The organism is Hymenobacter metallicola (assembly GCF_004745645.1).
Taxonomy (GTDB): Bacteria; Bacteroidota; Bacteroidia; order Cytophagales; family Hymenobacteraceae; genus Hymenobacter; species Hymenobacter metallicola.
On the sequence record NZ_SRMB01000003.1, the window covers coordinates 346,030 to 402,145 of the forward strand.

The window sequence follows — 56,116 nt, forward strand, 5'->3', positions numbered from 1 at the left end:
AATCCGAACTGAAATGCGGTAGGTTGTCTCGGTTCCAACGGTGGTTGGCACCACGTCGATGTAGGCGCGGCGGTAGTCGTCGGAGCCGGGTTGGGCGCGGGCCGTGGGCACGTCGATGCTAAAATCCAGGGCACCGGGCTGGGTACCGGTCAGGTAGGGGTAATCCGTTGAGGCCGAGCCGTCGCCGGCCCCGCGAATGGCAATACCATTGGGCACCTTACCCGTGGCATCGAGGACAGCACTGCCGCCCGAGCGACCTTCGGCCCCGTTAGAGAAGTTGCCAAACTCGTCGATACCGATACCGATATAGCCTTTGGACACGCCAGCGGCCATGGGGTCGATGGTTTTCTGGGCGTACCCCAACGAACCGCCCGAAGCCCCGATACGAAAGCCGCCGGGCTGGTTGGCATCGACCAGGAACACGCTGAAGCCATCGGCGCCAGCCGTTGTGGTTTTGCCGTAGGAGAAAAACTCAAACGAGATGGTAAAGCCGGCCGAAGACGGGAAGCCGACATTGTCGATGGCGTAGCCGGCCTGGTTGGTTTCGGCGTCGGTGAGGCGCAGGTAGCCACTACCCACGGCATCGGCGGTGCCGCCGGTTCCGGTCAGGCGGGCGTCGCCGCCAAAGGTGAAGTTGGAGGCGGTGCTTCCTTTAAAGGTTTCGTTGCGGGGAAAGGCTGATACGACCTGGGCCTCCGCGGCGGAAGAAAGCAATAGGCTGCCGGCTACAGCCCAGATGGTTTTACGCCAACGCTGCACCGCAGCGCGGGTAGATGAAATAGTACAAATTGCTTGCATAGCGCATGGTTGAAAGATTGGAAATAGAGCGGCGTATGCAATAGGTCCTCAATGAAACTAAACTTTAGATTGAAAGGCAACTAGGTGTCCAAGGGAAATATTTATTAAGTGCAAACCGCACCGTAAATACTTTGTCCAATCATGTTATTTTTAATTAAAGTCATATTAATTTATTACACAATATCCACCTTATATTACCCAATATATATTCTTCATTACCACCTAGCGCTCTGGCAAGCCACGCGCGCTGACGGTAGAAAACTTGCACGTATTTAATCCAATTCCTACCTAGTCCGGAACCAGTGCCTTGGTGCCCCGCTGATGCCGCTTGCAACGTGGGGAAGCAGCTTTCAGCCGACTTTTGCATCCTTTGCCCAATCACCCATTACCTTTTCCTATGAATGCCTTGCGCATAGCAACTCTGCTAGGCAGCCTGCTGGCCGCCGTGCCGGTAGCCCAGGCCCAAAAAGCCCTGACCTATACCGTTGATATTGATCCTAAGACGGAAGACCTGTTTCAGGTGCAGCTCGAGACGCCCAAGCTGCGCCAAGAGCAGAATGTGTATCAGTTTGCGGCTACGGCCCCGGGTACTTACCAGATCATGGATATCGGGCGCTTCGTGCGCAAGTTTGAGGCTTTCGACGCCAAGAATCAGCCCCTGGAAGTCAAGCAGCTCTCGACCAACCAGTGGCAGCTACAGGCCCCGGAGAAAACCCGCTTTATCCGCTACACCATTGCCGAAACCTGGGACACGCCGGTAAAAGAGCACCGCGTGTACCGCATGTGCGGCACCTCCCTGGAAGCCGACCACGCGTTGCTCAACGGCCAGGGCATTTTTGGCTACCTGCAGGGCTGGCAAGACAAGCCCCTGCGCATCAAGCTGAATTATCCCGGCGACTGGAAAATCGGCACGGCCCTGACCACGGACAAGCAGGGCTACTACACCGCCAAAAACTACGACCACGCCGTAGACTCGCCGTTTTTACTGGGCCGCCTGACCGAAGCCAAAACCAAGCTCGGCGACGCGGAGGTGGCGTTGTACTGCTACTCGAAGACCGACCAGGTGAAGGCCGAGCCCCTGCTAGGCTACATGCAGCAGATGCTTAATGCGGCCCAGGCTTTTCTGGTGCAGCTGCCGGTGAAGCGTTACACCTTCCTCTACCACTTCGACGACCAGAGCCACGGGGCCTGGGAGCATTCCTACTCATCGGAATACGTGCTGCGCGAAGCGCCCCTGACGCCGGAGTCAGCGAGTCAGATTACCAGCATTGCCGCCCACGAGTTTTTCCACGTCGTGACCCCGCTCAACATCCACTCCGAAATCATCGAGCAGTTCAACTTTGTGCAGCCCACGGGCTCCGAGCATTTGTGGCTGTACGAGGGCACGACGGAGTGGGCGGCGGGCATGATGAAGCTGCGCGGCGGTTTGGTGCCGTTAGATGAATACTTAAAGGAGCTGTCGGGCAAGGTGAGCTACGACCACACCCGGGCCGACACGACCTACTCGCTCAGCAAGCTGGGCCTGAACTCGTTCAGCGACGAAGGGCAGCGGCAGTACGGCAACATCTACCAGCGCGGAGCCATGACGGCGGCTCTGCTCGACCTGCGCCTGTTGGAGCTGAGCGGCGGTAAGCGGGGCCTGCGCGAAGTGATGAACGAGCTGACCAAACGCTACGGGCCCGACAAGCCCTTCAGCGAAAAAACCTTCTTTGACGATTTCACCAAAATGACCTACCCCGAAATCGGGGACTTTTTCACGCGTTACGTAAAAGACGCCCAGCCCCTGCCCCTGCAGGAATACTACGCCAAAGTAGGCATCCGCTACACCCCCGTGCTGCACACCGGCCGCCAGGTTACGTCCCTGGGCGCCGGCGGCGTCTCGTTTGCTTCCAGCGGCACCACGGTGCAGTTCGACGCGGTACCGGCCACGCTGCAGGCCTGCGGCATTGCCTCCGGCGACGAGCTGGTGGCCTCGGGCAGCACGGCCATTACGCCCTACACCCTGAAGCAGGCCCTGACCGAGCTGAAGGCCCGGAAGCCCGGCGAGGAATACGAGTTGACTATCCGGCGCGGCGGGGCGGAGAAAAAGGTCCGGTGCCAGCTGGTGGCCCAGGAAGATATCAAGCGCTACGACTTTGCCGTGGCGCCCGACGCGACCCCAGCCCAGCTGACCCTGCGCCAGGCATGGCTGAAAAATCTCTAAGGCTTTTACTTCCCGCAACATCAAAAAGCCCGGGCTGCTACGGTAGCCCGGGCTTTTTCGTGCATCTTTTGCCTCACAGTTAGGGTATGCAATAAGGCGGCCTCTCCGCTGCCGTGCCGTTATGCCCCTGACCTCCGAAAAGCTTCTGACTGTCGACTCCAGCTTTGTGCTGACGGGCCTGGGCGTGCTGGTGCGCACCAACCCGGAAACCGGCCAGCCGCGTCTGCTGCACTACCCGCTGCACACGGTACTGGCCGTGGTGCTGGTTTTTGCGGATGGGCCGCCGATGACGGCAACTGCCAGCGTGGAGGAAGTAACCCGTTCCTCGCCCCTGGCGGCCCAGGCCATGCTGACCGAATACGCCCTGCTGCTCCAGCTGCCTGAACCAGTAGCGGTACCAGCGGGCACCGAAGTGTGGCTGGCCGCCGAGCAGCCGGCCGACCCTTGGCTGTAAAAACGAAAAGCCCCGGCCGACGAATCGAGCGGGGCTTTTGCTTGACAACTACCTACCTACTTAATAGCTACGGGCAGCTCCAGGTTTTCCCAGCGCAGCACAATGCCGGGGCTGGCCACTTCTTAAACCAGGCTTTCCGTCATGGTAGCGGCTTTACGCGGAGTGGCCGTTACGCGGAGCGCGTCCTGTTTTTCATCGTATTTGAAAGCCCCCCACTGCTTGGCCGTCTTGTTGAAAATAACGGTCCAGTCTTTTTCGGTAGGAATCACGAAGAAGGCGTAGGTACCGGCGGGCAGCTTCTGGCCCTGCACGGTCACATCCTTGCTAAACTCTACCGTAGTCGCCTCGTTGGCTCCGGCGCGCCACACTTTGCCATAGGGCACCAAGCCCCCATACACCGAGCGGCCCTTCACGCTGGGGCTGCTGTATTTGATGGTAACCGTGGCAGCGCCAGCCTTGCCGGTAGCCGTAGCAGCCGGGCTGGCGGGAGCGGGCTTGGCAGCCGGGGCGGCAGAGGTAGCAGCCGGCGCTGTTTGAGCCATGCTCACGGAAGCCGCAAACAGGCCGGCCACCAGGGCCGCGGAGAAAATCGTGCGGTTGTTTTTCATGGGGACAGGAAGGGAGTAGGGTGAGAACTAAACCACGGCGGCTACGCGGCCCCGGCACTGGTCAAAGTCACGGACCGGGGCTTGACGTTGCTTTCGCCCGGCGAATATTACCATTTATCTATTACCCCTCTAGTTCAGAAACCTGCCGACTTCCAGCAGTTTTTACTCGGCGGCTACAACCGGGGCGGGCTGGGGGGTGCGGGAAGGAGCCTCGGCGCTGGCCAGCCGGGGCCAGCCGTCGTGGTATTCCAGCCGGTCGAGTAGCATCACGCGCCGCGAGTAGCCCTGGGCATCGTCGATGGCGTCGAAAATGGGCTGCTGCGGGTCGATGGCGTGGTAGGCCAGCCAGTCCTGCCCGGCCGCATCGGTCACAATGGAGTTGTGGCCGGGGGCGCGCCAGTGACGGTTGGTTTCCAGAATAATGCTGTGGCCCTGCCCGCTGGCTTCGGCCAGCGTTTCAAACGGCCCCATGGCGTGGCGGGAACGGGCCACCATGACGCCGTAGTGGGCATCGTCGCCGCAGCAGTTGTTGCCCGAGTAGAACAAAAAGTACCATCCCTGGCGCAGCACCACCCAGCTGCCTTCCAGCAGGCGTTGGTAATTGTCGGGGCTGTCGTCTTCGACGGGGTGCACCAAGGCCAGCGGCTCAGAGCCGGGCGCGAAGGAAATCCGGTCGGGGGCCAGCTCCTGCACCAGCAGCGGGCCAAAGCCCGAGCCCCAGTACAGCAGCCGCTTGCCGGTGGCCGGGTCGTCGAAGGCCATGGGGTCAATGTTCAGAAAACCCGGGCCGCACTGCAACGGGTGGCCGATGTCGGTAAAAGGCCCCTGCGGAGCCTCAGCCACGGCGACGGCCAGGCAATAGCCTTTTTCGTGGTTGGGCAGGGCCGAGTAGTACATGTAGTAGCGGCCCTGGTGCTCACTCACGTGGGGGGCCCACAGCTTTTGCGTGGCCGAGGCCCACTGCGGCTTCTGCGGCAGCGCGTCGGCCAGCAGTTCCCACTGTACCAAATCCCGTGAGCGGGCCACCTGCATGTTGATAATCTGACCCCGATACTTGGTTTGGGTGCCGTAGGCGTAGTAAAAGCCGTCGGCCGCCTGAATAATGGTGGGGTCGGGAAAGTCTTCGTCTAGAATCGGGTTTTGGTAAGTGGCGGCGGTTGACATAGGCTAAGCTGGTTACAGGAATGTATCCGTTGGCCCCTAAAGCAGACCAACGCTACTTCTACGGTTTTGCGGCCCGCTGCGCCCATCCACACGACCACCTTGGACTTCGCGCACCTACTGCTGCTGCAGCCACACGTAGGCCGAGGCTACATCCTCGAACGTGCCCACCGTGGGTCGCTGAATGGCCAGCAGCACCTTTTCGCTGGCCTGGCGGGCGGCAAAGTCGCGGGGGAACACCCAGGCAATGTAGTGCAGGCCAGCCCGCAGCATTTCCTCGAGCCACCAGGCGCCCTACTCCGTGAGCTGCACCGTGGTGCGCGTGATGCTGGAGTTATCGTTGAGGATTTTGGGACAAGGGTATTGCCGCAGGCTCTCCAGCATCAGCATGCAGGCCTGCTGCGACGAATCCTGGGTGTGTTCCCCTTTCCAATCGACGTACAGCCACTGATTATGCGCATCATACCCAATGTAAATGCCGGGCTCGTCGACAACTGAAAGCAACTGCATAAGACAAAACAAATAGCTGGGCCTACCGGACCAGCCGCGGATAGCCAGCAAGATACAGCGTGGCCCGAGAAGTAGAACCGGCTCCCTGCCCTCCCCCGCTGGCCGCCTCAGCGAAACTTATCAGCCAGAGCGGGTGTCTTTCCAAGCACCGGGGCCATATCAGGGTTGCCAGACTGTTGATCTTTACCGATCTTGCTAATCGTCGCTTCTGATTTCTGACCTGTTTTTCGCTCTTTTCTCTTCTTCACCTACTTGCGTCTATGTCTCTTCTTCAAGTAGCGCTGCTGAGCGTTGGCAGCACCCTGCTGCCCGCCTTGACCAGCCCGGTCTCGGCTCCCGCAACCACGGCTACGTCCCCGGTTCACGTCGTGGTCACCGACCTGCCCTCGACCAAGGCCACGGTGAAGCTTTACTTCTACAACGTGAAGGAGAACTTCCTGAAGCGCGGCAGCTACACCTTGCTCAAGTATGTGAAGCCCGGCGGCAACAAGCAGATTACCCTGCCCCTGGATCTGCCCCACGGCGAATGGGCCGTGGCCCTGACCCAGGATATGAACAACAACGACCTGGTCGATAAGAATTTTATGGGCATCCCGACCGAGCCCTACGCCTTTTCCAACAACGTGCGCCCCAAGCTGGCCCCGCCCGCGTTTGACGAGTGCAAGTTTGTGGTCAACGGCGCGGCCAAGGTGGTGACTATTTCGATGAAGAAGTAGCTGTTTGCCACCATACCTGCGGCCCGGCCTGGTAGCGTACTGCTGCCGGGCCGGGCTTTTTTTGTGCCAGTAGCTTATACTTACTCCCGGGTACTGGTTCGTTATGCGTAGTACTATCCTCTTGCGCTGCTTTATCCGCCTGCCACCTATTGTTTAGCGCCACCGGCCTAGTAGGATACCCGTCTTACCGGCCGGAATTTTCTAACTTTTTTATTTCTTCTGCTATGAGTATCAACTTACTGGAGGCCGACGTCGTGTTTGACCCCTCGGCCGGCCTGCGCCGGGAAGTACTGGCCGGCACCCTGGAAGCGGCCCGCCTGCCGCAGTCGGTCAGCAATGTGCGCCTTTCGTTGCAGGACATTCACATCAAGCGCCACGGCGAGCTGGGCCGGGCCGAAGTGCAAGTGGTGACCATCGTTACCGACGGGATTTCGCAGGAGCCTATTCAGCTGTTTTCGGAGGTGTATGAAAATGTGCAGAAGTGGACTCACCTGCCCCTGGGCGCGGGCGGCGTAACCTTGTACCGCACCGACGCCCAGCAGATTCCGGCCTACCTCGACTACCGCATTCTGCTTACGGAGCTGGACGAAGATATCCGGGCCATTGGTACCCTGCTGGATGAAGTGCGCCGCGACGCTCAGTTTGAGGCCGCCCGCCAAGCCTTGCTGGCCGCGGCAGCCATAGCCGCCCCGCCCGCCGCCCTTATCACGGCCAGCTCCGACCTGGCCCTGAACATCGTGGCGCGTTTGCTCAAGGCCAATAAAGACGACCAGCTGCTGCTCGTGCGCGGCTCCTTCGACAATGCGTTTGATGGGCTGGGCACCAAGTACGGGCCCGTAACCAAGGGCAACCGGCAGGCCGCCGTAACTTACCAGGCCGAAGCTGCCGAAGCCCCCCGCCTGGCCTGATTACCTTGTCGGGACCGGGCGCTGCCGATACGCCGGCATTTTCTGGCCCCCGTCTAGTACTATTGCGGCAGCTTGCCCGTAGTGGCACTGTTTTCCCTGCTTTGCATTCTCTATGAAACTTACGACAACCCTGCTTTTGCTCGCGGCCAGTGCCGGGGCCTTTTCCGCCCACGCCCAGCAAGCCAGCGCCATTATTGCTGGCCAGGCCCAGCCCAAGCTCGTATCCAAACAGTTTAAATTCACGGAAGGCCCGGCCGTCGACAAGGCCGGCAACGTGTTTTTCACCGATCAGCCCAACGACAAGATCTGGAAGTATGGCACCGATGGCAGGCTGTCGGTTTTTCTGGAGAAGGCCGGCCGATCCAATGGCCTGTACTTCGACAAGAAAGGCAACCTGCTGGCCTGCGCCGACGAAAAGAACCAGCTCTGGTCGATTGGCCCCGATGGCAAGCCGACGGTGCTGGTCGATAACGTGCAGGGCCACCGCCTCAACGGGCCCAACGACCTGTGGATCAACCCCAAAACCGAGGGTATCTACTTTACCGACCCTTACTACCAGCGCGAGTACTGGACCCGCACCACCCCCGACCCCGCCATTGGTGGGCAGAAAGTGTATTTCCTGGCCAAAGGCAGTAACGTACCCGTGGCCGTGGACGAGCAGCTGCAGCAGCCAAACGGCATCATCGGCACCCCCGATGGTCGTCAGCTCTACGTGGCCGACATTCAGGCCAACAAAACCTACCGCTACCAGATCGGGGCCGACGGCAAGCTCAGTGGCCGCCAGCTGTTTGTGGAGCAGGGCTCCGACGGCATGACTATCGACAACCAGGGCAACGTGTACCTGACCGGCAAAGGCGTAACCGTGTATAACCCAACCGGCCAGCAGATTCAGCACATCGACATTCCGGAAGAGTGGACTGCCAACGTCTGCTTTGGCGGCAAGGACCGCAAAACCCTATTTATCACGGCTTCTACGGCTCTGTACACCCTGCCTATGCAGGTGAAGGGCGTGCAGTAGGGCAATCCTTACCGGCCCTCGGCCCCGGCGCGTGTAGCGCCGGGGCTTTTTTTTGGATCGACTGCTTAGGCAGGCTTTCTGGTATAAAGCCTACAAATTATTAATCAAACACCTGAATTTATACCTAGAAGTAGGTATTGCGAAAGGGCTATATCTTTCTGAATTTAGCTAGTGACGGTCCACTCTCCCCGGTCCAATACTTGCTCTTTACCCCAGCCTACCTATTGCTTCACGGTCCTATTCCTTCTCCAATGATTATACCCGTACTCCTGTTATGTCATCGCACCACGGGGCCATCCTTGTCGCGGCTCCTCCCACTTTGCACCGGCAAGGGCTCCTTACTATGCTGCGCGAGGCCTGCCCAGGCCTGACCATTTGCCTAGTCTCCGACGCGGACCTGCTGCTAACGTTTCTGCATCAGCGGGCTTACGCGTTGCTCATCCTAGATGAGGCCGTGACTTCGGTACCGCTGCTGGTGCTGGGAGAGCAGCTCTGCGCCGTGCGTCGCCAGCAGCCGGCTCTGTGCTTCACCGATGCCGAAGCCCCCACCGCACCTGCACGGGCCCGCTTACGCAACTGGGCCTGGCTTACCCGGCAAGCATCTCCCACGGAAGTCAGCCAGGCGCTGGTACACCTCCTGATGCAAGCGCCACGCAGCTCCTGGACCGGCCGGTCCACCCTTAGCCCTGCCCAGGCCACCTCACCTACGCCTTTTAGCCGGCGGGAGCTGGAAGTACTGCGCTTGGTCATCGACGACTATTGCAATCAGGAAATAGCCGACCAGTTGTGCCTGAGTGTGCGCACTGTGGAAAGCCACCGCCGGGCCTTGCTCCAAAAGACCGGGGCCAAAACTTTCGTGGGCTTAGCTGTGCAAGCCGTACGGGCGGGCTGGGTAGCTGCCTGAAAGCTTTTGCCCAAGATGGGCCCGGCCTCCTGACCTGGCTAGTACTTAATCTTGCCCGTCGAGGTGGTTTTCTTGATGCGGCCGTCGCGCTTGAACCGGGTGCCGGGCAGCAGCTTCAGCGACACGGTCGGCAGCTCGCAGCTGCTGAGTACCAGCTTCTGGGTTTCGTAGCCCGCGGCACTGACCTGCAGCTGGGCGGCCTGCGGAATGGGCTTGCGGCTGTTGACGATGTAGCGGCCCTCCGAGTTGGTACTGAAGGCGTCGTTGATACCCGCTACAACGACGGTAGCTCCGGTCAGGGGCTGCTGGTTTTCGTCGGTGACCACCCCGGTCAGCGAGGGGCACTCCAGCAGGACGGTGACGGCCGAAGCCGTGGCGGGCTGCTGGGCCAGCAAAGCGCCCGGGGCGAGCAGCAAGACCAGACCAGTCAGAAAAGTAAGCGTACGGGACATGAGCAGGTAGAAAAAGGCGGGATGGGAAACGGGTGGGCGCGCAGAGCCCGGTTGTTCCTACGCAAAGCCGCGGCCAGCAGCTGACTTGCCGGAAAAAACCTCCGCTTTGCCCCGCAACACCCGCTTAACCAGCTTTGTTTCAACGCCTCAGAAAAGTTTACCTAGCCTTCACACACGGTCCGCTCCAGGCTGTTGGCCGCCTTACCCCAGAACGCCAACAGCCCGGCAGCGGCGGCTACCGGGCTGTTGGTGGGGCCGGGCGGAGTTGCGGCCTTAACGGGCGGGCTTGGTGCTGCTGCCGCCGCTGGCGTGGGAACTGACCAAGCGGCCGCTGCCCTTGTAACGCACGTCGCTGCCGCCGCTGGCGCTGGATTTTAGCTCGCCATCCACCGACACTTCCGCGTCGCTGCCCCCGCTGGCGCTGACCTCGGCCGTGGTGCTTTGCAGGGCGTAGGCGTGGTAGTCGCTGCCCCCGCTGACGGATACCTTTTGCTGCTCCACGCGGCCGGCTACTGTAATGTCGCCGCCGCCCGAGGCGTGGCTGGTCAGGGTTTTGGCCGTCACGGTCAGGTACACGTCGGCCCCGCCGCTGGCACTCAGGCGCAGATCATCGGCCTTGAACGGAGTTTCGCCGCGGGCGTCCGAGCCGCCACTGACCGACAACGCCGTAAGCGTGGGGCAGGTGATGTAGACCTTGATGGCCCCCGTTTTTTTCCCGGCCAGCATCTTCTTCCACGAGTAGTTCTGCTCCCAGCTTACCTCCAGGGTACCGTTTTTCACGGCCGTCAGAATGTGGGGCTGCACCTCGCCGGCCGCATCCACTACCACGGCTGTGGCTGGTCCCTGGGTCAGGTATACATCAATGCCCCCGCTGGCGTGCACGGCCTGGAAGACCCCGACCGTGCGGGGTTGCCGGACCTGCGCCTGGGCGCCCGTGGTAGAAAAGAAAGCAGCTCCGCAGAGCAAGGTGAGAACAGCGTTTTTCATAGCCAAGACGTTGAGGTTTGCAGGGGTAGATGCAAGCTACAGCAGCAGGGTTGCCTGATGGTGAAGCAAAACGTTAAAGAATATAAAAACAGAGCTTTTGCTGCGCTGACCACGTGAGATAATACGATATAGTCATAGCCTGCTCCGGAAAACTACTCGAAGCAGGCTATGACTATATACTACGCTGACCAAAAACTCAGTGACAGCACTGATGTAATTGCAAAGCAGCAGTTGCACATTTACCCGGCATACAATTAATAAGTTTTAAACTAAAGCCCATTTGCCACTTACCCGATTCTATGCCATAGCGTGTACACGTAAAACATAATATACTTATATGCCCTACGTTCATTACCCTGCACTGCCAAACTCGCTTACCGCAGCACTTGCCGTATGTAGTGTAATTACCTGGTTATTATCGCCTACCAGAGTAGCCGGACAAGATTTGCGCCTAAAGTCTGTATCGACCGCCGCAACAGAAGTATCAGTTGCTTTACCTCAACAAGTACGCCATCGGATTATACTGAATGACTATGAAATTATTCCCGAAAATGGTTTAGCTGCGTTTAAATTAAATTCTCCGGCCTCCCCTGTTACCTATAGCACCGAGAAATTTAACGCTAATAAATTAGCGCATAAAGTTTTATCGAGCCTGCGCAAGGCAGCCCGGGCATCTCGCACACAGGTCAAAACAGCAGGGACTTATTCTGAGCGGCTTTTATTAAGGCCTTGGCAATTAATTGGGACCAAAGGCTACGCTGATACCCGAGCTATTCGCCGTCAATTTCGACAACAGCTAGCACAAATACTTAGTGAACGATACTTAGAAGGATCAATGAGCAAATAAAATATGTCTACTGAACGGTTTGTATAAGGCAAGGTATTTCCAATGAATCCTAAAAACGAAGAAGTCAAGCAGCTAATTAAGCAAATTCTTGGGAAGAAAGCCGATAAACTCTCTGCATCTGAGTTGCAAGAATTATCAGCTTGTTTTCTTGAAGGCGGCCGTCAGGCATTGATGGCTTTAAATGGCACAACCAAACAAGCAGCAGCAGCGCTAAATTACGCTCAAGAATTGCGCAACAATGCGCGGCGACAATTTGCCCGAAAAAGTACCAAGCCTACACAAGCTACCTTCAGTACACCGGAGTGGCAGCGAATTCAACACATTCTGGATGCTAATTATGACAAGTTGGCCACTTGGCCTGGCGTGTTGGGTAGTAGTCCCGGATTCAGAATCTGTAAGTCGATGCCGCTGACAGAAAAAACAGCGACAATCTACGTTCAGAAAAAGATACTGAGCGACAAACTGCCCGATACCGTCCTGTTGCCTTCGGTACTTTCCGCAAATGGCGACGAGGTGAGCGTTGATGTAGTGGAAGTAGGGGAAATTCAACCGCAAACGCTTGCTGGTAGCAGCCTCGGAGCTGGTGGCCCTTGGGGCACTCTGGGCACATATGCGTTTGATAACCAAACTAATAGGATTGTGGCGTTAACCGCTCAGCATGTAGCTAGCCGCATGACGAACTACTCATCCCCCCGCCCGGGCACCCCCAACACTGCCCCCTTGGGTCGCTTGCTACGCGGGTCGCGCGAGGGCACCGATGCAGCGGCAATTCTGGTGGATTCCCCCCCCGGCTTTCCATTTCATATTGCGGGCATCGGTCAGGTTCGGGGATGGCGACCAGTGCACGACCCGGCTGACCGCAATATTGGTGTGCGCATGCATGGCGCAGCGTCGGGTAATCTTGACGGGTACATTATTGCCCCCCGATCTACCTGGTACAGCCCCAACTACCGGAATGCCATCCTGGCTACCACACCTACCCGTGGTGGCGATTCGGGAGCGGCGCTCCTCGACAGTAACAATTTCATTTTAGGCCTCCTGGTAGGCCGGGCCGATCAGTACAGCCTAGCTCTTTTTACCCCCTTCAACCTTGTGTTGTCCGAACTCGGGTGCTCACTGCCGACTGCTTAACAAATTCACTATTTCTCTCGTGTTGTATGTCTCGCTTCTGTACGCTGTTTGTCTTTTCTATTTTCTCACTCTTGGCCTTGCTGCTGGCTACGGCAAGTTATGCGGCACCTCCCGTCGAGTGGAAATTCACGCTAACCAAAACTGGTGGCAATTATACTCTTACACCTCCCTCGGACGGATTTTCTACCGATCAGCCTAATGCTATTACCGATCAGGTAACTATCAGCATTACCTGCACCGGTGCATCCTGCACTGATGTGGAGCTTTACCTGACTGCTGCCGGTGCACTCCCCTTGTCTCCTGTAGCAGCAGCCACCAGTTCCACCGTTTCTTACGTGATAAAACGCGAAGCTGTACCCAGAACGACGGAACAGTTCTCAAGCATCCTGATTTTTAAAGTGAAAAATGCGGGGGGAACAGCTACGGAGGTTGGTAAGTTTAATGTATATGATGGTAAGGCACCTAGTGGAGAAGATAAAAACGGCAGTGGCAATAGCGGCAGCTCAGGCTCACTTATTGAATGCTTGCGGGGGCGTACGTTCCGCGGGGCCTATGATGAGGCGGCTAACCGGGCTCTGTTTGTGGTAACATCAACGGGCAATGTGCTGGCCCGACCTATTGGCCAAATTGACGAAGATGATGAAATCATCGTCAAAGTGGTTGGTCTAACTAGTCAACTTGAGGGCTTGCAGGTCAAGCAAACTTCTGCTTTCCGGGATGGCACTGCTCTGCGCATTTTAGGCGAAGCGCCAGCATCTACTTCTGAGCAGAAGATAACCGAACAAAGCACAGATGAATGCGGAGAAATCACCCTAAGCGCGGGTAACGGCTTCGATCCAGGCAAGGGAACCATTGAACTCAGCCAGCTTAAAGGAGGCGAATCAGTGCCAATTACCAGCTTCGATTTTCTGGTCAACCCTTTATATGCCGGAGCCTTCTCATTCGGACCAGCTTATTCCAAGCTTGGAAATTACACATACGGCTACGTAGCCACCGGTGCCGATACCACCTTAACCGTTACCGACCGAGAATCGCCTCGTATTCACTACGTGTTGGCTTATACTCCCTTTATATGGGGTAACCGTGATGTGGCCAAGCTAAAGTCATTGAGGTTTTACGAGCACTTCAATCCGACTATTGCTCTCACAGTACGAAATACATTTGACAATGCTTTTATTGGAATCAGCGGCGACCTATTCCGTAACAGCGCCTTTTTTACCGTTGGGCAGCACATTGGCAAAGTGTCTCGGCTTGATCCTAACGCCGGATTGAATGTAGGTGATAAGCTCACCCCTGGGAAGCGTACTATCCCTACTGTCCGATCATGGGAAAATGACTGGTTCTTCAGTGTTACGATTGATTTGCGAGCTGCTCTACGCTTTTTCAACGCGGGCTTAGCTAGTGCCCCCCGCTAGAAGAGAATCGTTACCCTCGGATTCAATCCAGCTTCCTTGTGAAATTTGACCAAGGCTAGGGACTTACTCAACTTACTGGACCACTTTACTACGGTATTCACGGGTAGTACTTGCCTAGGCGGGCGGGCTGGATAAAGACGTGGCGCACATCCGGGTATGCCGCCTGAATTCTGGCCTGCAACTGCTCCACGGTGCGGGTCAGGTCGGCGGCGGACAGCTCCGGCGCAAACTCGACCCGTACTACCATGAGCAGTTCATGCGGACTCAGGTAAGACGACAGGGGCGGCGCCGCGGCCCGCACTTCAGGCTCGGCCCGTACCAGGGCCGTAAGCTCATCGAGCAGCCCGGCATCGGCCGGCTCACCCAGCAGCAGGCTTTTGTTTTCGCGCAGCAGCAGACCGGCCACGACCAGCAGAATAAGCCCAATGCAAAGCGTAGCCACTCCGTCAAGGGCCGGGTTGTTGAACAGATGACTCAGGAAAACACCCAGAAAAGCCACGATCAGACCCAGCAAATCGGCCGCGTCTTCGAAGAGCACCACGAAGATGGAAGGGTCCTTGCTGCCCCGGAAGGCGGCCCAGAACGACTGCCGCCCCCGCTGGGCGTTGAAGGTGCGCCGGGCAACCAGGAAAGAGGCTCCGTCAAACACGAAAGCCAGGCCCAGCACAAGGTAGTTCCAGGTGGGGTCGCGCAGGGGCGTGGGGTGGCGCAGGTGCTCGATGCCCTCATATAAGGAGATGCCCCCACCGATGGCAAAAATGCAAATGGCCACGATAAATGACCAGAAGTACAGCTCCCGCCCGTAGCCGAAAGGCCGCCCGGCGTGGGCCGGGCGCTGGCTCTTGCGCAGCCCCAGCAGCAGCAGCCACTCGTTGGCAGTATCTACCACGGAGTGAATGCCCTCGGCGACCATAGCTGAGCTGCCGGTAAACCAAGCGGCTACAAACTTGATGATGGCAATGGCGAAGTTGGCGGCTAGAGCCGCTACAATGGCGGTCTTGGAGGGCGGGGCGTCGGTAGTGGCCGCTGCGGCGGAAGAAGCGGTAGTTGTCACAAAATATACAGTTAGCAGGCCAGGTAGCAGCTTAAGCCGGGCTCTGGTAGTACGGCCCGGGCAGCCGCAGGGCTGTGGTCGAGGTAGCCCTTTTCTGTAAATCTGCTCTGCCTGCTCCCTCCCAGCTACCGCACCAGCATACCGCATTTTACTTAGCGTCGTCTGGCGGCCCGGTGAGTTCGGCACCTGGGCTGTTCTTTCCCAACGGGCCCCTGAATTCTTCCCCCTTTCCAACTGCATCTACTTGGCAATTCTGGCAATGTAGGCCCGTCATTTAGGCCCTGATGTAGCTGGACCCGACGCATCTTTCCCGGATTTAGGCTTTGCTTTAGCTCCCGGCTTAGGGCCTGGCTTAGCCGAAGCCGGTCGGGTCCGGCCCGGGCTTACCCTTGCCGGCTTCTCGGCGGGCGGCTCCGGCGGCTGGGTTTTCTCTGGCTGGGCCCTGAATACGTCGCGCAACTCTTCGTAGACGCTGAGCATCACCCGTTCCCGCTGGGTTTTGCTCATGCCCGACAGCGGCTGGGAGGGATTATTCACCGCTTGCAGGCTGCTGAGTGGGGAGTCCCGGAAGGCACAGGGCCGCACGATAATGGAAAGCAGGATGGCTCCTTCCCGCTCGGCGGCCACCAACAAAGGCGGCAACTCTTCGGCGTGAATAAAGTCGGAGGCCAGAAAATCGGCGCTAACCAGGAAAATAGCCACTCTGGCCTGGGCCAGTTGCCGACGAATCCGGTCCTGCCACCGCTCTCCTTTGCGAATATCCTTGTCGCTCCAGACGTGCACTTGCTGGTCGCGGACGAGGGGGTGTAGATGAAGCGTCAGCATTTCCCGCCAATGCAAGTCGGCGTGGCTGTAACTGATGAAGACACTGGTACGGGCAGTTTCCATAGCAAAAAAAGGTAGAGCAAGGTTTTACCCAAGCTAATTAGCAATAACTAATCTTATTAGCAAAACTAATTAGGATTAGTTTTTTTGGCAGCCAGCTCAGGCCCGATGCTAAGCACCAACTCTATCCTCCCGACAAGTGGGTCTGGGGCGCTGGTAAAAGCGCAGCTACCCAAGACCCGGAATACAAGCTCAACCATTAACTACCTGTCTCACAGCGCGTATAGCATTTGAGTCTTCTCCATTTACTTCTCACTCTACCACTCCACTCTTCGCTATGAATCAAAACGAGCATAACCGCACCCAGGCCCAGCTAGCCAACGACGGCACCGATACGCCTCGCCCAGAAAACACCCACGGCGTAGGCACCCAGCAACAGGGCAACGCCACCCAAACGCCCGCCGGCCCCAATGACACCACCGGCCGCCACGGCGGCAGCCACGGCAACGACGGCGGTGCCGAGGTGCGCGACGCCCGCGGCAGCAGCCACCGTGGCGACGAGCCCAACGCGGAATCCAAAAACACCGGGGGCGGCGACGATAACCAGGGCAAGCACCACACCCAGCATACCACCAAGGACCGCACTGATTACAACGACAGCGGCCAAGCGCCCAGCACGGCCAACGACGGCGGCACCATCGACGACGCAACCAATAGCTAGCGTTTACGGCCCCGGATAACAGCAAACCGACCGTTCCGAGCTATTTTCGGAACGGTCGGTTTGCGTTAATTCAGCTCGGCTAAGCCAAGTAAAAAAGCCCGTCATATCATTCCCCGAAAGACGGGCTTATTTTTTACTCAAAGCGGAATGTAGGCGCCGGGGCAGACTGACTAAGCCTGTTTACGAAACGGCCGCTTGGGCCGCTCCCTGGAAGGCGGGAACGAATACCTGCTCGGCAAACTGCTCCAGCGTCGTGGGAGTAGTGTTGGCCGGGGTGCGCACCTCATGCTGCATAATGCGGCCCTCGTTCAGGTTTTGGGTCATTTCGAGGTAGAGGTCGGCCATCGACTCGGAGAGGCCGGCACCCAGCATGCCCTGCCGGGCCTGGTCGTAGGAAAACTGCACGTAGGGCAGCTCGGGCCGGCCAATAGCGCGGCCGAAAATGGCGGTGGCCTCCTGCATGGTGTAGTCGCGCGGGCCCAGCAGCAGTTGCTCCGATTTGCCGGTCGGTACCCCCGCTTCCAGAACCTGGGCGGCGTAGGCGGCAATATCCCGGGTGGCAATCATCGGAAAGCTGACGTCGGGCCGGGTGGCCGAGCCGTTGATGCCCATGCCCTGAATCAGGCCGATACCGGCCAGCAGGTTTTCCATGAAGTAGGCCGGGCGCAGGTGCACCACGTTTAGGCCCTCAACGGCGTTGAGGCGCTGCTCCTGGTAGTGCACGCCCACAATCGGGCCCGTGCCGGCCGTCAGCTCGGCCCCAATGCTGCTCAGGTTCACGGCTTGGCGCAGGCCGGCGGCCCGTACGGCGGTGGCCACGCTCTCTCCTACTGCGGCCTGGTAGGCCAGGTTGTCGGGGGCGCTGGCGTTGGGCGGCAGCATCAGAAAGGCCGCGTCGGCCTCGCGCAATACGGTGGTCAGAAAGTCGGTGTCGTCGAGGCTGCCGGCCCGGGTTTGAGCCCCGGCGGCCTCCAGGGCGCTGAGTCGCTGACTGGCTCGGGCCACGGCCGTTACGCGGTGGCCGCGCTCCAGCAGCAGGTGGGTCAGGTGGGTGCCGATATGGCCGGTGGCGCCGAGTACTACAATGTGCTTGCTCATCAGAAAGTTGGTTGAAAAATCGTGGGTAAAGAAGACTACCCCGGCGCAGCCTGCAGTGCCGCGTCTTGGATGGGTCAAAGGAAATTCTTTACCTTCGATTTAGGCAAGTACCTACTCTTTGGTAGGGTGCCTACCTTTTTCTCAGTAATGCTGATACTCAACGACTAAATTTTTATGAGCAAGCTCACAAAACAGCAGCAAGCCGAAGCCTACTGGGCCACGTGCGCCGAACAGCCCGCCGGCGCCGTCTGTCCGGTGCGCACTACGCTCAACGTATTGGGCGGCAAATGGAAGCTTCTGATCTTGTCGTACCTGCTGGCTGGTCCCCAGCGCTACGGGGAACTGCGCCGCCTGATGCCGGAGGTAACCGAGAAGATGCTGATTCAGGAGTTGCGGGAGCTCGAAGCCGACGCCATTGTGGAGCGCATCGTCTACCAGCAGGTGCCGCCTAAAGTGGAGTACCAGCTGACGGAGTATGGCCGGCAGGTGCAGCCTATGTTTACCGAGCTCATCCGCTGGGGCCAGAGCTACCGCGACCGGAACCGGAAGCTGGAAGAAGCGGCCTGAGGCGGCTGAGCTTTCGCTGATGGGTGTGGGAACAACCTAGTGCAGGTGCTTCTTAGGCTACCCTTTACATACCTGCCAAACACGACGCCCCAAATCCCTCCTTGCGCGGCCACCACTCCGGCCGCTCCGGCAGCCGCAGCTGCTGCCCCTCAAATTGCTGCAGGCCGTGCTCCTGCCCGCGCAGCTCCCGGAAGGAACCCGCCACGTGCACCCGGTAGTCCTGGTCGATGCGGATGAGGTGGCGGTCGAAGGCGCGATGCAGGGTGGGCGTCAGAGCCAGGCCGTTGCCGATGGTATCGTCGTGACTAATGGACCAGGGCACGATATGGCAGGCGTCGAGTAGCGGAGCCGGGGCCGTGGTGCTGGTGCTGATAAGTTGCAGGCCGGAAATGGCGCAGGTATAGTTGTAAACCCTGAGCACTTCACGCTTAAAAACGGCGCTGCGCACGGCAGTTTCTACTTCATCGGCGAGGTTGAGGTGGGTTTGGTAAACGGCGGCCGGCTCCTGTAGCATCTGCTGCCCCAGCACCTGCAAGGTATCGGGACCGGCGCTGGGGCGGTAACGGAAGCGGGTCTGGGGAAAGTAGCGGGCCAGCAGCGTATCACGAAATATGTGGCGGGTGGCTTGGTCCTGAAGCAGTTGCCACAGAGGCTCGTCGAGGGCAGCGTAGGCCACCACCTGGCGCAAGTGGCCCAGGCTGCGAGGCGAGCCCGAGGAAGTCAGCACCAACGGCTGGCCAACATGGGTGCGCAGGTGCCAGAACCCGTCGCCGGTGAGGTGGTAAAATGGCAGGGCGAAATTGTTGGCCCGAAACCGGCCCGAGGTGCTCAGATCCCGGCAGTTGCTTTGGAAGGCGGCCAGCAGCTCGGCACTGATAACGATTTGGTTGTCCTGGATGCTCTCCTCTTCAATTCCTTCGAGCACGGCCAGCAGCAGGGCCGGCTTGTAGGGCGCCTCTTCCCCGGCCAGCCTACTGGTGTTGAGCTTGCGGAAACGGGTGAGGTAGTGGGCCAGGTCGGGCATAGGAAAGGACAAGATACGCAGGCTAAGCGCCGGTCCGTGGCATTTTTGCTGTCGAGCGGCTACCTTCCGGCTCCGGGCGGGTGAAAGGCCCGGCCCCTAGCTGCCTTCCTTATGCACGACAACGCCCTGCACGAAACGATACTGCTGGTTCTGGGCCTGCTGTTTGCCATGCTGCTGCTCGTGATGCTGAGCCAGAAGCTGCGCATCTCCTACCCTATTTTTCTGGTGCTGGCCGGCTTGGCTCTAAGCTTCGTGCCGGGCCTGCCCCTTATCGTCATCGACCCGGACCTGATCTTCCTGATTTTCCTGCCGCCGTTGCTCTACCAGGCCGCCTGGGACACTTCCTGGAAAGATTTCTGGCGCTGGAAACGGCCTATCGCCCTCCTGGCTTTCGGGCTGGTGTTCTTCACCTCTACTATCGTGGCCTACGTCTCAAGCAGTATTATTCCGGGCTTTACCCTGGCCCTGGGGTTTCTGCTGGGAGGTATCATTTCCCCGCCCGATGCGGTAGCCGCCACCTCGGTGCTCAAAGGCATCAAAGTACCCCGCCGGGTGACCAGTATTCTGGAAGGCGAGAGTCTGATCAACGACGCGAGCAGCCTGATTGTGTTTCGTTTCGCGCTGGCGGCGGTAGTGTCGGGCACGTTTTCCTGGCACGCGGCCATTACCAGCTTCTTGCTGGCTAGTGGGATGGGCCTGGTGGTGGGCCTAGCGGTGGGCTACGGCTTCTACTTGATTCATAAATACCTACCTACCACCCCCAGTATTAACACGGTGCTGACGTTTCTGGCGCCCTACGTGATGTACCTGCTGGCCGAGGAATTCCACTTCTCGGGGGTGCTGGCCGTGGTCAGCGGGGGGCTGATGCTGTCCTACCACTCCCACCGGGTTTTCGACGCCGATACGCGCCTGCAAACGGCCAGCGTGTGGACCAGCGTGGGCTTCGCCCTCAACGGGCTGGTGTTTATTCTTATCGGACTAGAATTGCCCGTCGCGGTTCAGGGCCTGGGCAACTATTCGCTGCAACAGGCTATTACCTACGGGCTCATCATCAGCGCCATTGTCATCGTTATCCGGTTGGTCTGGATGTTCCCGGCGGCCTTTGTGCCACGCTGGCTGTTTCGCAGCATCCGGACCCAGGAAACCAGCCCTGGGTGGCAGGGCCCGGTTATCATTGGCTGGGCCGGAATGCGCGGAGTCGTGTCGCTGGCCTCGGCGCTTTCGGTACCCTTGCTGCTGAGCAATGGGCAGGCATTCCCGCAGCGCAACCTGATTCTGTTCATCACCTTCGTCGTGATTCTGGTAACCCTCGTGTTTCAGGGCCTGACCCTACCCGCCATCATTCGCCTGACTGGCGTGGCCGACCTGGAGGAGCGCATGCCCACCGACGAGCAGGAAGCCGGCATCCGGCTGCGCCTGCGCCACGTGGCCCTGGCCCACCTAGCCCGCAACTATGAGGCTGATATCCAGGAAAATGAGATGATCAGTGCCCTGCAGCACCGCATGCAGGCCGAGGCCCAGCGCACCGGCAACCTGCTCGAAGCTCTCGACTACGACGAAACGAAGCGCCGGGCCTTGCAGCGCTATCATCAGGTGCTGCTCGACGTGCTGCAGGTGCAGCGCGAGGAGCTCTTCGTACTGCGCCAGGAAGACGTATTTGAGGAAGAAATGCTGCGCCACCAAGAAGCCCAGCTCGACCTGGACGAGGCCAAAATCAGCCACATGCCGCACTAGTGGCCCACGCCGCTACCAGTATAGCCCACCGCTTGCTTACCACCACTTTCCTCCGGTGCCAGCCAACTTTGAGCTGCCGGCACCGGAGGAAAGTGGCGGCGGCTACTGATTTCGGGGGCTCCCGCCCAGAGCCAGGCAACCACTGCGGCGAATATTCACCTGTCGCAATACACCCGCAATAAGTCGGAATCAGCCCTGCTGCCAGGAAGCCACTTTTACTAAATTTGTTGGCAATCAAGTCCCGCCTACGCCCTCAACACTACTCTTGTTAGCATCAAAATTTAGGGTACAACCCCGCTGCTTTTTCTCACTGTTCAACCCTCCTCCTTATTCCTGCTTCTCGCTATGAAAACGACCAACATTCTCTACTGGGTTTCGACCGGCTTTCTCTGCGCCATGATGCTGATGTCGGGTATTATCAACGTGCTGAGCACGCCCGAGGCTGTGGAAGGCCTCAAGCACCTGGGCTACCCGGCCTATTTGCTGCCATTTTTAGGCGTAGCCAAGCTTCTGGGTGTGCTAGCATTGCTGGTACCCGGCTTCCCGCGCTTACGCGAATGGGCCTACGCTGGCTTCGTTTTCGACTTGTTGGGAGCTATGTACTCAGGCCTGTCCGTAGGCGATCCACTGAGCCAGTGGCTGCCAGTTACTGTGGGCTTTCTTATCATAGCGGTGTCGTACCGTACCAACCGGCGCCGGGCTCAGGCAAGCCCGACGCCCACGGCGGAGCTCAGCGTAGCCTAAATGCGCGAGCTGCTCTTGACCTGTTTTCAATGATCTGCGCCATGGTAGAAGTCTTTAAAACCAACGTCCGGGCCCAGCGCCAGGCCCGGCTGCTTCTAAAGCAAATCCACCAAACCTTTACTCAGTACCGGGCCAATTTCGACCTGGACGACTGCGACAAAATCCTGCGGGTAGAATCGCGCAGTGGCACTATTCCGGCATCCAGCCTGATTCAGCTTCTGCGCACGGCGGGCTTCCAGGCCGAAGTGCTACCCGATGAAGTGTAGTTGGGACCAACGAAAGCGCCGCTGGAAATGCTTCCAGCGGCGCTTTGCTTTTGTAACTCGTACGGGTTAGCCCAGGCTCTTGTACCGCACGCGCTTGGGCTCCACGTCGCCGAGGCGCTTCTTCTTGGCTTCCTCGTAATCCGAGAAGTTGCCCTCGAACCACACCACCTGCGAGTCGCCCTCGAAGGCCAGGATGTGGGTAGCCAGGCGGTCCAGGAACCACCGGTCGTGGCTGATGATGACGGCGCACCCGGCGAAGTTCTCCAGCGCGTCTTCCAGGGCCCGAATAGCATTCACGTCCAGGTCGTTGGTGGGTTCGTCGAGCAGCAGCAGGTTGGCGCCCTGCTTCAGCGTGGTAGCCAGGTGCACCCGGTTCCGCTCCCCGCCCGAGAGGCTGCCCACTTTCTTTTCCTGGTCGCCGCCGCGGAAGTTAAAGTTGCTCACGTAGGCCCGGGCATTCACCGGCCGGCCGGCCAGCAGCATGGTTTCGGTGCCGCCCGAAATGGTTTCGAATACCGACTTGTTGGGCTCCAGCGTGTCGTGCTGCTGGTCTACGTAGGCAGTCTGCACGGTAGGGCCTACTTCAAACGTGCCGGCGTCGGGCTGCAGTTGCCCCGTAATGAGGCGGAACAAGGTGGTTTTGCCCGCGCCGTTGGGCCCAATGATGCCCACAATACCGCCCTGGGGCAGCGCGAAGCTCAGGTTTTCAAACAGCAGCTTGTTGCCAAACGACTTGGTCAGCCCCTCGGCCTCAATTACCTGGGAGCCCAGGCGCGGCCCGTCGGGGATGAAGAGTTCGAGCTTCTGCTCTTTCTCCTTGGCGTCTTCGTTCACCATCTTGTCGTAGCCGGCCAGGCGGGCTTTACTCTTGGCCTGCCGCGCCTTGGGAGCCATGCGCACCCACTCCAGCTCACGCTGCAGGGTTTTCTGGCGCTTGCTCTCCGTCTTTTCTTCCTGAGCCAGGCGGTTCGACTTCTGCTCCAGCCACGAGGAGTAGTTGCCTTTCCACGGAATACCCTCACCGCGGTCCAGCTCCAGAATCCAGCCGGCCACGTTGTCGAGGAAGTACCGGTCGTGGGTTACGGCAATGACGGTGCCCTTGTACTGTTGCAAGTGCTGCTCCAGCCACAGCACGCTCTCGGCGTCGAGGTGGTTGGTGGGTTCGTCGAGCAGGAGTACGTCGGGTTCCTGCAGCAAAAGGCGACACAGGGCCACGCGGCGCTTTTCCCCGCCCGAGAGGTTGCCGATGATGGCGTCGGCGTCGGGGGTACGCAGCGCGTCCATGGCCCGCTCCAGCTTGGAGTCCAGGTTCCAGGCGTCGAGCTGGTCGAGGCGCTCCTGCACGGTGCCCTGGCGCTCCAGTAGCTTGTCGAAATCAGCATCCTCGGCCCCGAAGGCCTCGTTGATTTCGTCGAACTCCTTGAGCAGGGCCACGGTTTCGGCCGTGCCTTCCTGCACTACTTCCAGCACCGTCTTGGTGGGGTCGAGTTGGGGCTCCTGCTCCAGGTAGCCCACCGTGTACCCCGGCGACCACACCACCTCGCCCTGAAACTGCTTATCGACGCCGGCAATAACTTTGAGCAGGCTGGATTTACCCGAGCCGTTCAGACCGAGTACCCCGATTTTGGCCCCGTAGAAAAACGAGAGGTAAATATTTTTGAGAACAGTTTTTTGCGGCGGATACACTTTGGTCACGCCGGCCATCGAAAAGATAATCGTCTGGTCGCTCATGGAGGGGTGGTTGGTAGTAAAGGCGCCCAGGGCCCTGGGCAAACAGGAAAATGAAATGGAAATTTCGGGAAGAAAACTGAACCGGCCACGCGCCGCCGAACCCGACACCCGGTTTTTTTAGCAGTTTGTGGGAGTTTTTCCCTCCTGCACCTTGTCGAACGAAGCCGGCAGAATCGTTAAACAGTTGGCGATTTGCTAATACTCGATATTTTGCGGGCTCATTGAGGCATTCTAACCCGTTTTATTCGTTGTAATTGCCTGTTCAGGTCGAGGGCTCCTGCAGGCTTCGCTGCCATAACCGTGCAGGCTAACAGTGCGTAGCCTACCTTTCAGAAGCCCAGTGCTGGAGTGGCCCGCAAAGCAGCTCCGTTCGTACTGGCTTGTCAAAGGTAGGGAGTCGGGCCTAAGTTTTCCCCAGATTGGCCGGGAGCCCTTAAAAAACACGTGGAACTGTTAGGCATGCCGTAAATCTTTACATATTTCCGTCCTGAACCCCCCTTCACCCCTATTCGCCCTGCGTTATTAGTTTATGGAACAACAAGACCACTTACTGGCCGAAGCTCGCCGTTATGGCTACATCGAGGGCGACCAGGTGTGGCTGCGACCAATCATGGATCTGCCGGCCCGGCAGGTTGGCCTAGTAAAAGACACCGAAGAAGCCGCCCTGCTTTACTTCGCCCAACGCTTCGAAAACTTCCGCGCCAAAGTCGATGAGCTCCTGCAGAAAATGGAGGAGTCTGAGAATAAGGGATCTTTCCTGATGAAGGCCCTGCACCTGAAAGAGCAAACCGCTAGCTACGACGGCCTCGGCGACTTCGAAAGCCTGCACCGCCGGCTTTCGGAGGCCGAGGACAACATCAAGGTGACCATTGCCCGCAACCGGGAGAAAAACCTGGCCACCAAGATCAGCCTGATTCAGGAAACCGAAGCCCTGCGCGACACCATCGACTGGCAGGCTGCCGGCGACAAGCTCAAGGACCTGCGCCAGGCCTGGATCAAGACCGGCCCGGTCGAAAAGCAGATTACTGACGAGCTGGAAACCCGCTTCCGCGACGCAGTAGAAGAGTTTTTCGTTAAGAAAAAAGACTTCATGGCCCAGAAAAAGGCCATGACCAACCGAGTTTTCGACAAGTACAAGGAATTGATCCACAAGTCGGAAGCCCTGCAGAACTCCGACGATTTCGAAGGCACCACCGCCAAGCTCAAGCAGCTGCAGCAGGAGTGGAAGGAAGTCGGCGGCTCCTTGCCCCGCAAACAGGCCAACGACCTGTGGACCCGCTTCCGGGCGGCGCACAACCACTTCTTCGAGCGCCTGAAGGAGCATATCAACACTAAAAAGGTGGAGACGGTATCAACGGGTCCCGATGACAACCTGAGCCGCAAGCGCGCCCTGGTGGCCGAAGCCGATGCCCTGCTCAACCGACCAATGAACGAGGCCGTAGCCCGCGCCAAAGAGCTACAGGCTGCCTGGAAAAAGGTGGGGCCCGTGCGCGGCGAGGAGTCGGACCGGGTGTGGGAGCAGTTTATCCTGGCCTGCGACAAGGTATTTGAGATGAGCGCCCTGGAGCACTTCATCCGGAAGCGGCAGGCAGGCAGTCCCGAAACGCTGTCGAAGGAAGACCAAGTGAATACCCGGATTCAGGCCCTGCGCGACTTTATCAAGTCGGATCAGCAGGAGCGTATCACACTGGAGGAAAACCTGGGCAAGCTCAGCGACTCGCCCGGCAACGATACGTTCCGGACGATGCTGCAAGGCAAAGTGCGGGCATTTGACCGGAAAATTCGCACTAAAACTGAGTTAATTGAAATCTTGCGGCGGCGCTTAGTTGCGTAGCCCAACATTCAGCGGTATTTTACGTTGTCTGCCAAAGCAACCATTCTACCCGAGCCGTGTTCTGCAAGTAGGCGGCTCACTGATTACTTTTTAACACTACTTTTGCCAACCTTTTTTTGTAGCACACACGACTATGTACTGGACCCTCGAACTGGCTTCGTATCTGGAAGATGCCCCCTGGCCTGCCACCAAGGATGAACTCATTGACTACTCTATCCGCTCGGGCGCCCCGATGGAAGTCGTAGAGAACCTGCAAGCTCTGGAAGACGACGGCCAGCCATATGAGAACATCGAAGAAGTATGGCCGGACTATCCGACCAAGGAAGACTTCATGTTCAACGAAGACGAGTACTAAGATTTAGAGTTCAGAACTCAGAGTTTAGAACTTAGACCGAGTGAATTGGTCGGTAGAACTTTTGTCCATCTCTCAGTTCTGATGTCTAAGCTCTCCGTTCTAACGATTGAAAATCTGGTTGCGGGGTACGAACAACGTGTTCTACTCCGCAACCTTTTTTTATGCCTGTCCGAGCCAGCCTTTGTCGCCATTATCGGCCACAACGGCTGCGGCAAAACCACGCTGTTTCGGGCCCTTACGGGGCAGATTGCTTACCAAGGCACCGTGCACGTGGCCGGCCAGGACCTGCGGCAAGTGCGGCGTCCCACGGTCACGGGCCTGCTGGCTCACCTGCCCCAGCGCAGCTCGGTAGGCTTCCCGATTGAAGTGCGGGAGCTAGTTGTCATGGGCCGCTTCCGCCACCATACCTTTCTGAGCTCCTACCAAAGGCATGATTACGAACTAGCCGAAGCCGCTTTGCAGCGCGTCGGGGCCCGGCACCTGGCACGCCGCGACTTTACCCAGCTCTCAGGCGGTGAGCAGCAATTGGTGTGGCTGGCGCAGCTGGCCCTGCAGGATGCTCCGCTCTACCTCCTCGACGAGCCCACCCAGCAGCTGGATGTCTACTACCGTCGCCGCGTCTTCGACCTGCTCCAAAGCTGGGTCACGCAGGCCGGTAAAACCATCCTCTGCATCACCCACGACCTCGACAACCTAGCTGGCTTACCGGGCTTCCTGCTCAACCTTTCCCGCCCCAAACCCCAATTACTGCCCTTGTCCGCTGCCACAGTGCAGTTGGAAAGAGCCTTTCTGGAAAGTGAGGAAAGCTTGGCCATACGGTAGTAGATACCGCGCCCGAGCGGCGCCCAGCAAGAACTTTACTGCTGCGTGTGGAGCGTAGCTTCCTGGTAAAAGAAAGCTCAGCACACGTTGGGGGATGGTATCGGTTTCAGCTTACCCCTCGCCAGGACCCGCCCCTTACGACCGTTTTCCTGGTCGGCCGCGCAGCACGTGGGCAATGGACCGCAGAAATGGCCAGGGTGTAACGGAATTCATGATGCGAAAATTATCGGGCCAGGAAGTTCGCTCGTCTAAAAAGGCCAGCACCCGCTCGATTGGATTGCGCTGGAACAGCTCGGTAAAAATGTCGCGGGTAACTTCGCCGCGCCGCCGCATGATGTCGAGTAGCAGGGTATCGAAGAGGTGAAACTGCGGCTGGTCGTTGGTCAGGTTCTTAGGCAGGTGTCCGGTGCTGGCCAACGCCTGTACTAAGTGGGCGCTATGCTGCTGAATGCGCTGAAACGCGTAGCCAGTGCTAGGTTTGGCCCGCCCTGCCCGGGTGCCCAGATGAACGATATGCGGCCCGGCCGAAGCCGGCAGCGGATGGTCGGTCATAGGAATGGCCCCGACCTCCTCACCAACGACTCTGTAGGTAGTCAGCTGTAAGGTATGCTCCAAGTAGTGCCTGATGGCGGCTTCGTATTCAGCTTTAGGCAGGGGCATTTCGGAGAAGAGTGTGTATTCGACCAGCGCCTGCCGCGGGCCAAACGGCAGCACGTAGATAAACCGGGCTTCCTGCTGCTGCTCTCCCCGAAAATCCATGAACTCGACCGTCGCCGGATCAAAAACATCCTGCTCCGTTTCCACTTCCCAACCCACAAAGTGCTGCAACAGATACCGGTATTTCTCCGGCTGCCTGTCCAGCTCGGGCGGGCGGCTGTCGAAAGCCAGGCGCGCTGTATAGAGGCCCGCGCTGGTATGCGCCTCCACGCCCGTAGCCACATTGCGGAGCGTTTCTACGGAAGCCTGCACCAACGTGAACTGCGGATTTTGAGCCAGCTCGGTCCGCACGAAGCGGTAGAAGTCCAGGCCCCGAATCATCTTATACCGGTAGCGCTGCAACTGAAAAACCCGCTCGAAGCCGGGGCTGCGGAAAGCCAACTGCTGCCAATCGTGCGCCACTATCGAATCGAACGGCGTGGGACCATCCGTCCAAAACGACCAGGTCCGGTCGTTCTGGTCTTTGGCGGCCGGCTCCAGCAGCAGCACCCGCTTGTCGCGCAGGCGGGGCTCCTGACTGATATGATAGGCCAGGCTGAGGCCCGCAGCCCCGCCTCCGGCAAGTAGATAATCGTAGTCAGACTTCACAAAACAAATAAAGCAGCCCGCCCCGGATTTGTTGCCGCGGGAGCCACGGAGCACACATCGGCAAACGGGCTGCACATAAAAAAAGCCGGGAATAACCCGGCTTTTCGTATATGGCACAACTGCTGGCCTAGAAGTTTGGCGACAGCAAGTACTTAGAGTAGAAATCGTCAATGATTTTCACGGCCGAGGCCGCGTCATCCACGAGCTGCACCAGGTTCATGTCCTCGGGCGAAATGTTGTGCTCGTCTTCCAGCATTACCTGCTGAATCCAGTCGAACATGCCCTGCCAGTACTTGGTACCAACCAGCACGATGGGGAAACGACCGATTTTCTTGGTCTGAATTAGGGTAATAGCCTCAAACAACTCATCCAGGGTGCCAAAGCCGCCGGGCATGCCGATGAAGCCCTGGGCGTACTTGACGAACATCACCTTCCGCACGAAGAAGTAGTCGAAGTTGATGATCTTGTCTGAGTCGATGTAGATGTTGTGGAATTGCTCGAAGGGCAGCTCGATGTTCAAGCCAACCGACTTACCGCCTTCGGCGCGGGCCCCTTTGTTGCCCGCTTCCATGATGCCGGGTCCCCCACCCGTGATGACGCCGTAGCCATGACGCACCAGCTTGGAGGCAATTTCCTCCGCCATCTGGTAGTACGGGTTATCGGGCTTGGTCCGAGCCGAACCGAAAATAGACACGCAGGGGCCAATTTTCGACATCTTCTCGAAGCCTTCCACGAACTCGGCCATTACTTTGAAGATCTGCCAGGAGTCGGCAATCTTGATTTCGTTCCAGTCCTTATCCACAAAAGCCTTGCGGATGCGCTGTTCGTCGTCGAGCTGCACGGTGCGCTCCCCGTGAGTTTGCTCCCGAATGTCGCTGATGCTGGTGACCTTGTTGTCGTTGACGTTGGGCTGAACGATGGTCTTGCCGCTGCCCGCGTTGAGGATTTCATCGGACGCCTTGGTCCGACTGTTTTTCTTGAGTTTGGTCATGGCTACACATGGGAATTGCAGGGTCAGCCGGAGGCAACATGTTGCCCGTAGCGGTACAGCCGACCCGCTAGTGAAAAAATAAAAAAGAGTGGGGGGACAAAAGAAAGCCGCCCTGCGAAGACAAGGCGACTAAATTTTGGGGCGTGCAAGTTAACAATTTGTTAACAATAGCCTAACCTCTTGCCGTTTAGTTACCTGCTTGCCGTTTTACTTCGACCGAATGGCAATTACCGGATCTAGATTCGACGCCAACACGGCCGGAATAATGCCCGCCAGCACGCCAATAACCACGGACACGGTCAGCCCCAACACAATATTTCCAGCGGATAAGAACATCGGCAGAGAGTCCTGGGGAACCAGCGTAATCAGGTACACCAGGAAAATGCCCGCCGCGCCGCCAATTAAGCACAGAAAAATGGCTTCGAAAAGAAACTGAAACAGAATGAAGTAGTTCTTGGCGCCCAATGACTTCTGAATGCCGATGATGTTGGTGCGCTCCTTGACTGACACAAACATGATGTTGGCAATACCAAAGCCCCCTACCAGCATGGCAAACGAGCCGATAACGGCCCCGGCTACGCCAATGATGGAAAACAGCTGGCTGATGGCATTGGCCAGCATTTCGGGGCGGTTCAGGGCAAAGTTGTCCTCTTGCCGCGGCTTGAGCCCCCGGATGTTGCGCATCACGCCCTGCAGCTCGTATTCCAGATCGAGCAGGCCGGGGTCGTCGTCGGAGCCCTTGACGGCAATGGTGGGGGTTACGCCCGTCATGCCGCCGGTATTCAGGGCAAACATCTTGGTGAACATACCGAAGGGAATCAGGCAGTTAGTGTCGTTGCTGGGAGTATCGAGCAGCTTCTTGCCTTCCTTCTGCATCACGCCGACGACCACAAACTTGCGCCCCCGGGCGTTGAACTCCTGCCCAATGGCGCTGCCGTTGGGGTACAGGTTTTCGGCAATGGTAGCCCCGATAATGGCCACGTTGCGGGCTCCGTCTACTTCCTGGGACGTGAAATACCGCCCCTCGGCAATGGGCACATCGGATACCTTGCGGTACTCAAAGCTCACGCCCTGCAGGGCGCAATCGGATACGCTGTTGCTGCCCGATTTTAGCACGCTGCCTCCGACGGCCCCGAAGATGGCTACCCCTTTGTTGTTGGGACCCAGCAGCTTCTGTAATTCCCGAAACTCGCGTACCGTGGGCACGGGCCGGTTAAAGTACTTCCACCACGGGTATTCGCCCCCAAAAGCCCAGGGCCACTTGCCCACATAAATCACCTTGTCGCCCACAAAGCTCATGCTCTTGCGCACGTTGGACTCCAGGGAGTCGACGACGGCAAATACGGCAATGATGGCGAAGATGCCCACCGTGACACCCAGCAGCGACAAGACCGTTCGTAACAGATTGGATTTCAGGGCTTGCCACGCAAATCGAAAGCTCTCTAAAGTTAGGCGCAGCGTTTTCATAGGTCAGGATAGGGGGTGAGAAAGGGTGCGGATAACGTGGTGACAAAATAGGCTTGCCTAACTAGGGTAATGAGTAATGAAGCACCGTCTCACCTTTTCGGGCGAAAAGTAACGATTTATCCGACCATTGTACGTACTTTTGCCAACCCAAAAATTTGTTAGCTTCCCCTCCTATTGCCTTTGTTAGCCCATGAAACTGTCCGAGTTCAAATTTGACTTGCCTGAAAGCCTCCTGGCGCAACACCCGGCCAAAACTCGTGATGAGTCGCGCCTGATGGTGCTGCACCGCGACAGTGGCAAGATCGAGCACCGCGTATTCAAGGAAATCATCGAGTATTTCAACGACGGCGACGTATTCGTGGTCAACGATACGCAGGTCTTCCCGGCGCGCCTGTATGGCAATAAGGAAAAAACCGGCGCTAAAATCGAGGTGTTCCTGCTGCGCGAGCTGAACAAGGAAATTCACCTCTGGGACGTGCTGGTGGATCCGGCACGCAAAATCCGGGTGGGCAACAAGCTGTACTTCGGGGAAAGCGACATGGTGGCCGAGGTTATCGACAACACCACCTCGCGCGGCCGGACTATCAAGTTTCTGTTCGATGGCTCGGATGAGGAGTTCTACAAGGCGCTAAACGACTTAGGCGAAACGCCCCTGCCCCGCGAGGTTATCACCCGCGACGCCGAGCCGGCTGACAAAGAGCGTTACCAAACGATTTACGCCAAGAACAAAGGCGCGGTAGCGGCTCCTTCGGCTGGTCTGCACTTTACCCGGGAAGTTATCAAACGCCTGGAAATCCGGGGGGTCGACATGGTACCGGTAACGCTGCACGTGGGCCTGGGCACTTTCCGCCCCGTGGACGTGGAAGACCTGACCAAGCACAAGATGGACTCCGAGAACTTCATTGTGCCGGCTGATTCGGCTAAGGTCGTAAACCGGGCTCTGGACGCCAAGAAGCGGGTGTGTGCCGTGGGTACCACCACAATGCGCGCCCTGGAGTCGTCGGTATCGGCCCACGCCCGCCTGAAAGAAAATCAGGGCTGGACGGATAAGTTTATCTTCCCGCCCCACGAATTCAAGATTGCCAATTCGCTGCTCACCAACTTCCACATGCCCGAAAGCACGCTGATGATGATGGCGTCGGCTTTTGCGGGTCATGAGCTGCTGATTGAAGCCTACCAGCTTGCCATTAAGGAGAAATACAAGTTCTTCACCTACGGAGACGCCATGCTGATTCTGTAGCCACCCGCTGCGGGCAGTAGCCTACTACTACAAACGCCGAATGCCCGCCGGGTATTCGGCGTTTTGCGTAAAAGCGGGGCTGCGTACTTTGCCTTGAATTTCGACTCCCTACCCATGCGCCCCCCCTTCACGCCTGACCTAACCGGGCCCAAATCAGTACCTGCCCCCGACACTGGCGGTCCATCTGCATCCACCCCCCGATTCGCTATTCTGGTGGCTGGGGGCAGCGGTACGCGGATGGGAGCCGACCGCCCCAAGCAGTTTTTGAACCTGCTGGGCGAACCGGTACTGCTACACACCCTACGACGCTTTTTGGAGGCGGCCCTGCAGGTGGAAGAGTGTGTGGTGGTGCTGCCCCCCGAGCAGTTTGCGACCTGGCAGCAGCTGTGCCAGGAGCACCAAGTAAGGCTGCCACACGCGGTGGTAGCCGGGGGCGCCACCCGCTGGGCCTCCGTGCGCAATGGGTTGGCTTACCTGATACATCGGCCGGCGGGGCTCGTGGCGGTGCACGATGGGGTGCGGCCCCTGGTTTCGGCCCAGGTTATCGAGCAGACCTACACGGCAGCGGCGGCGCACGGGGCCGCCGTAGCCGCCGTAGCACCCAAGGATTCGGTGCGGGGGCTGGCTCAGCAAGGCTCGTATGCCCTGGACCGCTCGCGCCTGCGCCTGGTGCAAACGCCGCAGTGCTTTGAGCTCAACTTGCTTCGGCGCGCTTATCAGCTGCCTGAGCTGCCCACCTTTACTGACGACGCCAGCGTGGTGGAAGACCTGCAGCCCATCTATCTAGTACCCGGCGACTATCGTAATCTGAAAATCACGACGCCGGAAGACCTGATTGTTGCGGAAGCGCTACTGCGGGCCGAGCAGGCCACTTCCTGAGGCTGGCCCGGGCTATGTGCCCCGTTCGACGTACTTTTCGGCTCTCTTACTCATCCACCCGCTACATTCCGCTTATGTATACCTGCCTGCTCTACGAAGTCCAGAACAGCGTCGCGACTATTACCCTGAATCGCCCGGAAGTCTTCAACGCCTTCAACAATCCGCAGAGCTATGAGCTGCAAGACGCGCTAGCGAAAGTAGCTGCCGACGACTCGGTGCGGGTGGTGGTACTGACCGGTGCTGGCCGGGCCTTCTGCTCGGGTCAGGATTTGAAAGCTACCCAGGACGAGGCCAATTTTTCCTTTGCCGAAACCCTGCACAAGCGCTATAACCCCATTATTCGGGCTATGCGCAACTTGCCAAAGCCCATCATCGGGCGCCTCAACGGGGTGGCTGCCGGGGCAGGCTGCTCGTTGGCCCTGGCCTGCGACGTGCTGGTGGCCTCTACTGATGCTTCTCTGATTGAGGTATTCATCAATATTGGCTTAGTGCCGGATTCGGGCTCTTCCTACTTCCTGCCGCGGCTGGTAGGCACGCTCAAAGCGTTCGAACTGTGCACGCTGGGCTCCAAAGTGACGGCCGAGGAAGCCTTGCGCCTGGGGCTGGTCAATCAGGTAGTGGCGCCCGCTGAGCTCGACGCGGCGGTAGCAGCACTGGCTGCTCGGTATGCTTCGGCGCCAACCAAATCCATTGGCCTGATCAAGCAGATGCTCAACAAAGCCGGCTCCTCCTCCCTGGATGAAATGCTCGATTACGAAGCTGAGTGCCAGCAGGCGGCCGGAGAATCAGCAGATTATCGGGAGGGAGTTGCCGCTTTCACGGAAAAGCGCAAGCCGGTTTTTAAAGGCCTCTAGTTCTCTTCAGGCATAGCTTTACTGCGTAGTAAAAGGCCATTCTTACTAATCATCAGCCGAAAATGAGCTGCGTAGCGGCCAATTGCTACCCGCTTCCTATCAGACAACAGACGAGAGCAACAAGTAAGTACCGAGGAAAAAGCCTGCCTAGAGCAGGCTTTTTTCATGTACAAGCCCGTGAACAGGTAGCTAGAAGCATAGCGCATGGAAACCGGCTAAAAATTATCTACACGGCTATTTTCCAACAAAAGCCAAATATTTTAATGCCTTGTAATTCAGGTACTTAAACCCAATATATTGATTTTGCTTATTTAAATTTTCGACGAGTACTCTCCTTATACAGCTCACTTGGGGAGAAGATGCCATAAATATTCTAATACCTATTTTAACTATACATATTTTGATTTAAGTTATTAAAAGTCGTTCATATTCAGCCACTTCTAACCCCCTATTGCCATGATACACCCCGACACCTACTTCCGAGCCACTATGCTGAGTTTGGGCATATTGTGCACCGGCTGCGACAAAGAGAGTACTTCCGTTTATCCGAGCACCGCAGGGCAACCAACTGCCGCTGGCAGTGCCGCAGCGCAGGGCGGCGGAGCGCTGGTCGCCAAAAACTACTTTCAAGTGGGTATGTGTACCTGCCTAACGGGTTTGGCCGCCGGCATCGACATGACCCAGAGCAACTACGTTGAAACACCCTCCGGCAACCGGACCTCGGTTTGGACAGGACTCGTGCCCGAATACCTGATGCCGCCCCTGACGCTCAACCCCACTACGGGTGTTTCCTCCTACACCTACAACTCGTACTGGAACGGCGACGGCGACGGGATTTATTATGTCAGCAAATGCATCATCACCAGTGACAGAATAGCTACCCTGACCCTGCATTCCAAAAAGTAGCTGATTCCGGAAAAATCTCTCACTACGCTTTCGCAAACAAGCCCCCACAGCTTGCGCCCCTCGTATTATTGAGGGCAAGCTGTGGGGGCTTGTGCATAGCCCCGCCGGATTTTCGCAGGTTAGCGCAGGCGGATGGTGCGCGTAACGCCGTCTACCGTAATGCTGGCAATATTGTCGCAGGCGGCGGAACCGGATGGGTCGTAGTTCAGCAGCAGGGTTTTGCCTTTGGAATTGCTGATAGACACGGTGCCGGCCGTAAAGTGCCGGGCGCAGCCCAGCGTGAAGTTCTTGACCAGGGGCTGCTGAATTTGAGCCGTGTAGCTTACTCCTTTGCGGTTGGTACCGTTAGCCTGCCCGGTTACCTGGTACCTGTCGTCCTGCACCGTAGCAGTGCCAAAGCCGGCCGTACGCGTATAGGTGCGCTGCGAATTCCAGCTGTGCGTGCCCTCGGGGGTAATAATACTGGCATTCTGCACGTCGAGGGTGAAAGAGCCACTACCCAGGCTGGTAAATACGCGCTGGCCGAGGTGCTGCTTGTCGTTTACGAAATAGTTTACCAACGACACGGTGGCGGTAGCCCCGGCCTGTACCACCCCGTTCTGCCGGTATGGTCCGCCAAAAACCACCACGATTTTACCCCGCCGGGTTTTGCCGTTGGGGCACACGCAGTTGGTGGCGCCAAAGTCGATGGTCAAGGTCCGGGTTTCGGCGTTATAGGTGCGCGTGGCACAATTCCCGAACACCCGGAGCAAATCCGCTGGTTCGCGCACAGCACCATTCGACAGCTTCTCGTTGTCGGGCGTGGCTACCTCGATTAGGTCGCCGATAGCCGCGTTTTCGTCCTCGGCGTTGCCGCTGTCCTCGGCCGATTCGAGGTTTTCCTGGGCGGCGGCCCGCTCCTGGTCTTTATTGCAGGCGCCAAGGAAAAGCAGGCCACTGGCGAAGGTCAGCAGGCCGAGGGAGCGGAGGGTAACGGCAGTCATGGCAAAGGGGGTTGAAGAGGTGAGATTTGTGTTGGTACTGTAGCGCTTAGAAGAGGAAGTTACCAGGAAGTTTAACCTCGTCTTCAATTATTTTTTCATACCCGGGAACTATTCCATTCTGAACCACCCGACAGCCGAGCCGTATAGATAACCGCTTTGCCTGCCTCTTCATCCGCTTCCTTTACTTATGCGCTACTGCCTTCATATTCTGTCGTTGACAGCATCACTGCTGCTGGGTGCCTGCTCGCCCGATTCGGGCCAAAAGGATCCGGTTGCCGAAGCGCAATTCCAGAATGAAAAGCGCATCGGCGACCAAAACGTAACCGAAAAGCAGGAGCGCGACGCCGAGTTCATGGTTAAAGCGGCCAGCAACGGAATGCTGGAAGTAGAACTCAGCAAGCTGGCTCAGCAAAAAGCCACTCACCCCGCCATTAAGAACTTCGCTCAGCAGATGATAACCCATCATAGCGAAGCCAATGCGGCCCTGCGCACCCTGGCCGAACAGAAAGGGTTGGTCTTGCCGCAAGGTCTGGGCCGGGACCAGCAAGAAACCTACCGCCAGCTAGCCAGCCTAGCCGGCCCCCAATTCGAAAAGCAGTATATAACTGCCATGGTCGATGCCCACAAACAGGACGTGGACGAATTTGAAGACATGAGCGAAGATGCCTACGACGGAGACATCCGGGGCCTCGCCGCCAAGTATGCCCCCATACTCGACCAGCACCTGGAAATGGCCCGCCAGGCGGAAGACCAAGTTGCTAATCTGCCTTAACCACTGTTTCCGTATTTCTTTTACACCAACCTAGCCTAACACCAATGAAAATCCGCCTTCTTTCTTTGCTTGCCCTCGGGGCTATGCTTTCTTTCTCTAGCTGCGGCGACGCCGAAAAGCGCGCCGACGGTACCGCCGGCGAGGCCGTAAGCGACATGGACAAAGCGGCCGACGACGGGGGCGTGCAAGCTGATGCCACGGTCATCGACAACGATGCCGGCCCAACCGTAACGGCTGACGCCGACTCTGCCGCTGGCGATACTACCGCGGCACAATAAGCCCACTAACTAATTCCTTCCGGCAAGCTCTTGTATAAGCTGTCTGCTGGCTGACCTCACTATACCCTTACCCGGTAGGGGCAGCCGATACTCAGCAGCTCGTCTCCTCTATTCTTTCTCACAACCTAAACCACCAACTATGAAACGCATTAGCATGAGCTTGCTTTGCGCAAGCCTGATGACATTAGGCGCTTGCAGCAGCAACGACGGCCAGACCACTTCCTCTGATACTAATACTAACTCGGAAGTAGCCGGCGGCAACGCCGGCGACAACTACATGAACAATGCCACCAACGGCGACACGGCCTCCACTTCGATGCCCGCCGATGCCAGCGCGGCGGGTAGTGCTGCCGCTACGGGCACGGCTCCGGCCGATATGAATGCCAATTCCTCCGGCGCCACGGCCCCTCACTCCACTGACCCGGAGTTTATGATGTCGGCGGCGCATAGCGACCAGAATGAGATTCAACTCAGCAAGCTGGTGCTAGCCAAGGGCGCCACGGGCATGACCAAACAGCACGCCGACATGATGATTAAAGACCACACCAAGTCGACGGCGGATCTGAAGGCCATTGCCCAGAAAAAGGGCGTGACGCTGCCCACCGACATGGACGCCGAGCACAAAGCCATTGCCAAGCAGATGGAAACGCTGTCGGGCGCCGAACTGGATAAGAAGTTCATGGATCAGATGGTACTGGACCACCAGAAGACGCTGAATACGCTGAAAGCCCACCAGACGATGACCAAGGACGCGGATCTGCAGGGCTTCATCGGCAAGGTAACGCCGGTGGTACAAGGCCACCTGGACATGTCGAAAAAGCACAGCGACATGTAGATGTAATTCCTCCGGGAAAAAAGAAAAAGCCGCTCCGGATAGTTCGGAGCGGCTTTTTGCATTTTATCTTTCTTCGGCGGCGGGAGGTTGCTGGCTTATAGGTTAGGTTCTATATTTGAACAGCCGGGCCACTTTCCGGTCCCTTTGTATGGAGAGCAACGAAAAAGCACAGCACCGGGAGGCTTTTCAGATTGAGCGGGTGATATTGTTCACCGACGCGGTATTTGCCATTGCCATTACCCTTTTGGTTATCGAAATCAAGGTTCCGGAGTTGCATCACCCCCGGGAAATAGACGTGCTGAACGTGCTGCTACGCCTGATTCCGAGGTTTGTGGGCTTTTTCCTGAGCTTTTTCATTATCGCCATTTACTGGCTGGCTCACCACCGCATTTTTCGCTTCGTGCAGCGCCTCGACAACAAGTTGCTCTGGCTGAACCTACTGTTCCTGCTCAGCATCATTTTAATGCCCTTCACGACGGCCTACCAGAGCGAGTACGGCTTGCTGCGTACCCCCTGGGTTGTTTACAGCATCAACGTGAGCTTCACCGGTATCATGCAGATGTTGCTGCAACGCCACTTGAGCAATCCGGCCCTGCACCTGGTAGAACACCCCGAGCACGAGCACGCCGATTTGGACCTGTCGCGCCCCCTTATGGCCCCTATCGTATTCGGGACTAGTATTATCCTGGCCTTTTTTCTGCCAGGTGCCGTGCTGCGGGGCATTCCGGCGGTGGCCTTTCCGCTGCTGAGCATCTGGGTTGGCCGCCGCTATAAGCGTGCGGAGGAGGCATACCGGAGTAAATACGGAACCCAGGTCCCAGTCTAGGTAGTGGCGCTGAATTCCACGCAAAAGCCCCGGCTGCCAGAAGGTAGCCGGGGCTTTTGCGTGCTGATCTGCTATCTACTTCGCCTTTTCCTCGGCGTATTTGCTGACTTTCAGCTCCTCGGCCAGGAAGCGGGCCGTGTGGCCTTTCTTGACCTTGGCGACCTGCTCGGGCGTACCCTGGGCCACGATGGTGCCCCCGCCCCCGCCGCCTTCGGGCCCGAGGTCAATGATGTGGTCGGCAACCTTAATCAGGTCCAGGTTGTGCTCGATGATAAGGACCGTGTTGCCCTTGTCGACCAGCTTCTGGAGCACGTCGGAGAGGTGGTTGATATCCTCGAAGTGCAGACCGGTGGTGGGCTCGTCGAGGATGTAGAAGGTCTTGCCGGTGTCCTTTTTGCCCAGCTCCGTCGCCAGCTTCACGCGTTGGGCCTCCCCGCCTGACAAGGTCGTGGCTTGCTGGCCCAGGGTGAGGTAACCCAGACCTACCTCGTGCAGCACCTGAATCTTGCGCAGAATCCGGGGCTGATTTTCGAAGTACTCCACCGCCTTCTCCACCGTCATGTCGAGCACGTCGGTGATGCTCTTGCCCTTGAAGCGCACTTCCAGAGTTTCGCGGTTGTAGCGGCGGCCTTTGCAGGATTCGCAGGGCACGTGCACGTCGGGCAGGAAGTTCATTTCGATGGTGCGCATGCCGGCGCCTTCGCAGGTTTCGCAACGCCCGCCTTTCACGTTGAACGAGAAGCGGCCCGGCCCGTAGCCCCGGATTTTGGCTTCCGGCAAGGAGGCAAACAGGCTGCGGATTTCGGTGAACACGCCGGTGTAGGTAGCCGGGTTGGAACGGGGCGTACGGCCAATCGGCGACTGGTCGACTTCAATTACCTTGTCAATCAGCTCCAGGCCCTCGATGCTCTGGTAGGGCAGCGGGTCGCGCTTGGCGTTGAAGAAGTGCTGGTTCAGAATCGGGTAGAGCGTGTCGTGAATCAACGAGGACTTGCCCGAGCCCGACACGCCGGTAACGGCCACGAGTTTGCCCAGCGGAAACTTGGCCGTGACACTTTTCAGGTTGTGGCCGGTGGCACCTTTGAGCACCAGCTGGCCCCCGTCGCCCTTGCGCTTCTGGCGGCGCAGCTCAATGTGCTTCTGCCCGCTCAAATACTGCGAAGTCAGGCTGCCCGACTGAAAAATCTCCGTGGGCGAGCCGTGGGCCACGATGCTGCCGCCGTGAATACCGGCCCCGGGGCCAATATCGAGCACGTAGTCGGCATTCATAATCATGTCCTTGTCGTGCTCCACCACAATGACCGAGTTGCCGATGTCGCGCAGGTGCTGCAGGGCCTTGATGAGCCGCTCATTGTCGCGCTGGTGCAGGCCGATGCTGGGCTCGTCCATGATGTAGAGCACGCCCACAAGCTGGGTGCCAATCTGGGTGGCCAACCGAATCCGCTGCGACTCCCCACCCGACAACGTCCGGACCGAGCGGTGCAGGTTCAGGTATTCGAGGCCCACTTCCAGCAAAAAGCCGATGCGCTTCCGGATTTCCTTGAGCAGCTCCCGGGCAATGAGGTTCTGGCGGTCCGAAATCCGGTCTTCCAGGCCTTCAAACCACTGGGCCAGCTGGGCAATATCCATCACCGACAGCTCCCCGATGTTCTTATCGGCAATCTTGAAGTGCAGAGACTCCTTCTTGAGGCGGTAGCCGCGGCACTCGGGGCACTCCTTGGCCTGGGTGTACTCCTGAATCCAGGCCCGGATGTTTTCCGAGTCAGAGTCCATTTGGCGGCGCAGAAACGGGATGATGCCTTCGAAGGGCTCCACGTAGCCAGCCTTTTTGGGGTCGGCGCCTTCTTCTTCCTCCACGCCGTAGAGCAGCTTGTCGAGCAGGTCGGCGGGCAGCTTGTCGAGGGCCGTGGAGAGGCTGGCTTTATGGCGCTTGAGAATGGTGCTCAGCTGCTGGAAAATCCAGATGTCGCGGTACTCGCCCAGGGGCGCGATGCCGCCGCGGCTGATGCTGAGCTTCTTGTCGGGCATCACGCTCTCCTCGGTAATCTCCTGCACCTCGCCCAGGCCGTTGCAGGTGGGGCAGGCGCCGTAGGGCGAGTTAAAGGAAAACGTGTTGGGCGCCGGGTCGTCGTAGGCAATACCGGTGGTGGGGTCCATCAGGAAGCGCGAGAAAAACTGCGTCTTGCCCGAGTCCGAATCCAGGACTAGCATCGTGCCCTTGCCGTGGGTCAGGGCGTTCTGCACCGAGCCCGAGAGGCGGAACCGGTCTTCCTTGGTGGCCTTGAGCCGGTCGATGACGATTTCGATGTCGTGGATTTTGTAGCGGTCCACCTGCATCTTGGGCGTAATGTCGAGCAGCTCGCCATCGACGCGCACCTTGGTGAAGCCCAGCTTGGCAATCTGCTGGAACAGCTCCCGGTAGTGGCCTTTGCGGCCTTTCACGACGGGGGCCAGCACCACTAGCTTCTTGTCGGCGAAGTGCTTGAGGATGTAGTTGATAATCTGCTCGTCGCTCTGCCGGATCATCTTCTGGCCCGTGGCGTAGCTGAAGGCCTCGGCCGTGCGGGCGTAGAGCAGGCGCAGGAAGTCGTAAATCTCGGTAATGGTGCCGACCGTGGAGCGGGGGTTGCGCGAGGTGGTTTTCTGCTCGATGCTGATAACCGGCGATAACCCTTCGATCTTGTCCACGTCGGGGCGCTCCAGGCCGCCCATAAAGGAGCGGGCGTAGGCCGAAAACGTTTCCATGTAGCGGCGTTGACCTTCGGCATAAATCGTGTCGAAGGCCAACGAGGACTTGCCCGAGCCCGAAATACCGGTAAACACCACGAGCTGGCCCCGCGGAATCTGGACCGACACGTTTTTCAGATTGTGCTCCCGGGCTCCGTACACCTCAATGAAAGGCGCTTCCACGTCGGCGGCGCGCTGGGGCTGGGCAGCCGGCGGGGTTGCTACAGCGGGAGTTTTAGCAGCGGTACTGGAGGCAGTCGTTTTCTTAGCCATGCAAAGCAAGTCGAATAAGTCCGCAAAGGTACGCAAAACGCGGCCCTTTGGCTACCCCGAATAGCTTATTTGCCAGTGGTTTTAGCGCCTGGCACCGCGGGAAGCCACCGGTGCCGGGGCACCGAGCAGAGGAGGTACAACAGCGCAGCCCCCCGGATTGTGCCGCCCGAAATAAATTAATCCTTGGGCTCTACGGGCCGGGCGGCAAGCCGAACCGTAGCGGGTTGGCGCCGTATTTGCCAGAGCTCTGCTTTCCTTTCCGTTCACCTCACCCCACCGAACCATGAAACTGCTCAAAATTGCCGCCGCGGGCCTTTTTGCCCTCTCCCTGCACACCACTACAGCCCAGGCCCAGGTCAACATCAATATTACGCCCCCTTCCTGGGGTCCGGCCGTGGGGCCCAATACCCAGTACTACTACATTCCCGAAGTGGATGGCTACTACGACGTGCGCGACCGGCAATATGTGCTGTTGCGTGAGGGCCGCTGGAGCCGCCTGGCCAACTCTGGCCGCGACCCGCGCACCTTTCACCCCGTGGTAGTCGACTACGTGGGTGCCCAGCCTTGGGTGCGCATCGAAGAATACCGCACCAAGTACAAAGGTCACCCCCACGGCATGCCGCCCGGCCAAGCCAAGAAAATGCGCGGCAACCAGACCGTCATTATCAACGGCGCCGGCTACCAGGGCAATGGTAAGGGTCACGGCAACGGAAAAGGCCACGGCAATGGTAAGGGCAAGCATTAAGCGCCCTGCTGCTGACGCTGAAAAAGGCTCTTCCCCGCGGAGGAGCCTTTTTCGTTGAATCTGCCCGGACTCCCGTAACATTGCCGGCCGTACTTTCCTTGCCTTCTGCCCGCCGTATGCCGCCCGCTCTTTCCCGTCAGTCCCTCCTGCTCGTGTATCTGCTGGCTTTGGCCTTGCTCTGGGGCAATGCGTATCTGCTGCTGGTCAACCACCCGGCGGCCTACACCCTCGATGAGCAAAGCTACCTGCACATGGCCCAGGGCAACTTCCAGGTGCCCCTGACCCACCGCTACCGGGTGGTGGTGCCCTTGCTGGCCAGCAGCCTGGCCCACGGCGCCCAGGGGTTGGCCCACCTGATTTCCCCCGCCGACAAGCCCCCGTTTGGCTTCAGCTTTTTTCTGGTGAACACCCTGCTGCTGGCCGGGGCCGGCCTGCTGGCTTTTCGGAGCGCGGTAGCGGCCGGGGCAGCCACCGGGCCGGCGCTGCTGGGCATGGCCGCCCTGCTGACCTGTGGGGCCGCTACCTACGTAACGGGCCTGCTGCTGGTAGATAGTGCCCTGGTGCTGGTGGTGGCGCTGCTGTACTACGCCCTGCACGCCCGCGCGGCACCGGCCCTGCTCACGGCCCTGGTCCTGGGGCCGGTACTGAAAGAATCCTTTCTGCTGTTTTTGCCGCTGGTGCTGCTCTACGGCGGCTTTGTGCGGTGGTGGCCCCGGCTGCTGGCCCTGGCCGGCGGGCTGCTGCTCGTAGCAGCCGTGCATTGGGCCGTCGATACGCTGGTAGCCCCGGCCTCGTCCACCGACAGCCTGCGCAATGCCCTGGCCCACAGCCGCAGCCTCGTCAGCAACCTGGGCTGGCTGTTCTCGCCCCGCGGCCTGGTGATTTGTGCCGGGGTGTATGGCCTGTTCAACGTGGTGGTGCTGGCCGGCTGCTGGGGCGGCCGGGCGACTATTCGGCAGTGGCTGCAGCCCCTGCGGCCCGGCCCTACCCTGCTGCTGCTGCTGGCCGTGCTGGCTCACATGCTGCTCTCAGGCGAAATGAGCCGGATGCTACTATTGGCCGGGCCCGCCGTGGCCGTCGCCGTGGCTCTTATTTTGGACCGCCACCCGCTGTTTGCCCCGCTGCGGCAGCTGGTAAGCTCGGCTGCCCAGCCCGAAACAGAATAGTCCGGAACGGGTTGAAATGCGTACATACTAGCCCATCTATCCTACTCTCCGACCAATCATGGCTACCAACGACTATCAACCCATCAGCTGCAGCTTCTACGACGAGCTGGAAGCCCGGGCCACCAACCGGCAGGTGTGCACCCTGCTCTACCGCACCGAGCCCGACACGCCGCCGAGTACCTACACCGGTATCATCACCGATCTGTTTATCCAAGACAAAGTAGAGTACCTGCGCCTGGAAGACGGCTTCGAGCTGCGCCTCGATGCGCTGGTAGCCGTGGATGACAAGGAGCTGCGGAATTACTGCTGAGTTGAGCCGTTGTTCGGTACCTTGCTCAGGCTTCTTTGCAGGTAATCCGGGTACACATGAAAAAATGGCTTTCCCCACTGTTAATAGCGGGTTTGGTGCTGGCCGCTTACAATACGCTGCTAGTAACAGGCTTATTGGTTGGCAATGGTCACAAGAAGCCAAAGGGCTATAAGTATCAGCTTCGGATATTAGATGGAGCTTACAACCCTGTCTCCAAACAGGATACTATGTTACCTGTCGTAATAGTGGAAGCACCTGGTGATACAGCGGCGACTTATACGTGGGTAAAAAACAGACCGGACGACCCTTGGGCAAACCAAATTTGCACCCAGACCGGCTCTCTTTCAGCAGAAGTAGCCGACAGCTTATATGGCTACGCTCAGCAGTTGTTTGCGGATATCCCAGTCGTTGTCGGTAATGAGGAAATGCTAAATGTATCTCACTCTGGGAAGGGCAGAATTGATATAACTACGTCTCATTATGTTACGGCCACTATAACTTTTGATGGTACACCATCGACCTATCGGCAGATAATGGCTTGCCTGTTAAGACATTCTGCTCAACCGTCTACTAACAAGAACGCCCGTCTGGAATAGGCGGGCGTTCTTGCTTTGCTTGGATTTCCTAAAACTCGGCGCTCTTGGGGAAGCGGGGAAAGGGAATTACGTCGCGGATGTTGCCCATGCCGGTCACGAACAGGATGAGGCGCTCGAAGCCCAGGCCGAAGCCCGAGTGAGGGGCGGTGCCGTACTTGCGCAGCTCCAGGTACCACCACAGCTCGTGCTCGGGCACGTTCATTTCGGCCATGCGCTTGGTGAGCTTTTCCAGGCTTTCCTCCCGCTCCGAGCCGCCGATGATTTCGCCGATGCCGGGGAAGAGCACGTCCATGGCCCGCACGGTTTTGTCGTCATCGTTGAGCTTCATGTAGAAGGCCTTGATATCCTTGGGGTAATTGGTCAGGATAACGGGCTTCTTGAAGTGCTTTTCCACCAAGTACCGCTCATGCTCGCTCTGCAGGTCGGTGCCCCAGTCTACGGGGTATTCGAACTTCTGCTTGGCGGTCTTTAGAATGTCGACGGCCTCAGTGTAGTTCAGGCGCTGGAAGTCGTTGTCGACCACGAACTGCAGACGCGTCAGCAGCTCCTTGTCGTACTGCTCGTTGAGGAACTTGAGGTCGTCCTGGCAGTTGTCGAGGGCGTAGCGCACCAGGTACTTGAGGAAGTCCTCGGCCAGGTCCATGTTGTCCTGCAGGTCGTTGAAGGCCACTTCGGGCTCAATCATCCAGAACTCGGCCAGGTGGCGGGCCGTGTTAGAGTTTTCGGCCCGGAAGGTGGGGCCGAAAGTATAGACCTTGCCCAGGGCCATGGCGGCAATTTCGCCCTCCAGCTGGCCCGACACGGTCAGGTTGGTTTGCTTGCCGAAAAAGTCCTGCTTGTAGTCGACGGCCGACTTGTCCTCGGTCAGCGGCGGGTTCTGGTCGGGCAGGGTCGTGACGCGGAACATCTGACCGGCGCCTTCGGCATCGGAGCCCGTGATGATGGGCGTGTGCACGTAGTAGAAGCCCCGGTCGTTGAAGAACTGGTGCACGGCAAAGGCCATGGCGTGCCGGATGCGCAGGATGGCCCCGAACGTGTTGGTGCGGGGGCGCAGGTGGGCAATTTCGCGCAGGAATTCGAGCGAGTGGCCTTTCTTCTGCAGCGGATAGGTTTCGGTGTCGGCCTTGCCGTAGACGGTAATTTCCGAGGCCTGAATTTCGACGCTCTGGCCCTTGCCCTGCGACGCCACCAGCTTGCCGCGCACCATCACGGCCGCGCCGTTCTCGACGCCGTCGGCCTTGAGCTTTTCCTCAGGGAAGTTTTCGGCATCGGCTACCACCTGGATGGAATTGAAGCCCGAGCCGTCGTTGACGGCAATGAACTGCACGTACTTATTGCCCCGGCGGGTACGCACCCAGCCTTTTACCACTACTTCGCGCTCCAGCTCCTGGCTGTGGAGCAGCTCCTGCACACTCGACCTTCTGACAGACATCGGACTCAGCTTTCGGAAATTAATACTTGTTAAGTCGGCAAAGGTAGGAGTTTTACGGGCCGTAGAAATCAGTTTGGCTGATTCCCTTCGTTTGTTTTGTGAATCGGGCCCGGCGGCGTTGTTTTGCCAAAATGATGTGGGCCGCCGTACTCAACTTTTTTGACTGAACTCAAGTACAGAAAGGTCTATCTTTGACAAGAGCTCCACCTTGATTTTTACGTGGAGCGCCACGCTTTCCCGAGTATGCAAAGACTTGACATGAAGCAGCTTCTCTCGCAGAAGCTGTCTCCCCAACAGATACAATTCATTAAACTGCTGCAAATCCCGACAGCAGAGCTGGAGGCGCGCATCAAGGAAGAGCTGGAAGTAAACCCGGCCCTGGAGGAAGGCGACGAAAACACCGACGACGAGCTGGAAGACCAGGACCGCGACGACGATGCGGACGACGCCGACGACTATGATGACCCCGACTCCGAGTTTGATAACGACGACAACACCCTCGACGAAGACTTTGACACGGGTAGCGAAGAGCAGCCCGAAATTGAAGTAGCGGCCAAAGACGACGAGCCCATCGAAAGCGCCAAGGACAACGAGGAACTGGACCTGGGCGACTACCTCAACGACGACGAAATAGCGGGCTACAAGATGCAGGGCGACGGGCCCGGCGAGCCCGACGACGACCGGGAAATGCCCCTGGCCGACACCGGCGCCTCCCTGCTCGACTCTTTGCTCGACCAGCTAGGCTTTGCCGACCTCGACGACAAGCAAGAAGCCATTGGCCGCCAGCTGATCGGCTCTATCGACAACGACGGCTACATTCGCCGCGACTTGTCGGCCATTGCCAACGACCTGGCTTTCTCCCAAAATATTGAAGCCGACGAAGCCGAAATTGAAGGTGTGCTACACGTAGTGCAGAGCTTCGACCCGGCCGGCATTGCCGCCCGCGACCTGCAGGAATGCCTGCTGCTGCAGCTGGAGCGCCGCCCCCAGGACGAAGTGACCGAGCACGCCGAGCGGATTCTGAATGAGACCTTCGACGAGTTTACCAAGAAGCATTACCCCCGGATTCAGCAAAAGCTGGATCTGGAAGATGATGAGCTCAAGGAGGCCATTGCCCTGATTCTCAAGCTCAACCCCAAGCCCGGCGGCACGGGCCCCGTGGGTATGGGCAAGGTGCAGTACATCATTCCCGACTTCATCCTGACCAACGACAACGGCGTGTTCAACCTCACGCTGAACGCGCGCAACGCCCCGGACCTGCGGGTGGCCCCGGCCTACACCGAGATGTTCCAGACCTACGACAAGGCGGCCAAGAAGGATAAGAAGATGAAGGAGGCCGTCACGTTTGTGAAGCAGAAGCTTGACTCGGCCCGCTGGTTTATTGACGCCATCAAGCAGCGCCAGCAAACCCTGCTGCGCACCATGGACGCCATCGTGCGCTACCAGCACGACTTCTTCCTGGAAGGCGACGAAAGCAAGCTGCGGCCCATGATTCTGAAGGACATAGCCACCGAAATCGGCATGGACATCAGCACCGTGAGCCGGGTGGCCAACTCCAAGTCGGTGCAGACCGAGTTTGGTATTTACCCGCTGAAGTACTTCTTCTCCGAAGGCATTGCCACCGACTCGGGTGAGGATGCCAGCTCGCGCGAGGTGAAGCACATTCTGAAGGAAATCATTGAGGGTGAAAGCAAAAAACGCCCCCTGAGCGACGATAAGCTGGAAAAGATGCTCAATGCCCGGGGCTACAACATTGCCCGCCGCACCGTGGCCAAGTACCGGGAGCAGCTCAACATTCCAGTGGCCCGCCTGCGCAAAGAGTTGTAGGCTCATAGCCGATAGCAACCACTGAAAAGGGCCGCCGGAAACATATCCGACGGCCCTTTTTAGTGGCAAAGCCTTCTAGTATTAGCGGTGAATAACCCGCCGCACGGCCTTTTGGCCCTGGGCCCGTACCGTCAGCACGTAGTGGCCCGGAGCCAAGCTAGTCGACACCGGTACCGGCAGCAGGCGGCTTACACTCTGCGTCGTGTAAGTATACACGGTGCGGCCCTGCAGGTCAGTCAGCGTGGTTACGATGTTGCCGCTCATGGGCTCCCGCAACTGCAGCGTCAGCTGATCCACAAAGGGGTTGGGGTACACGCTGGTTAGGAGCGGGGCCATGCTGGGTTTAATCGTCACGGTGACAACTGGCGAATAGGCCACGGTGCCATCCTGGTCTACTTGCCGAAGGCGGTAGTAATAGAGGCCACTGCCCACCGTGACGTCGGTGTGCGTGTAGTTGCGCAGGGAAGTCGAGTTGCCAGCGGCGGCTACTTTGGTCAGCAGCTGGAAGCTCTGGCCTTTTGCCGCCCGCTCCACATCGAAGTGCAGAGCGTTCTGCTCGGAGGCCGTCTGCCAGCGCAACGCCACGCCTTGCTCGGTAGCCTGCCCGGTAAAGCTCGTTAGCTCCACGGGCATAGGCTGGTCTTTCAGCACGTCGGAGACAAACAGCCCCCGGCCGTGGGTGGCCGCTACTACTTGTTGGTCGGAAGCCCGGATGCGCAGCATATCGACCCGCACGTTGGCCAGGCCCGTGCTGGATGGTTTCCAGACGGGGTTAGCGGGTGTCAGGTCGTCGGTGCTCCAGATACCCAGCTCGGTGGCCAGCAAGGCACGCTTGTTATTGGTCGGGTCAAATACGGCCCAGCGCACGGGCATGTCGGGCAGGTCGCCCTGGCGCTTGGTCCACACGACTGGGTCGGTGGTATTCAGGCCATCGGTAGTTTCCAGGACCTTGGCTTCGGTAGCGCTGAAGTTCGACAAGGTCACCAGCAGGTGGGCGTCGTTGCCGGTTTCCACGGCCACGCTCGATATCGACATGCCGGCCGGAGCGGTATAGAGCAGCGTAACGGTGGGCGTGGTAGCCGCCGCATTATCGACGCGGTACAAATGCCCCTGAGTCGAGGTGCCCCCGGCAAAGTCGGGCTCGGTCCCGATGAATACCCGGTCCTGGTTGTTCGGCGACACCGTCAGGTGGGTTACCATGCCAGCCCCCGCCCCGAGCGAGGCCCCCGATACGGCACTGGCCGCGGCCGTGGTAGCACTTCTCAGGCGGAAGAAGTTGTCGACCGTCCAGCCCCCGTACAGGGTATTGCTACGGCTGTCGTAGTCGGTCGGGTTGATGAACTGCCCGTTGGCAGCACTCAGGTTCAGGGTGGAAAACGAGCTGCCACCGTTGGTAGACCGCCGGTACTGGGCATACACGTAGGCCGTGAATTGAAACTGAGGCTCATTCTGGTCGATAAAGCAGAAAGCCCCGTCGCCGCCGGTTGCTTCGGTCGTTACCTGCCCGCCGGCCTTGGTATAGCGCTGCGTGCCGTTGTCCTGGGCCCCGGCCAGGAAGTAGTCCACGTCGCTGGGGTGCAGGGCCAGGGCGTAGAACTGGGTGATGTTCAGGCCATTGTTGCGCTGCCCGTAGGTGGGGGTCGTGGCGTTGGCGTTAGCCGAATACGCTATACCCCCGTCGCTGGCAAAATAGGCCTTAGTAGCCGTACCAGAGGTGGGCGGAATCCAGGCAACGGCGTGGTGGTCGGCGTGCACGTAGTTGGTGGCCGTCTTCGAGGTCGACCACACGGTGGTCTGCGTCCAGGTCGCGCCGCTGGTCGGAACAGCCGTCTGCGGGGCATCCGCATTGTTTGTCAGCCATAGGTCGAGCCCGCCCACGTACAAGGTGTTGGGGCTGGTCGGGGATACCCCAATGGCAAGGCAGTACCACCCCTGCCCGTTGGTAAAGTCGCCGCCGCCCGGTTTCCGAATTGTGGCCCAGGTGTTGCCGCCATCCTTGGACATGTAAATATTGAGCAGAATGTCGGTCGAGGAAGTGAAGATGGCATATACCCGGTTGGCATCACTGGGGGCACAGGCCAGCTCAATACGATGGTAGCCTACGCTCGGAGCCGGCAGCCCGGTTCCGGCCAGGGTATTGAGGTTGGTCCAGGTGTCCCCGTTGTCGGTGGAGCGGTACAGCCCACCCGTCTGAAAAATACCGGCGCCCACGAAGATGGTCCCGTTGGCGCTAATCTTTACGTCGGCCATGCGAATACCCGCCGGCTGCAATACTGCCTGCCAAGTAGCGCCTTTGTCTTTGCTCCGAAACAGGCCCGTGCGCGTGGCTACGAATACGTAGCCAGTACCTTGCTGCACGGCCAGGCGCTGCACCCGATAGAAATCGGCGCTGGCGGGCGGGGCAGTGCTGGCCAGTTGGTTCCAGGTAGCCCCATGGTCAGTTGATTTCCAGATGCCTAGCCCACGCACGGCATCGGCATTGTAAAACCCTTCGCCGGTACCCATGTACATGATGTCCGGATTGGTTGGGTCGTAGGCCAGAGAGGTAATAGCAAGGTTTGCCATAAACCCATCGACACTTATCCAGATGGGCGTCGCGCTGGTAGCGTTGGTACTCTTCCACAAGCCCCCGGCCACCGAGCCGACCCATACCGTATTGCCTGAAGCATCGGCGGGGTCAATCAGAATGGCCCGTACCCGGCCCCCTACGTTGGAGGGGCCTCGCTCGGTCCAGGTAGCCGAGGAGAGGGTGCCGACCGAAGCCCGCTGCGAGGCCTGCAGGGTCAGCAGTTCTTCGGCCCGCTGCTGAGCTACGAGCAGTCGTTCGCGCGGCACGGTGCCGGTAGCGGGGTCGCGGGTACGGTTGAAATCCTGCAGAAAAGCCAGGTCTGGCCGGTCGCGCCGGTCTTCGTCTTCTTCCTCATCTTCTACTTCCGCCTCAATGGCAGTCATGAACTCTGATGAATGGATAGGCAGGTAGTACCCACCAACGGCGGCCAGCAGGGCCAAGCTGCACAACGCCCATTGCCAACGGCGGAGGAGGGAGTAAAAAGTTTTCAACTGCAATGCAAAAAGGAATGAACACGATTCGTCGATAACAAATCTACCTTGTTACAGCCATTGATAAAATTCAATTTTTAAACAATTAATATTAAAAATTAAGCACCTATCATTCTCCTGAATTGTACAGTTAGCAACTAGTTTTATAAGTCGAATTAGCTATATAACCTATTGTTAATACAATAAAAAGCGGCGACCTACACAGGCCGCCGCTCTCGGGAAAGTCGAATTCAATTACCGTTTTACCGTTGTATTACTACTTGTTTGGTAGCGTGCTGCCCGGCGGCACGCACGGTAAGGGTATAGGTGCCGGCGCGTACGCTCGACGGGATGCGAAGCCGAATAGTGCGGGTGTTTGGGGTAGCGGCACTCTGGTACACTACCCGCCCTTGCACATCACTCAGGCTTACCGTAGTGCCGCTGCTTACTACTTCGGCAAGTTCAACCGTCAGATCCTGCACCACGGGGTTCGGATACACGTTGCTCAGCCAAGCAGCACCGGAGCTTTTCACCTGCACCGTAACAATGGGCGAATACGTGGCTGAGCCGTCCTGGTCAAGCTGGTGCAGTCGGTAGGCATACGTGCCAGCAGCCACGGTTTCATCCACATACGAGTAGCTACGAGCCGTCGTGCTGGTGCCCGCCGCCGCCTTGCGGCCCAGCACGTGGAAGGGCTTACCGCCCGCGGAGCGCTCTATTTCAAAGCGGCTGGTATTACGCTCCGAAGCCGTTTGCCAACGCAAGGCGACTCCCCGGTCCGTCGACTGCCCGGTAAAGCTCGTCAGCTGCACTGGTAGCGGGTTTACCACAAACACGTCGGAGGTGAAAACACCCCGGCCGTGGGTAGCAGCAGCCACGATTCGGTCGTTTTTACGGATGCGCAGCATATCGACCCGCACGTTGGCCAGGTTCGTGTTGGAGGGCTGCCAGGTAACGGCCGCGGCCGTTAGGTCATCGGTCGTCCAGACGCCTAGTTCGGTGGCTAGCATAGCCCGCTTGCCGCCGGTGGGGTCAAACACGACCCAGCGCACCGGCATATCGGGCAGATTGCCCTCGGCCGAAGCCCAGCTGGTGCCACCGTTCGTTGTCTGCCATACGCTCGTAACCCCGTAGTTGGAAACAGTAGCCAGAATATGCTGATCGGGGTCGGGAGTAGCCGCGCTGCGCTCTATGGCAATGCCGGAAATCGAAACGCCCGTGGGGCCCGTGGTATAGATGGGAGTAACGGTAGGCGTCGCCGTATTGGCATTATCAACACGGAAAATCTTCCCCGCGTTGGTACCCACATACACCCGGTTATCGACGTTGGGCGACACCGCTACATGCGTAACGACACCTGGCGCAGGCACACTGCTGGTAACCAGTGAGATGCTAGCCGACACGGGGGTGCCGGTAGCCTGCAACGTCCGGCGCAAATTGCCGGTCGTGTAGGCGTAGTACAGCGCATTGGCCTTGCTGTCATACTCCATCGGGTTGATGAAGGACCCGTTGTTGTCGGCAACCAGCGTAGTTGGAAACGACGTCCCACCGTTGCTGGAACGGTAGATGTTGCTGTAGACGTAGGTTCCAAACTGGTACTGCGGATTGTCCTCGTCAATAAAGCAGAAGGCCCCGTCCCCACCAATTACGTCCTGGGTATTGGTTCCGCTCAGCACGCCAAACTGCTGCGTGCCATTGTCCTGGGCACCGGCCAGAAAGTAACTGGTATTGGTAGGATGAACCGCCACGCTGTAGAACTGCGTGATGTTGAAGCCAGTGTTGATGTGGGTCAGCGTGGGAATGGTAGCCGTGGCGTTGGTTGAGCGGGCCACGCCGCCGTCGTTGCCAAAGTAGGCGTGCGTACCGGAAACAAAGACAACTGCGTGCTGGTCGGCATGGATTTCTTGAAACCCAAAGCCCCCGTACCAGTGCGTTACCTGTTGCCAGGCCACGTCGGTGGCATTGGTCGTAGCCCCATTCGAGGTTTTGAAAATATCGACGGCACCCACGAAGACCGTGTTCGGGTCCGTTGGCGAAACGCTGACGGCCAGATCATACCAGGCCTGGGTGCGGGTGAAGTCAGCATCGGGAATGCCCGGGTCAGCATCGTTGGGCTTGGGCAAGGCCTGCCAGGTGTTGCCCCCATCCAGACTGCGGTAGATACCATACAGCGTGTTGCGGGTAACGGCCGGCGTGCCCGCTCCGCTGCTGCAGAATAGGGCGTACATCTGGGCTGGGTTGCTGGGCGCTATAGCCAGTTCTACCCGCAACGTAGTTCCACTCGGCGGCAGCCCGGAGTTGGTTAGGGTATTTAGATTAGTGAAGCTGCCCGAATTACCCGTACTGGAACGGAAAATACCCCCACCGGTCGTACTGTTGCCCACGGTGAGGTATACCGTACCATCCGTTGGGTTCACGTCCACATCCGAGGCGCTGTTGGTGCTGAATGCCACGGCTTCCCAACTAGCGCCCTGGTCTTTGCTGCGCCGCAAGCCGCCCGTATTGGTAGCGGCGTACACCCAGCCGTTTTTATCAACTACAATTCGGTTGACGTAGTAAAAAGCGCTGATGGCATTGGTGCTGGCCAGCTGCGTCCAGGTTACGCCGTGGTCCGTTGACTTCCAGATACCCAGGCCCCGAATAGCATCAGCGTTGCCGAAGCCTTCCCCCGTACCGAAATACATAATGTCGGTATTTGTTGGGTCGTAGGCCAGGGTGGAAATGGCCATGTTGGCAAATGTGTCACTGACCTTGCTCCAGGTCGGCGAAGCACCCGCGGCGTTGTTAGACTTCCACAAACCTCCTCCTACCGAGCCGGCCCACACCTTATTGCCGGTGGCGTCGCTGGGGTCGGGCATGATGGCGCGTACCCGCCCGGCAATATTGCTAGGACCTTTTTCCGTCCAGTTGGCCGCACTCAAGCTGCCGCCAATAGCGCGTTGGCTGGCCCGCAACTCCAGCAGTTCGTCTATCTGGGCTTTGGCTTCTATCAGCCGCTCCCGGGGCACTGTGCCGGTGCGGGGGTCGCGCGTCAAGGCAGCTTCCTGCTCCTGCGCCAGATCAGGGCGGTCCGGGCGTCTCTCTTCCTCTTCTTCCTCCTCCGATTCCAAGCCACGCCCGCGGGGCGTGGGGCGTTGCGAATCAGAAAATTGCTGCAACTCGTAAGTACCTGCCGCTACTCCTAAGGTTAACAAGCCAGCACACAGCCATTGCAAGCTGCTTACAGATCGTAAAAGTGTTTTCAAAAGCTTTTAGGAAGGGTTTAAACATTACATTTTTCAAATATAAAGAGGAATATTATTGCGAACCTTCTTGATTAGGCCCAATAATTTTAGTATCAGAATGCTAAATAGTTTCTATTCTTATCCACATTAGCAATAGGGCATCGGCTATATGGAGCACAAAAAAGGGAGCTTCGCTTGAAGCTCCCTTTTGAGAATAAGCTATTGGGCAGGTTTACTTCTGCACCACCACTTGGCGAGTAGCCGTCTGCTTAGCATCGCGCACCGTAAGCGTGTATACGCCTGCGCTTAGGCTGCCGGGCGTATTCAGCTTGAGCAACCGCTCGGCGCTCTTCACGTCGGTTTTGTACACCACCCGACCCTGCATGTCCGTCAGGCTAACGGTAGTGCCGCTGGTAGCCGGCTGGCTCAGCTCTACATTTAGGTTCTGCACGAAGGGGTTAGGATACACGCTGCCAATGAATTTGTTATTAACGGCCACAGCACCTTTGTTAGCCAGGGCCACAAACACATCCGTGGTATACAAGCCACGGCCGTGCGTAGCGGCAACAATCTGCTTGTCCGATGAACGCATACGCAGCATATCTACCCGCACATTAGCGAGGCCATTGTTGATGGGCTGCCAGGCAACATCCGTCGACGTGAGGTCGTCGCAGCCCCATACCCCCAATTCGGTGGCGAGCAGGGCGCGCTTGTTGTTGGTTGGGTCAAACATAGCCCAGCGTACGGGCATGTCAGGCAGGTTGCCTTCCGTCGTGCGCCAGGTAGTGCCACCGTTCAGCGACTCCCATACACTAACGAGGCCATAGTTGGAATACGTTACCAGCATGTGGTTTTCGTTGCCCTCTTCCAGGGCCACGCACGAAACCGAACCAGAACCAGCCCGAACCTCCGTAATGACCGGCGTAGCAGGGGCGACGGCCAGTGCATTGTCGATGCGCAGCACCCGACCGGTGTTGGTACCTACAAATACCCGGTCATCTACCATTTTGGAAACCGTAACGTGGGTTACCATACCCGCCGTGGAGGGCAGGGTAATAGTCTGGGTTACGTTGGCGGTAGTAGCATTGGGCCACACAAACAGCGTCCCGGTCTTCGAAGCCGCGTACATGGTATTGCGCTTGCTGTCGTAATCGGTCGGGTTGATGAAAGCACCGTCGTTGTTGGTGATGGTGCGGGGGAACGAAACCCCGCTGTTGCTCGAGCGGTAGTAGTTGCTGTACACATAGGATGTGAACTGGAACTGGGGCTCGTTTTCATCGATAAAGCAGAAGGCACCATCACCACCCGAAGCTTCGGTAGTCGTGTTTACGCCAGCAGCCGTGAATTTCTGGCTACCGTTATCCTGGGCACCGGCCAAAAAGTAATTAGGCAGGGTGGGGTGAATGGCTACGGCGTAGAACTGGGTTACGTTCAGGCCATTGTTGCGCAGACGGAAGGCAGGATTGGTCGTACCAAACGCATTCATGGTCAGCGAAACGCCACCGTCACAACCAAAGTAAGCCATGTTGCCATCCGCGGAACCGAAGGCTACAGCATGCTGGTCGGCGTGCACGTACTGCGAGCTGTTGCGGCTCGTGCTCCAGTACGAAGTCTGCTGCCATACTACGGGCGAAGCACTGGCGTCCAGGGTGCGGAACAAATCCACGCCCCCGATGTAGATCTGGTTGGCATTGCTAGGCGACACGCCAATGGAAAGGTCGTACCAGGCCTGGCCACGGGTGAAGTCATCCGAATTCTCCCAGCGAGGTTTGTTGAGAGCTGTCCAGGTGGTACCACCATCATTAGAGCGGTAGATGTTCAGCAGTGCGTCGTTGGTGCCCTGGAACATAGCGTACACGCGCTTGGCATCGCTCGGGGCGCAGGCCAACTCGATACGCTCATAATCAGCCACGGGCAAGCCCGAGCCGGCCAGGGTATTGAGGTTGGTCCAGCTGCCGAGGTTACCCGTCGTCGAGCGGTAGAGAGCATCGGTGCTTTGTACACCCATGCCCACGTAAATGGTGTTGTCGGCGCCGATTTCGATATCAGCAGCGCGGTCGGTAGCGGCACCAGCCGTACCAGCACCCAGCACTTTTTCCCAGGACGTACCACCGTTGGTGCTCCGCATCAGGCCCCCGCGCGTGGCGGCGTACACATCACCCGTTACGGGATGTACTACTAGCTTCAGTACATACTGGAAGATGCTGCTGCGGGCAGTGCTGCTCAGCTGCGTCCAGGTTGCGCCATGGTCAACCGACTTCCAGATACCCAAGCCCCGCACGGCGTCGGCGTTGTAGTAGCCTTCCCCCGTACCGAAGTACATGATGTTGGGGTTGGCAGGGTTGAAGGCAATAGCCGTAACGGCCAGGTTAGAAAAGAAATTGTCGACACTCTGCCAGGTCGGGGTAGTGGCCGCACCGTTGGTGGTTTTCCACAGGCCGCCACCAGCGGTGCCGGCCCATACCGTGTTGCCGGTAGCATCGCCGGGGTCAACGACCAGGGCCCGGATACGACCACCAACGTTGTTGGGGCCGCGCTCTACCCAGCGGGTTTC

At 58.4% G+C, this 56,116-nt stretch carries 51 protein-coding genes (2 of these 51 running past the window's edge); 30 read left to right on the top strand and 21 right to left on the bottom strand.

What is annotated here, in order from left to right:
* Positions 1–798 carry the start of a T9SS type A sorting domain-containing protein gene (locus E5K02_RS16690; protein WP_135396348.1) on the bottom strand. It extends 1,386 nt beyond the left edge of the window, so 798 of the gene's 2,184 nt are visible here — the first part of the coding sequence; the start codon lies at positions 796–798; the stop codon falls past the left edge of the window.
* A 397-nt stretch (positions 799–1,195) separates the two neighbouring features.
* Here E5K02_RS16690 and E5K02_RS16695 point away from each other — a divergent pair, with 397 nt between their 5' ends.
* Positions 1,196–3,001, top strand: a complete 1,806-nt coding sequence (locus E5K02_RS16695; RefSeq protein ID WP_135396349.1) for a M61 family metallopeptidase — start codon at positions 1,196–1,198, stop codon at positions 2,999–3,001.
* A gap of 121 nt (positions 3,002–3,122) precedes the next feature.
* Positions 3,123–3,455, top strand: a complete 333-nt coding sequence (locus tag E5K02_RS16700; protein WP_135396350.1) for a hypothetical protein — start codon at positions 3,123–3,125, stop codon at positions 3,453–3,455.
* A gap of 122 nt (positions 3,456–3,577) precedes the next feature.
* On the opposite strand, the gene E5K02_RS16705 is transcribed toward E5K02_RS16700, so the two are convergent.
* The 4 genes from E5K02_RS16705 to E5K02_RS16715 form a co-directional block, all read right to left on the bottom strand.
* Entirely contained in the window at positions 3,578–4,063 is a 486-nt protein-coding gene (locus tag E5K02_RS16705; protein WP_167856456.1) for a DUF2911 domain-containing protein, read from the bottom strand.
* Between the two features lie 162 nt (positions 4,064–4,225).
* Entirely contained in the window at positions 4,226–5,227 is a 1,002-nt protein-coding gene (locus tag E5K02_RS16710) for a glycoside hydrolase family 43 protein (protein ID WP_135396351.1), read from the bottom strand.
* Between the two features lie 114 nt (positions 5,228–5,341).
* Positions 5,342–5,497, bottom strand: a complete 156-nt coding sequence (locus E5K02_RS25600; protein WP_167856457.1) for a hypothetical protein — start codon at positions 5,495–5,497, stop codon at positions 5,342–5,344.
* Between the two features lie 21 nt (positions 5,498–5,518).
* A complete protein-coding gene (locus tag E5K02_RS16715; RefSeq protein WP_135396352.1) occupies positions 5,519–5,734 on the bottom strand; it encodes a hypothetical protein in 216 nt (71 codons plus the stop codon).
* Between the two features lie 260 nt (positions 5,735–5,994).
* Between E5K02_RS16715 and E5K02_RS16720 the strand changes: the two genes are divergently transcribed.
* The 4 genes from E5K02_RS16720 to E5K02_RS16735 all read left to right on the top strand — a co-directional run bounded on the left by E5K02_RS16720 (position 5,995) and on the right by E5K02_RS16735 (position 9,280).
* On the top strand, positions 5,995–6,450 hold the full coding sequence (locus E5K02_RS16720) for a DUF2141 domain-containing protein (RefSeq protein ID WP_135396353.1): 456 nt from the start codon (positions 5,995–5,997) through the stop codon (positions 6,448–6,450).
* Positions 6,451–6,674: 224 nt separating this feature from the next.
* Complete coding sequence (locus E5K02_RS16725) at positions 6,675–7,358, top strand: hypothetical protein (RefSeq protein ID WP_135396354.1); 684 nt, start codon at positions 6,675–6,677, stop codon at positions 7,356–7,358.
* A gap of 112 nt (positions 7,359–7,470) precedes the next feature.
* A complete protein-coding gene (locus tag E5K02_RS16730; protein WP_135396355.1) occupies positions 7,471–8,376 on the top strand; it encodes an SMP-30/gluconolactonase/LRE family protein in 906 nt (301 codons plus the stop codon).
* A gap of 274 nt (positions 8,377–8,650) precedes the next feature.
* Positions 8,651–9,280, top strand: coding sequence for a helix-turn-helix transcriptional regulator (locus E5K02_RS16735; RefSeq protein ID WP_135396356.1), 630 nt, complete (start codon positions 8,651–8,653; stop codon positions 9,278–9,280).
* Between the two features lie 38 nt (positions 9,281–9,318).
* Here E5K02_RS16735 and E5K02_RS16740 read toward each other — a convergent pair whose 3' ends face one another.
* Together E5K02_RS16740 and E5K02_RS16745 are read right to left on the bottom strand one after the other, a co-directional pair.
* Positions 9,319–9,732: a carboxypeptidase regulatory-like domain-containing protein gene (locus E5K02_RS16740; protein ID WP_135396357.1), complete on the bottom strand. Its 414-nt coding sequence runs from the start codon at positions 9,730–9,732 to the stop codon at positions 9,319–9,321.
* A 273-nt stretch (positions 9,733–10,005) separates the two neighbouring features.
* On the bottom strand, positions 10,006–10,719 hold the full coding sequence (locus E5K02_RS16745; protein WP_135396358.1) for a head GIN domain-containing protein: 714 nt from the start codon (positions 10,717–10,719) through the stop codon (positions 10,006–10,008).
* 337 nt (positions 10,720–11,056) lie between these two features.
* On the opposite strand from E5K02_RS16745, the gene E5K02_RS16750 reads away from it, so the two are divergent.
* From E5K02_RS16750 to E5K02_RS16760, 3 genes are read left to right on the top strand one after another with little or no spacing between them, the layout of a single operon-like run.
* A complete protein-coding gene (locus E5K02_RS16750; RefSeq protein WP_135396359.1) occupies positions 11,057–11,566 on the top strand; it encodes a hypothetical protein in 510 nt (169 codons plus the stop codon).
* Between the two features lie 42 nt (positions 11,567–11,608).
* Positions 11,609–12,697 (top strand): chymotrypsin family serine protease, encoded by a 1,089-nt coding sequence (locus E5K02_RS16755; protein WP_135396360.1) that lies wholly within the window; start codon positions 11,609–11,611, stop codon positions 12,695–12,697.
* A 26-nt stretch (positions 12,698–12,723) separates the two neighbouring features.
* Entirely contained in the window at positions 12,724–14,112 is a 1,389-nt protein-coding gene (locus E5K02_RS16760) for a hypothetical protein (protein ID WP_135396361.1), read from the top strand.
* Between the two features lie 97 nt (positions 14,113–14,209).
* Here the strand turns inward: E5K02_RS16760 and E5K02_RS16765 are convergent, their stop codons facing one another.
* Complete coding sequence (locus E5K02_RS16765; protein ID WP_240737328.1) at positions 14,210–15,166, bottom strand: cation diffusion facilitator family transporter; 957 nt, start codon at positions 15,164–15,166, stop codon at positions 14,210–14,212.
* A 270-nt stretch (positions 15,167–15,436) separates the two neighbouring features.
* Positions 15,437–16,054, bottom strand: coding sequence for a toll/interleukin-1 receptor domain-containing protein (locus tag E5K02_RS16770; protein WP_135396363.1), 618 nt, complete (start codon positions 16,052–16,054; stop codon positions 15,437–15,439).
* 274 nt (positions 16,055–16,328) lie between these two features.
* Between E5K02_RS16770 and E5K02_RS16775 the strand changes: the two genes are divergently transcribed.
* Positions 16,329–16,712 carry a hypothetical protein gene (locus tag E5K02_RS16775; protein WP_135396364.1) on the top strand — a complete coding sequence of 128 codons (384 nt, stop codon included), beginning with the start codon at positions 16,329–16,331 and terminating at the stop codon, positions 16,710–16,712.
* Between the two features lie 180 nt (positions 16,713–16,892).
* Here the strand turns inward: E5K02_RS16775 and E5K02_RS16780 are convergent, their stop codons facing one another.
* On the bottom strand, positions 16,893–17,810 hold the full coding sequence (locus tag E5K02_RS16780; protein ID WP_135396365.1) for an NmrA family NAD(P)-binding protein: 918 nt from the start codon (positions 17,808–17,810) through the stop codon (positions 16,893–16,895).
* 174 nt (positions 17,811–17,984) lie between these two features.
* Here E5K02_RS16780 and E5K02_RS16785 point away from each other — a divergent pair, with 174 nt between their 5' ends.
* Positions 17,985–18,377 carry a winged helix-turn-helix transcriptional regulator gene (locus E5K02_RS16785; protein ID WP_135396366.1) on the top strand — a complete coding sequence of 131 codons (393 nt, stop codon included), beginning with the start codon at positions 17,985–17,987 and terminating at the stop codon, positions 18,375–18,377.
* Between the two features lie 64 nt (positions 18,378–18,441).
* Here E5K02_RS16785 and E5K02_RS16790 read toward each other — a convergent pair whose 3' ends face one another.
* Positions 18,442–19,401 (bottom strand): HNH endonuclease, encoded by a 960-nt coding sequence (locus tag E5K02_RS16790; protein ID WP_167856458.1) that lies wholly within the window; start codon positions 19,399–19,401, stop codon positions 18,442–18,444.
* Between the two features lie 111 nt (positions 19,402–19,512).
* On the opposite strand from E5K02_RS16790, the gene E5K02_RS16795 reads away from it, so the two are divergent.
* The 3 genes from E5K02_RS16795 to E5K02_RS16805 all read left to right on the top strand — a co-directional run bounded on the left by E5K02_RS16795 (position 19,513) and on the right by E5K02_RS16805 (position 22,145).
* Entirely contained in the window at positions 19,513–21,135 is a 1,623-nt protein-coding gene (locus tag E5K02_RS16795; protein WP_135396368.1) for a Na+/H+ antiporter, read from the top strand.
* Between the two features lie 345 nt (positions 21,136–21,480).
* Positions 21,481–21,879 carry a DoxX family protein gene (locus E5K02_RS16800; protein ID WP_135396369.1) on the top strand — a complete coding sequence of 133 codons (399 nt, stop codon included), beginning with the start codon at positions 21,481–21,483 and terminating at the stop codon, positions 21,877–21,879.
* A 41-nt stretch (positions 21,880–21,920) separates the two neighbouring features.
* Positions 21,921–22,145, top strand: a complete 225-nt coding sequence (locus tag E5K02_RS16805) for a hypothetical protein (RefSeq protein WP_135396370.1) — start codon at positions 21,921–21,923, stop codon at positions 22,143–22,145.
* Positions 22,146–22,211: 66 nt separating this feature from the next.
* Here the strand turns inward: E5K02_RS16805 and ettA are convergent, their stop codons facing one another.
* Entirely contained in the window at positions 22,212–23,876 is a 1,665-nt protein-coding gene (ettA, locus tag E5K02_RS16810) for an energy-dependent translational throttle protein EttA (protein ID WP_135396693.1), read from the bottom strand.
* A gap of 529 nt (positions 23,877–24,405) precedes the next feature.
* Between ettA and E5K02_RS16815 the strand changes: the two genes are divergently transcribed.
* The 3 genes from E5K02_RS16815 (at position 24,406) to E5K02_RS16825 (ending at position 26,887) form a co-directional block, all read left to right on the top strand.
* Complete coding sequence (locus E5K02_RS16815) at positions 24,406–25,710, top strand: DUF349 domain-containing protein (RefSeq protein WP_135396371.1); 1,305 nt, start codon at positions 24,406–24,408, stop codon at positions 25,708–25,710.
* Between the two features lie 133 nt (positions 25,711–25,843).
* Positions 25,844–26,065 (top strand): DUF2795 domain-containing protein, encoded by a 222-nt coding sequence (locus E5K02_RS16820; RefSeq protein WP_019948259.1) that lies wholly within the window; start codon positions 25,844–25,846, stop codon positions 26,063–26,065.
* 81 nt (positions 26,066–26,146) lie between these two features.
* A complete protein-coding gene (locus E5K02_RS16825; protein ID WP_135396372.1) occupies positions 26,147–26,887 on the top strand; it encodes an ABC transporter ATP-binding protein in 741 nt (246 codons plus the stop codon).
* 135 nt (positions 26,888–27,022) lie between these two features.
* On the opposite strand, the gene E5K02_RS16830 is transcribed toward E5K02_RS16825, so the two are convergent.
* From E5K02_RS16830 to E5K02_RS16840, 3 genes are all read right to left on the bottom strand, one after another.
* Entirely contained in the window at positions 27,023–28,192 is a 1,170-nt protein-coding gene (locus tag E5K02_RS16830; RefSeq protein ID WP_167856459.1) for a lycopene cyclase family protein, read from the bottom strand.
* A 127-nt stretch (positions 28,193–28,319) separates the two neighbouring features.
* Positions 28,320–29,183, bottom strand: coding sequence for an LOG family protein (locus E5K02_RS16835; RefSeq protein ID WP_135396374.1), 864 nt, complete (start codon positions 29,181–29,183; stop codon positions 28,320–28,322).
* 207 nt (positions 29,184–29,390) lie between these two features.
* Positions 29,391–30,650, bottom strand: a complete 1,260-nt coding sequence (locus E5K02_RS16840) for an ABC transporter permease (protein ID WP_135396375.1) — start codon at positions 30,648–30,650, stop codon at positions 29,391–29,393.
* A gap of 190 nt (positions 30,651–30,840) precedes the next feature.
* Here E5K02_RS16840 and queA point away from each other — a divergent pair, with 190 nt between their 5' ends.
* The 4 genes from queA to E5K02_RS16860 all read left to right on the top strand — a co-directional run bounded on the left by queA (position 30,841) and on the right by E5K02_RS16860 (position 34,529).
* A complete protein-coding gene (gene queA / locus E5K02_RS16845; protein WP_135396376.1) occupies positions 30,841–31,890 on the top strand; it encodes a tRNA preQ1(34) S-adenosylmethionine ribosyltransferase-isomerase QueA in 1,050 nt (349 codons plus the stop codon).
* A 114-nt stretch (positions 31,891–32,004) separates the two neighbouring features.
* Entirely contained in the window at positions 32,005–32,769 is a 765-nt protein-coding gene (locus tag E5K02_RS16850) for a 2-C-methyl-D-erythritol 4-phosphate cytidylyltransferase (RefSeq protein ID WP_135396377.1), read from the top strand.
* Between the two features lie 74 nt (positions 32,770–32,843).
* Complete coding sequence (locus E5K02_RS16855; RefSeq protein ID WP_135396378.1) at positions 32,844–33,623, top strand: enoyl-CoA hydratase-related protein; 780 nt, start codon at positions 32,844–32,846, stop codon at positions 33,621–33,623.
* 456 nt (positions 33,624–34,079) lie between these two features.
* On the top strand, positions 34,080–34,529 hold the full coding sequence (locus E5K02_RS16860; protein ID WP_135396379.1) for a hypothetical protein: 450 nt from the start codon (positions 34,080–34,082) through the stop codon (positions 34,527–34,529).
* 119 nt (positions 34,530–34,648) lie between these two features.
* Here the strand turns inward: E5K02_RS16860 and E5K02_RS16865 are convergent, their stop codons facing one another.
* The gene (locus E5K02_RS16865) at positions 34,649–35,512 is read right to left on the bottom strand and encodes a hypothetical protein (RefSeq protein WP_135396380.1); all 864 of its coding nucleotides are present in this window, start codon (positions 35,510–35,512) and stop codon (positions 34,649–34,651) included.
* Positions 35,513–35,699: 187 nt separating this feature from the next.
* Here E5K02_RS16865 and E5K02_RS16870 point away from each other — a divergent pair, with 187 nt between their 5' ends.
* The 4 genes from E5K02_RS16870 to E5K02_RS16885 all read left to right on the top strand — a co-directional run bounded on the left by E5K02_RS16870 (position 35,700) and on the right by E5K02_RS16885 (position 38,223).
* Complete coding sequence (locus tag E5K02_RS16870; RefSeq protein WP_135396381.1) at positions 35,700–36,284, top strand: DUF4142 domain-containing protein; 585 nt, start codon at positions 35,700–35,702, stop codon at positions 36,282–36,284.
* 83 nt (positions 36,285–36,367) lie between these two features.
* Positions 36,368–36,562, top strand: a complete 195-nt coding sequence (locus E5K02_RS16875) for a hypothetical protein (RefSeq protein WP_135396382.1) — start codon at positions 36,368–36,370, stop codon at positions 36,560–36,562.
* 139 nt (positions 36,563–36,701) lie between these two features.
* Positions 36,702–37,397, top strand: coding sequence for a DUF4142 domain-containing protein (locus E5K02_RS16880; protein WP_135396383.1), 696 nt, complete (start codon positions 36,702–36,704; stop codon positions 37,395–37,397).
* 148 nt (positions 37,398–37,545) lie between these two features.
* The gene (locus tag E5K02_RS16885; RefSeq protein WP_135396384.1) at positions 37,546–38,223 is read left to right on the top strand and encodes a TMEM175 family protein; all 678 of its coding nucleotides are present in this window, start codon (positions 37,546–37,548) and stop codon (positions 38,221–38,223) included.
* A 75-nt stretch (positions 38,224–38,298) separates the two neighbouring features.
* On the opposite strand, the gene uvrA is transcribed toward E5K02_RS16885, so the two are convergent.
* Positions 38,299–41,223 carry an excinuclease ABC subunit UvrA gene (gene uvrA / locus E5K02_RS16890; RefSeq protein ID WP_135396385.1) on the bottom strand — a complete coding sequence of 975 codons (2,925 nt, stop codon included), beginning with the start codon at positions 41,221–41,223 and terminating at the stop codon, positions 38,299–38,301.
* A 283-nt stretch (positions 41,224–41,506) separates the two neighbouring features.
* Between uvrA and E5K02_RS16895 the strand changes: the two genes are divergently transcribed.
* The 4 genes from E5K02_RS16895 to E5K02_RS16910 all read left to right on the top strand — a co-directional run bounded on the left by E5K02_RS16895 (position 41,507) and on the right by E5K02_RS16910 (position 44,040).
* Positions 41,507–41,968, top strand: a complete 462-nt coding sequence (locus E5K02_RS16895; protein WP_135396386.1) for a hypothetical protein — start codon at positions 41,507–41,509, stop codon at positions 41,966–41,968.
* A gap of 116 nt (positions 41,969–42,084) precedes the next feature.
* Positions 42,085–43,134 (top strand): hypothetical protein, encoded by a 1,050-nt coding sequence (locus tag E5K02_RS16900; protein ID WP_135396387.1) that lies wholly within the window; start codon positions 42,085–42,087, stop codon positions 43,132–43,134.
* 58 nt (positions 43,135–43,192) lie between these two features.
* Positions 43,193–43,444 (top strand): hypothetical protein, encoded by a 252-nt coding sequence (locus E5K02_RS16905; RefSeq protein ID WP_135396388.1) that lies wholly within the window; start codon positions 43,193–43,195, stop codon positions 43,442–43,444.
* Positions 43,445–43,500: 56 nt separating this feature from the next.
* A complete protein-coding gene (locus E5K02_RS16910; protein ID WP_135396389.1) occupies positions 43,501–44,040 on the top strand; it encodes a hypothetical protein in 540 nt (179 codons plus the stop codon).
* Between the two features lie 28 nt (positions 44,041–44,068).
* On the opposite strand, the gene asnS is transcribed toward E5K02_RS16910, so the two are convergent.
* Positions 44,069–45,472, bottom strand: a complete 1,404-nt coding sequence (asnS, locus tag E5K02_RS16915; protein ID WP_135396390.1) for an asparagine--tRNA ligase — start codon at positions 45,470–45,472, stop codon at positions 44,069–44,071.
* 243 nt (positions 45,473–45,715) lie between these two features.
* On the opposite strand from asnS, the gene rpoN reads away from it, so the two are divergent.
* The gene (gene rpoN, locus E5K02_RS16920) at positions 45,716–47,299 is read left to right on the top strand and encodes an RNA polymerase factor sigma-54 (protein WP_135396391.1); all 1,584 of its coding nucleotides are present in this window, start codon (positions 45,716–45,718) and stop codon (positions 47,297–47,299) included.
* Between the two features lie 81 nt (positions 47,300–47,380).
* Here rpoN and E5K02_RS16925 read toward each other — a convergent pair whose 3' ends face one another.
* The 3 genes from E5K02_RS16925 to E5K02_RS16935 form a co-directional block, all read right to left on the bottom strand.
* The gene (locus tag E5K02_RS16925) at positions 47,381–50,251 is read right to left on the bottom strand and encodes a T9SS type A sorting domain-containing protein (protein WP_135396392.1); all 2,871 of its coding nucleotides are present in this window, start codon (positions 50,249–50,251) and stop codon (positions 47,381–47,383) included.
* Positions 50,252–50,601: 350 nt separating this feature from the next.
* Positions 50,602–53,496 (bottom strand): T9SS type A sorting domain-containing protein, encoded by a 2,895-nt coding sequence (locus tag E5K02_RS16930; RefSeq protein WP_135396393.1) that lies wholly within the window; start codon positions 53,494–53,496, stop codon positions 50,602–50,604.
* A gap of 298 nt (positions 53,497–53,794) precedes the next feature.
* On the bottom strand, positions 53,795–56,116 hold the 3' portion of the coding sequence (locus E5K02_RS16935) for a T9SS type A sorting domain-containing protein (protein ID WP_135396394.1). 327 nt of this gene lie beyond the right edge of the window; the window shows 2,322 of its 2,649 coding nt (coding positions 328–2,649); its start codon lies off the right edge, out of view — the gene reads right to left on this strand; it ends in the stop codon at positions 53,795–53,797.

Excerpts from the sequence above, each read along its gene's own strand:
- E5K02_RS16695 (WP_135396349.1), top strand. The coding sequence starts at position 1,196 with ATGAATGCCTTGCGCATAGCAACTCTGCTAGGCAGCCTGCTGGCCGCC.
- E5K02_RS16700 (WP_135396350.1), top strand. The coding sequence starts at position 3,123 with ATGCCCCTGACCTCCGAAAAGCTTCTGACTGTCGACTCCAGCTTTGTG.
- E5K02_RS16705 (WP_167856456.1), bottom strand. The coding sequence starts at position 4,063 with ATGAAAAACAACCGCACGATTTTCTCCGCGGCCCTGGTGGCCGGCCTG.
- E5K02_RS16710 (WP_135396351.1), bottom strand. The coding sequence starts at position 5,227 with ATGTCAACCGCCGCCACTTACCAAAACCCGATTCTAGACGAAGACTTT.
- E5K02_RS25600 (WP_167856457.1), bottom strand. The coding sequence starts at position 5,497 with ATGCTGCGGGCTGGCCTGCACTACATTGCCTGGGTGTTCCCCCGCGAC.
- E5K02_RS16715 (WP_135396352.1), bottom strand. The coding sequence starts at position 5,734 with ATGCAGTTGCTTTCAGTTGTCGACGAGCCCGGCATTTACATTGGGTAT.
- E5K02_RS16720 (WP_135396353.1), top strand. The coding sequence starts at position 5,995 with ATGTCTCTTCTTCAAGTAGCGCTGCTGAGCGTTGGCAGCACCCTGCTG.
- E5K02_RS16725 (WP_135396354.1), top strand. The coding sequence starts at position 6,675 with ATGAGTATCAACTTACTGGAGGCCGACGTCGTGTTTGACCCCTCGGCC.
- E5K02_RS16730 (WP_135396355.1), top strand. The coding sequence starts at position 7,471 with ATGAAACTTACGACAACCCTGCTTTTGCTCGCGGCCAGTGCCGGGGCC.
- E5K02_RS16735 (WP_135396356.1), top strand. The coding sequence starts at position 8,651 with ATGTCATCGCACCACGGGGCCATCCTTGTCGCGGCTCCTCCCACTTTG.
- E5K02_RS16740 (WP_135396357.1), bottom strand. The coding sequence starts at position 9,732 with ATGTCCCGTACGCTTACTTTTCTGACTGGTCTGGTCTTGCTGCTCGCC.
- E5K02_RS16745 (WP_135396358.1), bottom strand. The coding sequence starts at position 10,719 with ATGAAAAACGCTGTTCTCACCTTGCTCTGCGGAGCTGCTTTCTTTTCT.
- E5K02_RS16750 (WP_135396359.1), top strand. The coding sequence starts at position 11,057 with ATGCCCTACGTTCATTACCCTGCACTGCCAAACTCGCTTACCGCAGCA.
- E5K02_RS16755 (WP_135396360.1), top strand. The coding sequence starts at position 11,609 with ATGAATCCTAAAAACGAAGAAGTCAAGCAGCTAATTAAGCAAATTCTT.
- E5K02_RS16760 (WP_135396361.1), top strand. The coding sequence starts at position 12,724 with ATGTCTCGCTTCTGTACGCTGTTTGTCTTTTCTATTTTCTCACTCTTG.
- E5K02_RS16770 (WP_135396363.1), bottom strand. The coding sequence starts at position 16,054 with ATGGAAACTGCCCGTACCAGTGTCTTCATCAGTTACAGCCACGCCGAC.
- E5K02_RS16775 (WP_135396364.1), top strand. The coding sequence starts at position 16,329 with ATGAATCAAAACGAGCATAACCGCACCCAGGCCCAGCTAGCCAACGAC.
- E5K02_RS16780 (WP_135396365.1), bottom strand. The coding sequence starts at position 17,810 with ATGAGCAAGCACATTGTAGTACTCGGCGCCACCGGCCATATCGGCACC.
- E5K02_RS16785 (WP_135396366.1), top strand. The coding sequence starts at position 17,985 with ATGAGCAAGCTCACAAAACAGCAGCAAGCCGAAGCCTACTGGGCCACG.
- E5K02_RS16790 (WP_167856458.1), bottom strand. The coding sequence starts at position 19,401 with ATGCCCGACCTGGCCCACTACCTCACCCGTTTCCGCAAGCTCAACACC.
- E5K02_RS16795 (WP_135396368.1), top strand. The coding sequence starts at position 19,513 with ATGCACGACAACGCCCTGCACGAAACGATACTGCTGGTTCTGGGCCTG.
- E5K02_RS16800 (WP_135396369.1), top strand. The coding sequence starts at position 21,481 with ATGAAAACGACCAACATTCTCTACTGGGTTTCGACCGGCTTTCTCTGC.
- E5K02_RS16805 (WP_135396370.1), top strand. The coding sequence starts at position 21,921 with ATGGTAGAAGTCTTTAAAACCAACGTCCGGGCCCAGCGCCAGGCCCGG.
- ettA (WP_135396693.1), bottom strand. The coding sequence starts at position 23,876 with ATGAGCGACCAGACGATTATCTTTTCGATGGCCGGCGTGACCAAAGTG.
- E5K02_RS16815 (WP_135396371.1), top strand. The coding sequence starts at position 24,406 with ATGGAACAACAAGACCACTTACTGGCCGAAGCTCGCCGTTATGGCTAC.
- E5K02_RS16820 (WP_019948259.1), top strand. The coding sequence starts at position 25,844 with ATGTACTGGACCCTCGAACTGGCTTCGTATCTGGAAGATGCCCCCTGG.
- E5K02_RS16825 (WP_135396372.1), top strand. The coding sequence starts at position 26,147 with ATGTCTAAGCTCTCCGTTCTAACGATTGAAAATCTGGTTGCGGGGTAC.
- E5K02_RS16835 (WP_135396374.1), bottom strand. The coding sequence starts at position 29,183 with ATGACCAAACTCAAGAAAAACAGTCGGACCAAGGCGTCCGATGAAATC.
- E5K02_RS16840 (WP_135396375.1), bottom strand. The coding sequence starts at position 30,650 with ATGAAAACGCTGCGCCTAACTTTAGAGAGCTTTCGATTTGCGTGGCAA.
- queA (WP_135396376.1), top strand. The coding sequence starts at position 30,841 with ATGAAACTGTCCGAGTTCAAATTTGACTTGCCTGAAAGCCTCCTGGCG.
- E5K02_RS16850 (WP_135396377.1), top strand. The coding sequence starts at position 32,005 with ATGCGCCCCCCCTTCACGCCTGACCTAACCGGGCCCAAATCAGTACCT.
- E5K02_RS16855 (WP_135396378.1), top strand. The coding sequence starts at position 32,844 with ATGTATACCTGCCTGCTCTACGAAGTCCAGAACAGCGTCGCGACTATT.
- E5K02_RS16860 (WP_135396379.1), top strand. The coding sequence starts at position 34,080 with ATGATACACCCCGACACCTACTTCCGAGCCACTATGCTGAGTTTGGGC.
- E5K02_RS16865 (WP_135396380.1), bottom strand. The coding sequence starts at position 35,512 with ATGACTGCCGTTACCCTCCGCTCCCTCGGCCTGCTGACCTTCGCCAGT.
- E5K02_RS16870 (WP_135396381.1), top strand. The coding sequence starts at position 35,700 with ATGCGCTACTGCCTTCATATTCTGTCGTTGACAGCATCACTGCTGCTG.
- E5K02_RS16875 (WP_135396382.1), top strand. The coding sequence starts at position 36,368 with ATGCTTTCTTTCTCTAGCTGCGGCGACGCCGAAAAGCGCGCCGACGGT.
- E5K02_RS16880 (WP_135396383.1), top strand. The coding sequence starts at position 36,702 with ATGAAACGCATTAGCATGAGCTTGCTTTGCGCAAGCCTGATGACATTA.
- E5K02_RS16885 (WP_135396384.1), top strand. The coding sequence starts at position 37,546 with ATGGAGAGCAACGAAAAAGCACAGCACCGGGAGGCTTTTCAGATTGAG.
- uvrA (WP_135396385.1), bottom strand. The coding sequence starts at position 41,223 with ATGGCTAAGAAAACGACTGCCTCCAGTACCGCTGCTAAAACTCCCGCT.
- E5K02_RS16895 (WP_135396386.1), top strand. The coding sequence starts at position 41,507 with ATGAAACTGCTCAAAATTGCCGCCGCGGGCCTTTTTGCCCTCTCCCTG.
- E5K02_RS16900 (WP_135396387.1), top strand. The coding sequence starts at position 42,085 with ATGCCGCCCGCTCTTTCCCGTCAGTCCCTCCTGCTCGTGTATCTGCTG.
- E5K02_RS16905 (WP_135396388.1), top strand. The coding sequence starts at position 43,193 with ATGGCTACCAACGACTATCAACCCATCAGCTGCAGCTTCTACGACGAG.
- E5K02_RS16910 (WP_135396389.1), top strand. The coding sequence starts at position 43,501 with ATGAAAAAATGGCTTTCCCCACTGTTAATAGCGGGTTTGGTGCTGGCC.
- asnS (WP_135396390.1), bottom strand. The coding sequence starts at position 45,472 with ATGTCTGTCAGAAGGTCGAGTGTGCAGGAGCTGCTCCACAGCCAGGAG.
- rpoN (WP_135396391.1), top strand. The coding sequence starts at position 45,716 with ATGCAAAGACTTGACATGAAGCAGCTTCTCTCGCAGAAGCTGTCTCCC.
- E5K02_RS16925 (WP_135396392.1), bottom strand. The coding sequence starts at position 50,251 with ATGACTGCCATTGAGGCGGAAGTAGAAGATGAGGAAGAAGACGAAGAC.